At 64.7% G+C, this 57671-nt stretch carries 47 protein-coding genes and 2 pseudogenes (1 of these 49 cut by a window edge); 30 read left to right on the top strand and 19 right to left on the bottom strand.

Annotation, left to right across the window (positions count from 1 at the left end):
• Together H143_RS22655 and H143_RS0107180 are read right to left on the bottom strand one after the other, a co-directional pair.
• A protein-coding gene (locus H143_RS22655) for a hypothetical protein (protein WP_019937555.1) crosses the window boundary here: on the bottom strand, window positions 1-149 show its 5' portion. Its footprint begins 28 nt before the window's first position; the window shows 149 of its 177 coding nt (coding positions 1-149); its start codon is at window positions 147-149; its stop codon lies off the left edge, out of view.
• A complete protein-coding gene (locus tag H143_RS0107180; RefSeq protein WP_019937554.1) occupies window positions 146-484 on the bottom strand; it encodes a single-stranded DNA-binding protein in 339 nt (112 codons plus the stop codon). Before H143_RS0107180 ends, H143_RS22655 begins: the two co-directional genes overlap by 4 nt.
• Window positions 485-544: 60 nt before the next feature.
• Between H143_RS0107180 and H143_RS22910 the strand changes: the two are divergent.
• The 15 genes and pseudogenes from H143_RS22910 to H143_RS0107105 all read left to right on the top strand — a co-directional run bounded on the left by H143_RS22910 (window position 545) and on the right by H143_RS0107105 (window position 22720).
• Window positions 545-817 (top strand): annotated as a pseudogene (locus H143_RS22910) (type II toxin-antitoxin system RelE/ParE family toxin).
• Window positions 807-1133, top strand: a complete 327-nt coding sequence (locus tag H143_RS0107170; protein ID WP_026349814.1) for a HigA family addiction module antitoxin — start codon at window positions 807-809, stop codon at window positions 1131-1133. The pseudogene H143_RS22910 and the gene H143_RS0107170 overlap by 11 nt, the downstream one beginning before the upstream one ends.
• A gap of 191 nt (window positions 1134-1324) precedes the next feature.
• On the top strand, window positions 1325-2356 hold the full coding sequence (locus tag H143_RS0107165; RefSeq protein WP_026349813.1) for an adenosine deaminase: 1032 nt from the start codon (window positions 1325-1327) through the stop codon (window positions 2354-2356).
• Between the two features lie 426 nt (window positions 2357-2782).
• A complete protein-coding gene (locus H143_RS0107160) occupies window positions 2783-3988 on the top strand; it encodes an efflux RND transporter periplasmic adaptor subunit (RefSeq protein WP_019937550.1) in 1206 nt (401 codons plus the stop codon).
• Window positions 3989-4004: 16 nt separating this feature from the next.
• Window positions 4005-7133 carry an efflux RND transporter permease subunit gene (locus H143_RS0107155; RefSeq protein ID WP_019937549.1) on the top strand — a complete coding sequence of 1043 codons (3129 nt, stop codon included), beginning with the start codon at window positions 4005-4007 and terminating at the stop codon, window positions 7131-7133.
• Complete coding sequence (locus tag H143_RS0107150; protein WP_019937548.1) at window positions 7130-10420, top strand: efflux RND transporter permease subunit; 3291 nt, start codon at window positions 7130-7132, stop codon at window positions 10418-10420. Before H143_RS0107155 ends, H143_RS0107150 begins: the two co-directional genes overlap by 4 nt.
• The gene (locus H143_RS0107145; protein WP_019937547.1) at window positions 10417-11901 is read left to right on the top strand and encodes an efflux transporter outer membrane subunit; all 1485 of its coding nucleotides are present in this window, start codon (window positions 10417-10419) and stop codon (window positions 11899-11901) included. The genes H143_RS0107150 and H143_RS0107145 overlap by 4 nt, the downstream gene beginning before the upstream one ends.
• Window positions 11902-11985: 84 nt before the next feature.
• Complete coding sequence (locus tag H143_RS0107140) at window positions 11986-13596, top strand: ABC transporter substrate-binding protein (protein ID WP_026349812.1); 1611 nt, start codon at window positions 11986-11988, stop codon at window positions 13594-13596.
• Window positions 13597-13723: 127 nt separating this feature from the next.
• Window positions 13724-14698, top strand: coding sequence for an ABC transporter permease (locus H143_RS0107135; RefSeq protein ID WP_019937545.1), 975 nt, complete (start codon window positions 13724-13726; stop codon window positions 14696-14698).
• Window positions 14699-14713: 15 nt separating this feature from the next.
• On the top strand, window positions 14714-15640 hold the full coding sequence (locus tag H143_RS0107130) for an ABC transporter permease (protein ID WP_019937544.1): 927 nt from the start codon (window positions 14714-14716) through the stop codon (window positions 15638-15640).
• 13 nt (window positions 15641-15653) lie between these two features.
• The gene (locus tag H143_RS0107125) at window positions 15654-17390 is read left to right on the top strand and encodes an ABC transporter ATP-binding protein (protein ID WP_019937543.1); all 1737 of its coding nucleotides are present in this window, start codon (window positions 15654-15656) and stop codon (window positions 17388-17390) included.
• Entirely contained in the window at window positions 17387-18592 is a 1206-nt protein-coding gene (locus H143_RS0107120) for an amidohydrolase family protein (protein WP_019937542.1), read from the top strand. The genes H143_RS0107125 and H143_RS0107120 overlap by 4 nt, the downstream gene beginning before the upstream one ends.
• 334 nt (window positions 18593-18926) lie before the next feature.
• Window positions 18927-20378 carry a DEAD/DEAH box helicase gene (locus H143_RS0107115; protein ID WP_155803544.1) on the top strand — a complete coding sequence of 484 codons (1452 nt, stop codon included), beginning with the start codon at window positions 18927-18929 and terminating at the stop codon, window positions 20376-20378.
• Window positions 20379-20408: 30 nt separating this feature from the next.
• On the top strand, window positions 20409-22016 hold the full coding sequence (locus H143_RS0107110) for a peptide chain release factor 3 (RefSeq protein WP_019937540.1): 1608 nt from the start codon (window positions 20409-20411) through the stop codon (window positions 22014-22016).
• Window positions 22017-22048: 32 nt separating this feature from the next.
• Window positions 22049-22720, top strand: coding sequence for a hypothetical protein (locus tag H143_RS0107105; RefSeq protein WP_019937539.1), 672 nt, complete (start codon window positions 22049-22051; stop codon window positions 22718-22720).
• An 82-nt stretch (window positions 22721-22802) separates the two neighbouring features.
• Here the strand turns inward: H143_RS0107105 and bfr are convergent, their stop codons facing one another.
• Window positions 22803-23279: a bacterioferritin gene (gene bfr / locus H143_RS0107100; protein WP_026349811.1), complete on the bottom strand. Its 477-nt coding sequence runs from the start codon at window positions 23277-23279 to the stop codon at window positions 22803-22805.
• Window positions 23280-23415: 136 nt separating this feature from the next.
• Window positions 23416-24273, bottom strand: coding sequence for a DMT family transporter (locus tag H143_RS0107095; protein WP_231378553.1), 858 nt, complete (start codon window positions 24271-24273; stop codon window positions 23416-23418).
• Between the two features lie 245 nt (window positions 24274-24518).
• Here H143_RS0107095 and H143_RS0107090 point away from each other — a divergent pair, with 245 nt between their 5' ends.
• Window positions 24519-25400, top strand: a complete 882-nt coding sequence (locus tag H143_RS0107090; RefSeq protein ID WP_019937536.1) for a LysR family transcriptional regulator — start codon at window positions 24519-24521, stop codon at window positions 25398-25400.
• Here the strand turns inward: H143_RS0107090 and H143_RS0107085 are convergent.
• A complete protein-coding gene (locus H143_RS0107085; protein WP_019937535.1) occupies window positions 25357-26127 on the bottom strand; it encodes an IclR family transcriptional regulator in 771 nt (256 codons plus the stop codon). The two genes, H143_RS0107090 and H143_RS0107085, sit on opposite strands and share 44 nt — an antisense overlap.
• 105 nt (window positions 26128-26232) lie before the next feature.
• On the opposite strand from H143_RS0107085, the gene H143_RS0107080 reads away from it, so the two are divergent.
• The 3 genes from H143_RS0107080 to H143_RS0107070 are packed head-to-tail and all read left to right on the top strand — an operon-like array spanning window position 26233 to window position 29529.
• A complete protein-coding gene (locus H143_RS0107080) occupies window positions 26233-27219 on the top strand; it encodes a tripartite tricarboxylate transporter substrate binding protein (protein WP_019937534.1) in 987 nt (328 codons plus the stop codon).
• 31 nt (window positions 27220-27250) lie between these two features.
• Window positions 27251-28753, top strand: coding sequence for a class I adenylate-forming enzyme family protein (locus H143_RS0107075; protein ID WP_019937533.1), 1503 nt, complete (start codon window positions 27251-27253; stop codon window positions 28751-28753).
• Window positions 28750-29529, top strand: coding sequence for a citryl-CoA lyase (locus H143_RS0107070; protein WP_019937532.1), 780 nt, complete (start codon window positions 28750-28752; stop codon window positions 29527-29529). The genes H143_RS0107075 and H143_RS0107070 overlap by 4 nt, the downstream gene beginning before the upstream one ends.
• 92 nt (window positions 29530-29621) lie before the next feature.
• Here the strand turns inward: H143_RS0107070 and H143_RS0107065 are convergent, their stop codons facing one another.
• On the bottom strand, window positions 29622-29897 hold the full coding sequence (locus H143_RS0107065; protein WP_019937531.1) for a bacterioferritin-associated ferredoxin: 276 nt from the start codon (window positions 29895-29897) through the stop codon (window positions 29622-29624).
• A gap of 181 nt (window positions 29898-30078) precedes the next feature.
• Window positions 30079-31227, bottom strand: coding sequence for a zinc-binding dehydrogenase (locus tag H143_RS0107060; RefSeq protein WP_231378468.1), 1149 nt, complete (start codon window positions 31225-31227; stop codon window positions 30079-30081).
• A 165-nt stretch (window positions 31228-31392) separates the two neighbouring features.
• Here H143_RS0107060 and H143_RS0107050 point away from each other — a divergent pair, with 165 nt between their 5' ends.
• Both H143_RS0107050 and H143_RS0107045 read left to right on the top strand, forming a co-directional pair.
• On the top strand, window positions 31393-31953 hold the full coding sequence (locus H143_RS0107050; protein ID WP_019937529.1) for a helix-turn-helix domain-containing protein: 561 nt from the start codon (window positions 31393-31395) through the stop codon (window positions 31951-31953).
• A gap of 13 nt (window positions 31954-31966) precedes the next feature.
• Window positions 31967-32491, top strand: a complete 525-nt coding sequence (locus H143_RS0107045; RefSeq protein ID WP_019937528.1) for a GNAT family N-acetyltransferase — start codon at window positions 31967-31969, stop codon at window positions 32489-32491.
• An 87-nt stretch (window positions 32492-32578) separates the two neighbouring features.
• Here the strand turns inward: H143_RS0107045 and rpoN are convergent, their stop codons facing one another.
• Window positions 32579-34015 (bottom strand): RNA polymerase factor sigma-54, encoded by a 1437-nt coding sequence (rpoN, locus tag H143_RS0107040; RefSeq protein WP_019937527.1) that lies wholly within the window; start codon window positions 34013-34015, stop codon window positions 32579-32581.
• A 63-nt stretch (window positions 34016-34078) separates the two neighbouring features.
• Between rpoN and H143_RS21360 the strand changes: the two genes are divergently transcribed.
• The 8 genes from H143_RS21360 to H143_RS0106995 all read left to right on the top strand — a co-directional run bounded on the left by H143_RS21360 (window position 34079) and on the right by H143_RS0106995 (window position 42460).
• Window positions 34079-34708 (top strand): hypothetical protein, encoded by a 630-nt coding sequence (locus tag H143_RS21360; protein WP_081627120.1) that lies wholly within the window; start codon window positions 34079-34081, stop codon window positions 34706-34708.
• Between the two features lie 428 nt (window positions 34709-35136).
• Window positions 35137-36849: a 2-isopropylmalate synthase gene (gene leuA, locus H143_RS0107025; RefSeq protein ID WP_019937524.1), complete on the top strand. Its 1713-nt coding sequence runs from the start codon at window positions 35137-35139 to the stop codon at window positions 36847-36849.
• A 205-nt stretch (window positions 36850-37054) separates the two neighbouring features.
• Window positions 37055-37447, top strand: coding sequence for a cupin domain-containing protein (locus H143_RS0107020; RefSeq protein WP_019937523.1), 393 nt, complete (start codon window positions 37055-37057; stop codon window positions 37445-37447).
• Window positions 37448-37486: 39 nt separating this feature from the next.
• Window positions 37487-38653, top strand: coding sequence for an acyl-CoA dehydrogenase family protein (locus H143_RS0107015; RefSeq protein ID WP_019937522.1), 1167 nt, complete (start codon window positions 37487-37489; stop codon window positions 38651-38653).
• 10 nt (window positions 38654-38663) lie between these two features.
• Window positions 38664-39821, top strand: a complete 1158-nt coding sequence (locus H143_RS0107010) for a CaiB/BaiF CoA-transferase family protein (RefSeq protein ID WP_019937521.1) — start codon at window positions 38664-38666, stop codon at window positions 39819-39821.
• Window positions 39822-40625, top strand: coding sequence for an IclR family transcriptional regulator (locus H143_RS20155; protein ID WP_019937520.1), 804 nt, complete (start codon window positions 39822-39824; stop codon window positions 40623-40625).
• On the top strand, window positions 40622-41092 hold the full coding sequence (locus H143_RS0107000) for a MaoC family dehydratase (protein ID WP_019937519.1): 471 nt from the start codon (window positions 40622-40624) through the stop codon (window positions 41090-41092). The genes H143_RS20155 and H143_RS0107000 overlap by 4 nt, the downstream gene beginning before the upstream one ends.
• 78 nt (window positions 41093-41170) lie before the next feature.
• Window positions 41171-42460, top strand: coding sequence for an amino acid ABC transporter substrate-binding protein (locus H143_RS0106995; protein ID WP_019937518.1), 1290 nt, complete (start codon window positions 41171-41173; stop codon window positions 42458-42460).
• Between the two features lie 103 nt (window positions 42461-42563).
• Here H143_RS0106995 and H143_RS0106990 read toward each other — a convergent pair whose 3' ends face one another.
• From H143_RS0106990 to H143_RS0106970, 5 genes are all read right to left on the bottom strand, one after another.
• Complete coding sequence (locus tag H143_RS0106990) at window positions 42564-44000, bottom strand: aldehyde dehydrogenase family protein (protein ID WP_019937517.1); 1437 nt, start codon at window positions 43998-44000, stop codon at window positions 42564-42566.
• 70 nt (window positions 44001-44070) lie between these two features.
• On the bottom strand, window positions 44071-44856 hold the full coding sequence (locus tag H143_RS0106985) for an SDR family oxidoreductase (protein ID WP_019937516.1): 786 nt from the start codon (window positions 44854-44856) through the stop codon (window positions 44071-44073).
• Window positions 44857-45029: 173 nt separating this feature from the next.
• On the bottom strand, window positions 45030-47651 hold the full coding sequence (locus H143_RS0106980) for a DNA topoisomerase III (protein WP_019937515.1): 2622 nt from the start codon (window positions 47649-47651) through the stop codon (window positions 45030-45032).
• 89 nt (window positions 47652-47740) lie between these two features.
• A complete protein-coding gene (gene gluQRS, locus H143_RS0106975; protein WP_155803344.1) occupies window positions 47741-48622 on the bottom strand; it encodes a tRNA glutamyl-Q(34) synthetase GluQRS in 882 nt (293 codons plus the stop codon).
• Complete coding sequence (locus tag H143_RS0106970; protein WP_019937513.1) at window positions 48619-49077, bottom strand: DUF494 family protein; 459 nt, start codon at window positions 49075-49077, stop codon at window positions 48619-48621. Before H143_RS0106970 ends, gluQRS begins: the two co-directional genes overlap by 4 nt.
• A 232-nt stretch (window positions 49078-49309) precedes the next feature.
• Between H143_RS0106970 and H143_RS0106965 the strand changes: the two genes are divergently transcribed.
• On the top strand, window positions 49310-50500 hold the full coding sequence (locus H143_RS0106965) for an acetylornithine transaminase (protein WP_019937512.1): 1191 nt from the start codon (window positions 49310-49312) through the stop codon (window positions 50498-50500).
• 166 nt (window positions 50501-50666) lie between these two features.
• On the opposite strand, the gene H143_RS0106960 is transcribed toward H143_RS0106965, so the two are convergent.
• From H143_RS0106960 to H143_RS22395, 6 genes and pseudogenes are all read right to left on the bottom strand, one after another.
• Entirely contained in the window at window positions 50667-52694 is a 2028-nt protein-coding gene (locus H143_RS0106960) for an acetyl/propionyl/methylcrotonyl-CoA carboxylase subunit alpha (protein WP_019937511.1), read from the bottom strand.
• A 17-nt stretch (window positions 52695-52711) separates the two neighbouring features.
• The gene (locus H143_RS0106955) at window positions 52712-54319 is read right to left on the bottom strand and encodes a carboxyl transferase domain-containing protein (protein WP_019937510.1); all 1608 of its coding nucleotides are present in this window, start codon (window positions 54317-54319) and stop codon (window positions 52712-52714) included.
• 42 nt (window positions 54320-54361) lie between these two features.
• Window positions 54362-55543: an acetyl-CoA C-acetyltransferase gene (locus H143_RS0106950; RefSeq protein WP_019937509.1), complete on the bottom strand. Its 1182-nt coding sequence runs from the start codon at window positions 55541-55543 to the stop codon at window positions 54362-54364.
• A 34-nt stretch (window positions 55544-55577) separates the two neighbouring features.
• Entirely contained in the window at window positions 55578-56756 is a 1179-nt protein-coding gene (locus tag H143_RS0106945) for an isovaleryl-CoA dehydrogenase (protein ID WP_019937508.1), read from the bottom strand.
• Between the two features lie 21 nt (window positions 56757-56777).
• A complete protein-coding gene (locus tag H143_RS0106940) occupies window positions 56778-57158 on the bottom strand; it encodes a MerR family DNA-binding transcriptional regulator (protein WP_019937507.1) in 381 nt (126 codons plus the stop codon).
• Window positions 57159-57578: 420 nt separating this feature from the next.
• A pseudogene (locus H143_RS22395) lies at window positions 57579-57671 on the bottom strand (IS5/IS1182 family transposase); the annotation flags it as partial.

Raw genomic sequence — 57671 nt, 5'->3', positions numbered from 1 at the left:
ACGGTTTCCAGCGTCGTATCGCTTCGGCCTGCTTGGCTCGCCGCTCCGGTGTCCAGCCATTCGCCGTTGCTCTGCTCCAAAAGCACGCTTAACAGCTGACCGGGCAGGGCAGCCGACTTCGCCACCGCGGGTTTCTTCGCGCTTGTCATTCGCTCTCCCCTGGTTGCATCGCTTGCCGCGTGCGTGAAACGTGGTAAGCCGTCAAGACTGCATGCGCCACCATGTCCAAGGCTGCGCGAGCCTCCCCGTTTTTATCGGTCCAGGCCTTGGGCGTGAGCGCGCCTGACAGCGTCACGCTATCCCCGTCATCCAGCGCCAATAAGGCATCGCATACCGCATCGGCAAAGGCAATCACATTCACAATGAGCGGCGAGCCGTCACCTGCCGCTGCGCGCACCCTGGCAGTCACGTAGGCGCTGTCGTTCTTTCCCTCTCGGGCCTCGGCGTGGCCGTAGAGCCGGCCAGCTATTAGCGCGTCAATCATTATTCACCTCGCAGTTATTCACAGTGATTCACGGTTGTTGCAGCGACGGCCCGCCCGTGCCTGGATGCCTTCGCTTGTAACGAGACCCAAGCCTTGTTCGAAGACCAGCGAGTAGCCCGCTTCGCTAACATCGAATCGGTCGTCATGCGCAAACTCCAGTCGCTGCATGCTACGGCAGAGCTCGCTTTTTGCGTGTCCCGCCTGGCAACAGGCTGGAGGCATTAACGGGCGATCGCGCGGGTCAATACAGTATCTGCAAACGACCAATGGCGTGAGTGCTTCCGGTTCCAGGACGGTGGCGCGCTCAATACCGAGATCACCGATTACCCCTGACCGGAGTACCGCCAGGACCCGGCAAGTACCGCTTGCCACCCCGGGCGAAATGCTGCGCCATGACTGGCTGGAGCCGATGGGAATTTCGCAATACGCGCTGGCCAAGACCATCGACGCGCCGCTTCGGCGCATCAACGAGATTGTCAGGGGTGAACGCGCCATCTCGGCCGACACCGCCGTCAGGCTGGGCCTCTTTTTCGGCACCAACGCGCAAAGCTGGATGAACTTGCAGACGCATTACCATACGGGGAAGGCTCGGGAAAAAATCGGAGCGCCCAAGCTTGCCAAGATCCAGCGCCACGCTCTGGCCGCTTGATCCTGCGGAACTATATTGCCCTAGCCCCCAGCGCGGTCCGCGTGGGAGTACTTTTAGGGATATCTTGAAAATCGAAAATCTGTAACCCTAGAATTTATGAGGCTTCCCAGCCACAGTTTCAGTCCTTTCACAACCCAAATCGTCTTGGATCGTCTCAAGACCCGCGGAATAAGCGAGAGCCTGCCATGGCACTGACACCCCCGCTCGCAGACAAGATCCGCCGCATGCCCAAGGCGGAGCTGCACCTGCACATCGAAGGCACCCTGGAGCCGGAGCTGATCTTCGCTTTGGCCGGGCGCAACGGCGTGGCGCTGCCCTACGCGTCGGCCCAGGCCTTGCGCGAGGCGTACGCGTTCACCGACCTGCAATCCTTTCTCGACATCTATTACGCAGGCACGAGCGTGCTGCTCACGCAAGACGATTTCTACGACATGACACGCGCCTACGTGCGGCGTGCCGTGGCCGATCACGTGCGCCATGCCGAAATCTTCTTCGATCCGCAGACGCACACCGCGCGCGGCGTGCCAATCGCCACCGTCATCAACGGCATCGAGCGGGCGCTGGCCGAGGCCCAGGCCCAGCTCGGCTTCTCGAGCCGCCTGATCCTGTGCTTTCTGAGACACCGCACGCAAGAGGATGCACAGCGTACGCTCGAGGAAGCCCTGCCGTATTTCGATAGCCATGCGCATCGTCTGATCGGCGTCGGCCTCGATTCGTCCGAGCTGGGCCATCCACCGTCCAAGTTCGAGCGCGTGTTCGAGCGTTGCGGCGCGCTCGGCCTGCGCATCGTTGCGCACGCGGGCGAGGAAGGCCCGCCGGCCTACATCCACGAGGCGCTCGACATACTGCGCGTGGAACGCATCGACCACGGCGTGCGTGCGATCGAGGACGAGGCCCTGCTCGAACGCCTCGCGCGCGAGAAAATCGCGCTGACCGTCTGCCCGCTTTCGAACGTGCGCCTGAAGGTGTTCGACGACATGAGTCAGCACACGCTGCGCGAGCTGCTCAGGCGCGGCCTGACTGTCACGATCAACTCCGACGATCCGGCCTACTTCGGCGGCTACGTCAACGAGAACTACCTCGCCGCGTTCGACGCACTGGACATGACCGAGGAGGACGCCTACACGCTCGCTCGCCACAGCTTCGAGGCCTCGTTCATCGATGATGGCCATAAGCGCGCACTGATCGGCGAACTCGAGCGCTTTCGCGCCAATGCCGCCTGACCAGGCGGCCGCGCGTTCCAGCCCTTTCGCCCCTACGACCCCCGCTTGGCGTCCATGCGGCCCGTGCTGTCGCATTACCGCTCGCATTCCTTGAGGCAATCCAGGCGCCGCAGCATGGCGAATTTCTTCATGTTTTCCTACCCCCATGAGCGAAAACGGCAGATAGGCCGCATAAGGGCGATTTCCCAACCATGCTTCGTTCCGCGCCTTCACGCAGAAGCGCTTCAAATTATTACAAACCCAGGACCCTGGCAACGCAATGGAATGCCCCCGCCGCAACAAGTCCAAAAAAACCCTAGCCTCGGCTAGACTCGCCATTCCCCCCCAGCCCCGAGCCGCAACGACGGGCGTGCGCCAGCCGCTTGGACTTTGCCGCAACGGCATAGCGACTCAAGTCCACAGGCCGATTCCGCCGTCTGAAATCCCATGAGTAAACTCAGCCCACCGTCCACCCAGCGCTCGCGCCGCGGGACCATCCTGCTGGCGGTGATCGTCATCGCCCTGATCGCCGCGGCGGTCAGCCACCTGATCACAAAGCCCGCCCCCCGACGCGCGACGCCCGCACAGGTGGTGAGCGTGGCCAAGGCCATCACGGGCGACATGCCGGAAGTCATGAACGAGCTGGGCACCGTGACGCCGGTGGCGACGGTCACGGTATTGCCGCAATTGAGCGGCTTTCTGACCGAAGTGGGCTACCGGGAAGGTCAGGACGTCCAAAAAGGCCAGTTCCTGGCGCAGATCGACCCGCGCCAATACCTGATCGGCAAGCAGCAGGCCCAGGCCCAGCTGGCCAAGGACCTGGCCACGCTCGCGCAGGCGCGTTCCGATTTGGCCCGCTACACGCAGCTGTTCAAGCAAAAGTCCATTGCCGAGCAGACCTACGCGAACCAGCGCTTCACAGTTCAGCAGGACGAAGCCGCGGTGCAGGCCGACAAGGCCAGCATCGCGCAATACGACCTGGACCTGGACTACTGCCGCATCACCGCGCCCGTGTCGGGCCGCGTCGGCCTGCGGCTGGTCGATCCGGGCAACTATGTCAGCACGTCCACCACGACCGGCATCGCGGTCATTACCACGATCAAGCCGACCACGGTCGAATTCACCGTGCCGCAGAACGCGCTGGCGCGCGTCATCGAACGCTTCAACAGCGGCGACAAGCTGCCGGTGACCGCCTACAACAGCGACAACACCAAGAAGATCGCCACCGGCACGCTGTACGCCATCGGCAACCAGATGGCCACCAGCACCGGCACGGTCATGCTGCGCGCGCACTTCGACAACGACGACGAAGCACTCTTTCCGAACGAGTTCGTCAATGTGCAACTGCGGGTCGACACGCTGAAGAACACGGTGCTGGTGCCCACTCCCGCCGTGCAGAGCGGCGCGCCGGGCAACTATGTGTATGTGGTCAACGCGAACAATACGGTGACTTTGACCAAGGTCACGCCGGGGGCGAGCGACGGCAGGCTGACGGCCATCCTGGCCGGCTTGAAGGCCGGCGACAGAGTTGTCACGGACGGCCTGGACCGCCTGAGCGACGGCGCATCCGTGCGCGCGGCGGGTGCGGCCCCGCCGGCCGGGCAGGGCGCATCAAACGCGGCGCAGCAAGCCGCTGGCAATGCACAGGGATGATTGCGGCCACTGACCGATGAATATCTCCCGCCCGTTCATCCTGCGCCCGGTGGCAACGTCGCTGCTGATGATCGCCCTCGTGCTGATGGGCCTGGTCGCCGTGCGCTTTTTGCCCGTGTCTGCGCTGCCCGACGTCGACTATCCCACTATCCAGGTGCAAACCTTTTATCCCGGCGCCAGCCCGGACGTGATGGCCACCACGGTGACCGCGCCGCTCGAGGTGCAGCTTGGCCAGATCCCCGGCCTGCAGCAGATGACCTCGTACAGCTCGGACGGTGCGTCGGTCATCACGTTGCAATTCAGCCTGTCGCTGAACCTGGACATCGCGCAGCAGAATGTGCAGCGGGCCCTGAACGGCGCCAACAGCTATCTGCCCAGCGGGCTGCCAGCGCCGCCCACCTACGCCAAAGTCAACCCGGCCGACCAGCCCATCCTGACGCTGGCGATCACCTCCAAGTCGATGTCGCTCACGCAATTGCAGGATGTGGCGAACAACCGCATGGCGATGAAAATCTCGGAGGTGCCGGGCGTGGGCATCGTGACCGCGGCCGGCGGCAACGTGCCCGCAGTGCGCGTGGAGGCCGATCCGAAAAAACTCGCGGCCTACGGTCTGAGTCTGGACGATCTGCGCACCTTGCTGGCCAATGTCAACGTCAGCCAGCCCAAGGGCAACTTCGACGGCCCGGAACTGGACTACACCATCAACGGCAACGACCAGATCTCCGACCCCAAGGATTATCTGGACACGGTGATCGCTTACCAGAACGGCGCCCCCGTGCGCCTGGGCGATGTCGCGCGCGTGGTCAAGGGCGCGCAGGACAACGCGCTGGGCGCCTGGTACGACAGGCAGCCGGCCATCGTGCTCAATGTGCAGCGCCAGCCGGGCGCCAACGTGATCGCCACGGTCGACGAGATCAAGCGCCGTCTGCCCCAGCTCGAGGCGACGCTGCCGACCGACATGAAAGTGACGGTGGTGTCGGACAGCACCGGCGTGATCCGCGCCTCGGTGTCCGATGCCAGCTTCGAACTGCTGCTGTCGATCGCACTGGTAGTGGCGGTGATTTTCGTCTTCCTGCGCAATCTGCCCGCGACCATCATTCCCAGCATTTCGGTGCCCGTATCGCTGATCGGCACGCTGGCCATGATGTACGAACTGAATTATTCGATCGACAACCTCTCGCTCATGGCGCTGATCATCGCCACCGGCTTCGTCGTCGACGACTCGATCGTGATGATCGAGAACGTGGTGCGCTATCTCGAGGAGGGCATGACGCCGCTGGAGGCCGCGCTCAAAGGCGCCGGCCAGATCGGCTTCACCATCCTGTCGCTGACGGTTTCGCTGATCGCGGTATTGATCCCGCTGCTCTTCATGGGTGGCGTGATCGGGCGCCTGTTCAGCGAATTCGCTATCACGCTTTCAGTGACCATCGTGATCTCGGGCATCGTTTCCCTCACGCTGGTACCCATGATGTGCGCCCGCGTCATGCGCGCCCAGGCGCAGCGACAGCCCAGCCGCTTCGAGCGCCTCAGCGAGAAGGCCTTCGACAAGACGCTCGCGGCCTATGAGCGCGGCCTGGTCTGGGTGCTGGACCACCAGCGGCTGACCCTGGGCGTGGCGCTGCTCACGCTGGCGCTCACCGTCGGCCTGTATGTGTTCATCCCCAAAGGCCTGTTCCCTGTGCAGGACGTGGGGGTGCTGCAGGGCATCAGCGTGGCCGACGCATCGGTGTCGTACAAAGCCATGGTAGCGCGCCAAACCGCACTGGCCGACGTCATCCTGAAGGACCCGGACGTCGTGTCGCTGACTTCCTATGTGGGCGTGGACGGCACCAACCCGACGCTCAACAGCGCCCGCTTTTTGATCAATCTCAAGCCGCGCGACGACCGCTCGCTTACCGCCGCCCAGATCGCGCGGCGCCTACGCGAGCAAGTCCAGAACGTGCCCGGCATCCGACTCTACCTGCAGCCGGCGCAGTCGTTGACGCTGGACACGACCGTATCGGCCAACCAGTACCAGCTGGTGCTGCGTGGCCCCAATCAGCAGGCGTTCCAGCAATACGTGCCGGCGCTGCTGGAAAAAATGAAGCAGATCGGCTCGATCACCGACGTCACCAGCAACATGAACAACGACGGGCCGGCGATCAACGTCCAGGTCAACCGGCAGCTGGCCGCGCGCTTTGGCATCACGCCCGCCACCATCGACAATGCGCTGTACGATGCGCTCGGCCAGCGCATCGTTTCGACTATCTTCCAGCAGGCCAACCAATACCGCGTGATCCTGGTCGCCAAGCCCGAATCGCTACCCGATGTCGCCTCGCTGGGCAATATCTACCTGCCGAGCCAGACCGCCAGCAGCGGCCAGGTGCCCTTGAGCGCGCTGGCCAAGATCCAGATCGTCAAATCGCCACTGGTCATCAGCCACCTGGCCCAATTCCCGTCGGTGACGATCTCGTTCAACCTCGCGTCCGGTGCCTCGCTCTCGACCGCGGTGGACCAGATCAAGCGCGCCGAGCAGGCCAGCAATCTGCCCCTGTCGATCACCGCCGAATTCCAGGGTGCCACACAGGCCTTCGAGGATTCGCTCTCCAGCGAAATCTACCTGCTGATCGCAGCGCTGGTCACGGTGTACATCGTGTTGGGTGTGCTGTATGAGAGCTTCATCCATCCGGTGACCATCCTCTCGACCCTGCCGTCGGCCGGAATCGGCGCGCTGCTGACGCTGATGGTGGCCGGCAGCGACCTGGATGTGATCGGCATCATCGGCATTGTGCTGCTGATCGGCATCGTCAAGAAGAACGCCATCATGATCGTGGACTTCGCGCTCGATGCCGAGCGCAACCACGGCAAGGCGCCGCGCGAGGCCATCTTCGAAGCCTCGCTGCTGCGCTTTCGCCCCATCCTGATGACCACGCTGGCCGCCATGCTGGGCGCGCTACCCATGCTGCTAGGTACCGGCACCGGATCGGAACTGCGCCGGCCGCTGGGCCTGACCATCATCGGCGGCCTCGCGCTCAGCCAGTTGCTGACACTGTTCACCACGCCGGTAATCTACCTCTTCTTTGACCGCGCCGCGCTGCGCCTGCGCCGCAGATTCCATAGGAACGACGCGACGCCCGACGCCCGCCCCCCCCAGGACCCGCGATGAGCATCACAGGGGTCTTCATCCGCCGGCCGGTGGCGACCACGCTGCTGGCCATCGCCATCATGCTCTCCGGCCTGCTTGCGTTCTTCAAGCTGCCGGTCGCGCCCCTGCCCGACATCACCTTCCCGGTCGTGGTGGTGCAGGCCAGCATGGCGGGCGCGAGCCCCAGCACCATGGCCTCGACGGTGGCCGAGCCGCTGGAGCGGCGCCTAGCTGCCATTGCCGGCGTGAACGAGATGACCTCGACCAGCTACGTCGGTTCGTCGATGATCATCGTCCAGTTCGACCTGACCCGCGACATCAATGGCGCCGCGCGCGATGTTCAGGCTGCGATCCAGGCGGCGCGCGCCGACCTGCCCAGCACGCTGCGCAGCAACCCGACCTATCGCGAATACAACCCGGCCGATTCGCCCATCATGGTGCTCGCGCTGACCTCGGACACCCTGACCAAGGCACAGCTCTACGATTCGGCCGACTCCGTCATCCAGCAGCAGCTCTCGGCCATCGACGGCGTGGGTCAGATCACGCTGGGCGGCAGCGCATTGCCCAGCGTGCGGGTCGAATTGGAACCCAACCAGCTCAACCACTACGGCATCGGCCTGGAGGACGTGCGCGCGGCGATCAGCGCGGCCAATGCCAACAGCGCCAAAGGCCACCTGGACGTGGGCGATCAGCGCTACGAAGTGCTCTCCAACGACCAGATCAACAAGGCCGCGCCCTACCGTGACCTCGTGATCGCCTACCGCAACGGCGCGGCGGTCAAGCTGTCGGACGTGGCCAAGGTGATCGATTCGAACGAGAACATCCGCAACGCCGCCCTTTACAACGGCAAGCCTGCCGTGTTGGTCATCGTCTATCCGCTGCCCGGCGGCAACATCGTCAACACGGTCAAGCAGATCCGCGGCGTACTGCCGTCCATCGAGGCTCTGCTGCCCAGCGACATCCACGTAGGCGTGGCGATGGACCGCTCGGAATCGGTCAACGCGTCGGTCGACGAAACCGAGCGCACCCTCTTCATCGCAGTGCTGCTGGTGATCGGCGTGGTGTTTGTCTTTCTGCAGTCGCCGCGCGCGGTGCTGATACCGGCGGTGGCGTTGCCGATTTCGATCATCGGCACTTTCGGCCCCATGTATCTGCTGGGCTACAGCCTGGACAACCTGTCGCTGATGGCATTGACCATCGGCACGGGCTTCGTGGTCGACGATGCCGTGGTCGTGCTGGAGAACGTGGTGCGCCACATCGAAGAAGGCGTAAGTCCCTTCGAGGCAGCGCTCAAGGGCAGCGCGGAAGTCAGCTTCACCGTGATCTCGATGAGCCTGTCGCTCATCGCCGTGTTCCTGCCCATTTTGCTGATGCCGGGCGTGCTGGGCATGCTTTTCCACGAGTTCGCCGTCACGCTGTCGATCTCGATCCTGATCTCGCTCGTCGTCTCCCTCACTGTCACGCCGGCCATGTGCGCCTATGTGCTGCGCCGCGGGCGCGAAGACAAGCCGCCGGCGCGCTGGGCACGCTGGGTCGAATCCCTGTTCGAGCGCTTCAAAAACGCCTACGACCGCTCGCTCGCTCTCGCGCTGAACCACTCCCGGGCGGTGATCCTGGTGCTGATCGCCCTGGTGGTCGGCAACCTGTTCCTGATCCGGCTGCTGCCGGCCACCTTCTTTCCGGAGCAGGACACGGGCCTTCTGATCGGCCACATCATCGCGGACCAGAGCATCTCGTTTACGGCGATGCAGAAAAAGCTCGCGCAGCTGCAGCACGTCGTCCAGGAAGACCCCGCCGTGGCCTCCGTCGCGGGCTTTACCGGCGGGCGGGCGCTCAACTCAGCAATCGTCTTCATCCAACTCAAACCGCTGTCGGAACGCCGCGCTTCGGCCCAGCAGGTGGTCAACCGGCTGCGGCCCAAACTTGGGCAGGTGTCTGGCGCGCGCCTGTTCCTGCAGGCCCAGCAGGACCTGCGCATTGGCGGCCGCGAATCGGCGGCCGAGTACCAATACACGCTTACGGCCGACGACCCGGATACCATTTTCAAATGGACGCCCAAATTGGTCGACGAGCTCAATAAGCATCCGGACAAGCTGACCGATGTGAACTCCGATCTGCAACAACACGGGCTTGAGGTTTACCTGAACATCGATCGCGCCCTGGCGGCACGCTATGGCTTTAGGCCCAACCAGATCGACAACGTGCTGTACGACGCCTTTGGCCAGCGTGCGGTCTCGACGATCTATAACGCCCTGAACCAGTATTTCGTCGTAATGGAAGTCGCGCCGAAATACTGGCAGTACCCACAGATGATGGACCGCATTTTTCTCAGCACCGCGGCGGGCAATGTCAACGGAAGCGCGCAAACGCAGATGTCGAGCACACTGGTGCCCACCGCGGCCAAGGCCGCCGCGACGGCCGGCACCAGCACGAGAAATTCCGATGCCGCGGCCAATTCCGCGACCAACAGCATTTCCAACAGCAAGGGCAGCGCGTCCAGCGGCAGCGCCGACAGCACCGCGGCCGAGACCATGGTGCCGCTGTCGGCGATGTCGAGCTGGAGCACCCGCCACACGGCAACGCAGGTCAACCACCAGGGCGGCCTTGTGGCGGGCACGATTTCCTTCAATCTGCCGCCCGGCGGATCGCTGAGCGCGGCCAGCCAGACGATCGAACAGGCATTGCGCGACATCCGCGCGCCCACTTCTCTGCACGGCGCGTTCGCCGGCGCGGCGCAGTCGTTCGCGCAATCGATGGGAACCATTCCGCTTCTGATCGCCGCGGCGATCGGCGTGGTCTACCTGGTGCTAGGCATCCTGTACGAAAACACCGTCCACCCGCTGACGATTCTCTCCACGCTGCCCTCGGCTGGCATCGGCGCAACCCTGGCGCTCCTGGTGTTCGGCACGCCGTTCTCGGTGATCGCGCTGATCGGCATGATCCTGCTCATCGGCATCGTCAAGAAGAACGGCATCATGATGGTCGATGTGGCGATCCAGAAGCAGCGCAAGGAAGGACTGGACGCGCGCACGGCCATCCACCAGGCGGCCGTGCTGCGCCTGCGCCCGATCATGATGACCACCGCGGCAGCCGTGCTTGGCGCCGTTCCTCTGGCCGTGGGCCTGGGCCAGGGCGCATCGCTGCGCCAGCCGCTGGGGATCACGGTCATGGGCGGCCTGCTCCTGAGCCAGGTCTTCACGCTCTACACCACGCCGGTGATCTATCTTTACCTGGATCGCCTGCGCGCCCGGCTCGCAGCCTGGTCCGCACGCCTGCCCTGGCACCGGCACCTGAACACGAAAGCATGATGAACACAATGCCCTACGCAACGATCGCAACGGGACGCGCCATACGCGGCGCCATTGCCTTGGTGGCGTGCGCGCAGCTTTGCGCCTGCGCCGTCGGCCCTGATTACAGGCGGCCCGAGATTCCCGTTCCGGCCGCCTACAAGGAACTGCCCGGCTGGAAACAGGCCGACCCTGATGCCGCGCAGGCACCCAAGGGACAATGGTGGCTGGCCTTCCATGACCGGCTGCTGGACGAACTCGAACCGCAGGTGCAGGTCTCCAACCAGACGGTGCGCCAGAGCTACGCCAACTACCAGCAGGCGCTGGCCGAGGTGAAAGTCGCGCGCGGCGCGCTGTTCCCAACGCTGGGCCTGACAGGCTCGGCCACGCGGCAGCGCAGCTCCACCGCCTCGGGCGTATTCAATTCGGGCACGCTCGAAGGCAGCGCAAGCTGGGCCATCGACCTGTGGGGCAAGGTGCGGCGCTCGATCGAAGAAAACACGGCCACGGCGCAGGCGGACCAGGCTCTTCTGGCCAATGCCACGCTTTCCGAGCAGACCGCCCTGGCCACCGCGGTCATCGAACTGCGCACGACCGACGCCAACATCGACCTGCTGCGGCAAACCGTCGCGGCGGACCGGGAAGCGTTGCGTGTGGTCGAGAATCAAAACCGCGCCGGCACGACGGCGCCCTCCGACCTGATGACCGCGCGCGTGCAGCTCGAGAGCGCGCAATCGAGCCTGATCGCGCTCGGCGTGGCGCGCGCCCAATACGCGCATGCGATCGCGGTGCTGGTCGGCAAGAACCCGGAGGATCTGGACATCCCGCACGATCCCAGGCTGCCCGATCTGCCTCGGGTTCCCGTGGGCGTGCCATCGACGCTATTGCAGCGGCGCCCGGACATCGCGGTGGCCGAGCGCCAGATGGCGGCGCAGAATGCCGCCATCGGCGTGGCGGTGGCTGCGTACTATCCTGAAATTTCACTGTCTGCCCTGGACGGTTTCGCCCAATCCCCGCTCGCGGGCCTGCTGCACGCGGCCAGCCGCGTATGGTCGCTCGGCGCCAGCGCGAGCATGACGCTGTTCGATGGCGGCACGCGCAGCGCCACGGTGGACGCCGCACGCGCCGCCTACGATGCCTCGGTGGCGAACTACCGCGGCGTAGTGCTCAGCGCGTTCCAGGGCGTCGAGGACAATCTGTCCGGGCTGCGCATTCTGGCGCAGCAGGCACAGATCCTGAACCGCGCGGTGTCCGATTCGACCCAGGGCACGCAGATCGCCCTGAACGAATACCGCGCGGGGACGGTGGACTACACTACCGTCGCTGTGGCGCAGACGACCCAATTGAACAATCAGCAATCGCTGCTCAGCGTCGAGCAGCAGCGGCGTCTTACAACGGTTACGCTGATTGGAAACCTGGGAGGAGGCTGGTCGGAGAATGCGTTGCAAATCGCCTCACCCAGTACTAACCCCAATGCCAAACAATTGACGCCTAAACGATAGGCTCTATAAGATTTGCGACACACTGCGGCGTAGCAACTGCTACGCCTTTTTTATCCCTATCCGCCATCACGGAGCACGAACGCCATGCGCATTCGATCGACATTGAAACTCTCGGCCATGACCCTGGCCTTGGCCACCTCGGCCTATGCGGCCTCGGCCCAGGCCGCCGCCAAGGAGCATATCCTGCACTGGGCCTATCAAGGCGACGTGCAGTCCATGGACCCGATGTCGTTGAACGAATCCTTCACCCTGGGCTTTCAGGGCAATATGTACGAGTCCCTGTTCGGCTACGACAAGGATCTCAAGCTGGTGCCCCAACTGGCCACCAGCTGGGAAAACCCTGAGCCCAACAAGTGGATCATCCACCTGCGCAAAGGCGTGAAGTTCCACGACGGTTCGCCCTTCACCGCCGACGACGTGATCTTCTCCTGGAAGCGCAGCCTGACGCCCGGCTCGGACATGAAGGGCTACGGCGCCGAGGCTTCGGACGTCAAGAAGATCGACGACTACACGGTCGAGATCGATACCGCCTCGCCCCACCCCATCCTGCCGCGCGACTGGACTTTCCTCTACATGATGAGCAAGTCCTGGGCCGAGAAGAACAACACCACCCAGGCCACCGACGTCAAGAACGGCGCGGGCAACTATGCCAACATGCATGAAGACGGCACCGGCCCCTTCGTGATGGTCGATCGCGAGCCTGGCGTCAAGACCGTGCTCAAGCGTTTCCCCGGCTACTGGAACAAGAACATCAAGACCAACGTCGACGAGGTGGTGTTCCAGCCGATCACGCAGGAATCGACCCGCGTGGCGGCCCTGCTGTCGGGTGACATGGACATCGTTCAGCCGGTTCCCGTACAAGACTGGGACCGCCTGAAGAACACCAAGGGCATCAGGATCCTGAACCGCCCCGAGGACCGCGCCATCTTCATCGGTTTCGACCAGTTCCGCCCCGAACTGCTGTACTCGAACGTGAAGGGCAAGAACCCCTTCAAGGACAAGCGCGTGCGCGAGGCCTTCATCCTGGCGGTGGACACCAACGCCATCAACCAGAAGATCATGCGCGGCGCGGCCCACCCCCTGGGCACGCTGATCGCCACCTCGATCAACGGCTACGACCCGTCCTTCGGCGCGCCGTACAAGCCTGATCCCGCCAAGGCCAAGAAGCTGCTGGCCGAAGCCGGCTATCCCAACGGCTTCGAAGTGACGCTGGACTGCCCGAACGACCGCTACGTCAACGACGAAAAGATCTGCCAGGCCGTGGCCGGCATGCTGGCCAAGGTCGGCATCAAGATCGATCTGCTCGCCCAGACCAAGTCCAAGTACTTCGCCAAGGTGCTGCCGCAGGGCGGCAACATGACCAGCATGTACCTGCTCGGCTGGTCGCCCAGCTCGGTCGACGCCGACAACGTGCTGATCAATCTGGTCCACTGCCCGGACAAGACGGGTTACGGCCAGTTCAACTTCGGCCACTACTGCAACAAGAAGGTGGATGCGCTGGAATCGCAGATCGCCGCCGAGACCGACCAGACCAAGCGCAACGCGCTGATCAAGAAGGCCTTCATGATGGTCCACGACGACTACGCCTACATGACGCTGCACCAGCAACCGCTGTCCTGGGGCGTGAAGAGCTCGATCAAGGTTGACCAGCGTCCCGACGACGTGCTCGACCTGCGCAGCGTCGTGATGCCGTAATCACCCGGCGCACATGGGGCGGCCTGGGGCCGCCCCATGTTTTTGCCGCCGAACCGCCATCAGGCATGCCCCCCCGGGGCTGTCAAGCCGAAGGCGCGCCGCAAGGCATCTCTAAGGTATTCCGCACATGCTTTCCTTTATCGTGCGACGACTTTTGCAGTCGCTCCTGGTCATGTTGGTGGTCTCGCTGATCGCCTTTTCAATGTTCCGCTATGTCGGCGACCCGATCTCCGGCATGGTGGGCCAGGACACTTCCGAGCAGGATCGCGCAAAGCTGCGCGCCGAGCTGGGCCTGAACGATCCGTTCGTCGTGCAGTTCGCCCATTTCGTCGAACATGCCGCCCGGGGCGATTTCGGTGTCTCGTACCGCGAACGCCGGCCCGTCAGCCAGCTCCTGGCCGAGCGCTTTCCCGCCACGTTCGAGCTGTCCATGGTTTCCGCCATTCTGGCGCTGGTGCTGGGCATCCCCATGGGCATCTATACGGCGCTCAGGCGCCGCGGCATCGTGTCTCAGACGATCATGGGCGTCTCGCTGCTGGGCATTTCGCTGCCGACCTTCCTGGTCGGCATGCTGCTCATTCTGTTCTTCGGGGTCGAATTGCGCTGGCTGCCCACCTTCGGCCGCGGCGACGTGGTCACCCTCTTTGGCAACTGGACCACGGGGCTGCTCACCGTGTCGGGCCTGAAGGCCCTGATCATGCCGTCCATCACGCTGGCGCTCTTTCAGCTCACGCTCATCATGCGGCTGGTGCGCGCCGAGATGCTCGAAGTGATGCGCACCGACTTCATCAAGTTCGCCCGTGCGCGCGGCCTGCCCGAACGGCTGATCAACCTGCGCCATGCCCTGAAGAACACCCTGGTGCCGGTCATCACCATCACCGGCCTGCAGCTGGGCGGCGTCATTGCCTTCTCGATCATCACGGAGACCGTATTCCAGTGGCCCGGCGTGGGCCTGCTGTTCATCCAGGCCATCGGCAACGTCGACATTCCCATCATGTCGGCCTACCTGGTCCTGGTGGCCTTCATCTTCGTGGTTATCAACCTCATCGTCGACCTGCTGTACTTTGCCGTCGATCCTCGACTGCGCGTGCAAAGCAAGTAACAACAAGGACGCGCAATGACTTCCCGCATCAAGAGTTTCTTCGCCAAGCTGGCCGACAGCGACGTCTGGTACAGCTTCTGGCGCACACCCGCCGCCGTGATCGCAGCCGCGATCACGCTGGTCATCGTCCTGGCCGCGATCTTCGCGCCCATCGTATCGCCGCATAACCCGTTCGACCTGGCCTCGCTCAACATCATGGACGCCAACACGCCGCCCGCCTGGAGCGACGGCGGCAGCCGCGACTTCCTGCTGGGCACGGACGACCAGGGCCGCGACATCCTCTCGGCCATTTTCTACGGTTCGCGCGTGTCGCTGATCGTGGGCGGCGCCTCGGTGCTGTTCTCCATGGTGCTGGGCGTGGCCCTGGGCCTGATCAGCGGCTACGTCGGCGGACGCCTGGACAGCTTCATCATGCGCGTGGCCGACGTGCAGCTTTCTTTCCCGGCCATCCTGATCGCGCTGCTGGTCGACGGCGTGGCGCGCGGCATCCTGCCGCGCGACATGCAGGAATCCATGTCGCTGTATGTGCTGATCTTCTCCATCGGCATCTCGGGCTGGGTGCAATATGCGCGCACGGTGCGCGGCTCGACCATGGTCGAGCGCAACAAGGAGTACGTGCAGGCGGCCAAGCTGATCGGCATCGGCCCGCTCACCATCCTGCGCCGCCACATCCTGCCCAACGTGACCGGTCCGGTACTGGTGATCGCCACCATCCACCTGGCGGTGGCCATCATCACCGAAGCCACGCTGTCCTTCCTGGGGGTGGGCATTCCGCCCACCACGCCCTCGCTGGGCACCTTGATCCGCATCGGCGACAGCTACCTGTTCTCAGGCGAATGGTGGATCTCGATCTTCCCCGGCGTGGCACTCGTCATCCTGGTCCTGGCGGTCAACCTGCTGGGCGACTGGCTGCGCGACGCCCTCAACCCCAAACTGCGTTGAGGAAGACACCGCCATGGCTCTGCTCGACATACAAGACATCCGCATCGAATTTCCCAGCCGCCGCGGCACCCGCATCGCGGTCGACGGCATCACGCTCGAACTGAACAAGGGCGAGATCCTGGGCGTGGTCGGCGAATCCGGTGCCGGCAAATCCACCATCGGCAACGCCGTCATCGGCCTGCTGGAAGCGCCTGGCCGCCTGGCCGGTGGCCAGGTCCTGCTCGACGGAAAGCGTATCGACACCCTGCCCGAAGCGGAAAAGCGCAAGGTGCGCGGCCGCCGCGTCGGCATGATCTTCCAGGACCCGCTCACCTCACTCGATCCGCTGCAGACGGTGGAAAGCCAGCTGGTCGAAACCATGCAGGTCCACCTGGACATCACGTACCAGCAGGCCTGCAAGCGCGCGGTGGAACTGCTCACGCAAGTGGGCATCCATCAGCCGGAACTGCGCGTCAAGCAATATCCGCACCAGTTCTCGGGCGGCATGCGCCAGCGCGTGGTGATCGCGCTCGCGCTGTGCTGCGAACCCGAAGTCATCATCGCCGACGAACCCACCACCGCGCTGGACGTGTCAATCCAGGCGCAGATCCTCGATCTGCTGCGCAAGCTGTGCCGCGAAAAACAGGTGGGCATGATCATCATCACGCACGACATGGGCGTGATCGCCGACGTGACCGACCGCGTGGCGGTGCTCTATCGTGGCAAGCTCATGGAGCAGGGTCCGACGGCCAAGATCCTGGGCAATCCCGACCATCCGTACACCCGCAGCCTGATCTCGGCCGTGCCGCGCCCGGATATCAAGCTCAAGCGCTTCCCGATGGTGACCTACATCGAGGACGTCAAGACCACGACGCAGATCGACGTGGCCACGCACTGGCTGGGCCAGGCCCGCAAGGATTTCGCGCGCAAGGACAAGGACAGCCAGGGCCCGTTGGTGCAGGTGCGCGACCTGGGCCTGCGCTTCATGCTGCGCAATGCCTTTCTCGAACGCAACCGCCGCACGCTCGATGCGGTCAAGCAGGTCAACCTGGAAATCCCCGAAGGCGAGGTCTTCGGCCTGGTGGGCGAGTCGGGCTCGGGCAAGTCCACTATGGCGCGCCTGATCTCGGGCCTGTACAAGCCCACCGGCGGCGCGGTGCTGTTCGACGGCACCGACATCAACCAGCTCAAGAGCGAGCGGGCGCTCAACCCCATCCGGCGCCAGATCCAGATGGTCTTTCAGGACCCGTATTCCTCGGTCAACCCGCGCATGCGGGTGCTGGACATCATTGCCGAGCCCATCCGCTTTCACAAGCTGGCCGCGAACGAAGACCAGGTGCGCCGCATCGTCGGCGACCTGCTCGACGTAGTGGGGCTGGGCGGGCAGGCCGCCAGCCGCTTTCCGCATGAGTTCTCCGGCGGCCAGCGCCAGCGCATCGCCATTGCCCGCGCGCTCGCCACGCGGCCGCGCTTCCTGATCTGCGACGAACCCACCTCGGCGCTGGACGTGTCCATCCAGGCGCAGATCCTCAATCTGCTCAAGGACCTGCAGGAGCAGTTGCACCTGACCATGCTCTTCATCAGCCACGACCTGCCCGTGATCCGCCAGATGTGCGACCGCGTGGGCGTGATGCGCCATGGCGAGCTGCTGGAGGTCGCGGAAACGGAAACGCTGTTCACCGCGCCCAAACACGAATATACCCAGCATCTGCTGGGTTTGATGCCTCGCCTGCAAGTGATGTCGCAAGAGGGGCTGGAGATCGCGCAATGAAATCCGATACCCTGCTTTTTACCGGCGGCCGCGTCTTCGACGGCCTGGGCAAGATCCTGGACGGTCATGCCGTGCTGGTCCAAGACGGGCTGGTCGCCCGTGTCGCCCCGGAGGGCGAGTTCCACGGCTACGCCGGCCGCAAGGTGGCCAGCGCCGGGATGACGCTGATGCCCGGCCTGGGCGACTGCCACGTTCACTTGGTCTACACCGGCGGAGCCGACCCTAACGGCATCATCAGCAAGCAGTCCCCGGGCGAGATCACCCTGACGGCCCTGGAGAATGCCCAGACCGCGCTCAGGGGCGGCATCACCGCGGTACGCGACTGCGGCGGCAAGGACTACCTCGAATTCGCCGTGCGCAACGCCATCGCGCGCGGCGTATTCATGGGTCCCACCATCCGGGCCGCCGGCCGCATGATCTGCATGACGGGCGGCCACGGCAACCGTATGGGCCGCGTGGCCGACGGCGTCGAGGACGTGATCCGGGCCGTGCGCGAACAGGTGCACGCGGGCTGCGACCTGGTCAAAATCATGGCCACCGGCGGCGTGATGACACCGGGCGTCAACCCCATGGACGCGCACTACACTGCCGAGGAAATGCGCGCGGGCCTGCACGAGGCCAAGCGCTTTCACAAAAGCACGGCCAGCCATGCGCAGGGCACCGAAGGCATCCTGAACGCCGTGCGCGGCGGCGTGGATTCAGTCGAGCACGGCATCTACATGGACGAGGAGTGCCTGCGCGAAATGCTCGAGCGCCAGACCTATCTGGTGCCGACCATCGCCGCTCTGAAGAACATCCTGGACAATGCCGACCGGGGCATCCCGCCCTACGCGGTGGAAAAGGCCCGCAACGTGGCCGAGCGCCACCGCGAATCGTTCAAGATGTACTACAAAGCGGGCGGGCGTATCGCCCTGGGCACCGACGCCGGCACCCCCTATAACCTGCACGGCGAGAACGCGATGGAACTGGCCTTCATGGTCGAGTTCGGCATGACACCGGTCGATGCCCTGATCGCCGGCACGTCCCGCGCGCACGACCTCATGGGCCTGATCAACGCCGGGCGCATCCTGCAAGGCGCGCAGGCCGACCTGCTGCTGGTCAAGGGCGACCCCACGCAAGACATCGCCTGCGCCGCCCAACGCGCCAACCATATTGCCGTATTCAAAGGCGGCGTACTGGCCGCAGGCAAGCTGCCGGCGTAATGCGCCAACGCCCGATTGCTTGAGCCGCCTGCGACAAAATTGCGCATGGCCGCCTCGGCGATTCAAGCATCGGGCGCTTTGCCGGCACCCAAGTTCGCCGATCGGTTACACTAGCGGCGTGCCTCTCCAATCGGCACAACCCTCGCTGGCGTTTGACCGCCACGCGTCGGGCCATCGCAGCGCCTCCCTCTACAACTGGCCGCGATCGCCCCTTCCCTCCTCGATTTGCCAGCCCGGATTGGCGTCGCTCAACTGAAGCGATGGGTTGAGCGCTGGAGTTGTTTTGAATACCACTACGAATACCTTTGCCAACCTCGGTCTGGCCGACACGCTTTTGCGCGCCATCGCCGATACCGGCTACACCACCCCCACCCCCATCCAGGCCCAGGCTATCCCGCTTGTCCTGCAAGGCGGAGACCTGATGGCGGCCGCCCAAACGGGCACCGGCAAGACGGCGGGCTTCACGCTGCCCATCCTGCAGATCCTCTCGAGCAACAAGCCTGCTGCGCGCAAGCCCGGCCGCCCGCGCTGCCTCATCCTTACGCCCACCCGCGAACTCACCGCCCAGGTGGCCGAGTCGGTGCAGACCTACGGTAAATACGCCAGTCTGACGTCCATGGTGATGTTCGGCGGCGTGAACATCAACCCGCAGATCAGCGCACTGAGAAAGCCCGTGGACATTCTTGTGGCCACGCCCGGCCGCCTGCTGGATCACGCCGGCCAAAAGACCCTCGACCTGTCCGGCGTTGAAATCCTGGTGCTGGACGAAGCCGACCGCATGCTGGACATGGGCTTCATCCACGACATCCGCCGCGTGCTGCGCCTGCTGCCTGCACAGCGCCAGAATCTGCTGTTCTCGGCCACTTTCTCGGAAGAGATCCGCCAGCTCGCGCGCGGCATCCTGCGCGACCCGGGCGAAGTCTCGGTCACACCGCGCAATACCACCACCGAGCGCGTGGCACAGTCGGTTCATCTGGTGCAGCAATCGCACAAGCGCGATATGGTCAGCCACCTGATCCGCGAGAGCGGCTGGCATCAGGTGCTGGTGTTCACGCGTACCAAGCACGGCGCCAATCGGCTGGCCGAGAAACTGGTCAAAGACGGCCTGACGGCCGCCGCCATCCACGGCAACAAGAGCCAGTCGGCCCGCACACGCGCCCTGTCCGGCTTCAAGGACGGCGGCGTAGCGGTGCTGGTCGCCACCGACATCGCCGCGCGCGGCCTGGACATCACCCAGCTGCCGCTGGTGGTCAATTTCGAACTACCCAACGTGCCTGAAGACTACGTGCACCGCATCGGCCGCACCGGCCGCGCGGGCGCCACGGGCACGGCCATCTCGCTGGTCGATGACAGCGAGATCAAATTGCTCAAGGGCATCGAGCGTCTCATCAACAAGCCGATTGAGCGCAAGCCCCTGCCGGCCGGCTGGACGGCACCCGTGCGCAGCGCGGCCGAAGAGCGCGCCGAGCTCGATGACGACCGCGACGACGAACGTCCGCGCGGCGGCCGCGGCATACGCAGCGAGCCGCGCCGAGGCCAAGGCCAAGGCCAGAGCCAGCGCACCCCCAGCAACACCGGTAGCCGCGGCAACGCCAACGGCGGCACCAGCGCCAATCGCAGCGCCAAACCGGCTCAGCCCAATGGTCATGGCCGCTCCGCCGTTCAAGCTCAAGGCGACCGCCGCGAAACTGGCCAGGCCCGCCAGCCGGCGCGCCGTCCCGAAGGCTCGCGGCCGCAACAGACCGGCGGCCAGCCCCGACGCGGCGGCGCGCTGCTGGGCAAGTAAACTGCGAGTCCCCGCAATACCGTACGCATCATGAGCATCCCCCAGGAAGTCGCGCGGCGACGCACCTTCGCCATCATCTCCCACCCCGACGCGGGCAAGACAACGCTCACGGAAAAGCTGCTTCTGTTCGCAGGCGCTATCCAGATCGCTGGCAGCGTCAAGGCACGCAAGGCCTCGCGCCACGCCTCGTCGGACTGGATGGAGATCGAGAAGCAGCGCGGCATTTCGGTGGCCTCGTCGGTGATGCAGATGGAATACCGCGACTGCGTCATCAACCTGCTCGATACGCCGGGCCACCAGGACTTCTCGGAAGACACCTACCGCGTGCTCACCGCGGTGGACGCGGCGCTGATGGTGATCGACGCGGCCAACGGCGTGGAGCCGCAGACCGTACGCCTCCTGCAGGTGTGCCGCGCGCGTAACACGCCCATCATCACTTTCATCAACAAGCTCGACCGCGAAGTGCGCGAGCCGCTCGAACTGCTGGCCGAAATCGAGTCGCATCTGGGCATGGACACCGTGCCTTTCTCCTGGCCCATCGGCATGGGCAAGAGCTTCGGCGGCGTATTCGACATGCGCCGCGACCGCATGCGGGTGTTCCGCCCCGGCCAGGAGCGTCTTTCCGACAGCGACGACGTGATCGAAGGCCTGGACAACCCCGAAATCGCCGAGAAATACGGCGATGCCTTTGCTAAGGCCCGCGAAGAAATCGGCCTGCTCACCGAAGCCGCCCCCGTCTTCGACCGCGAGGCCTTCCTGGCCGGCAAGCAGTCGCCGATTCTGTTCGGCTCGGCGATCAACAACTTCGGCGTGCAGGAGGTGCTGGACGCCCTGGTCGAACAGGCGCCGCAGCCCGGCTCGCGCCAGGCGCTCGAGCGCGAGGTCAAGCCGGACGAACCCAAGTTCAGCGGGGTGGTGTTCAAGGTGCAAGCCAATATGGACCCGGCCCACCGCGACCGCGTGGCCTTCCTGCGTGTGTGTTCCGGTAAATTCGAACGCGGCATGCGCATGAAGGTCGCCCGCACTGGCAAGGAAATCAAACCCAACAACGTTGTCACCTTCATGTCGCAGCGGCGCGAGCTGCTCGAGGACGCCTACGCCGGCGACATCATCGGCATTCCCAACCACGGCGTTCTGCAATTGGGCGACGTGCTCACCGAAGGCGAAAGCCTGCGTTTTACCGGCCTGCCCTTCTTTGCGCCCGAACTTTTCCAGGCAGTCGAAGTGAAGGACCCGCTGCGCACCAAGCAGTTGCGCACGGGCCTGACCCAGTTGGGCGAGGAAGGCGCCATCCAGGTATTCCGGCCCGAGGCGGCCAGCGGCGCGCTGTTGTTGGGCGCGGTCGGGCAGTTACAGTTCGAAGTGGTGGCCCATCGCCTGAAGACCGAATATGGTGTGGACGCGCGCATGCTGCCTTCGCGCTACATCATGGCCCGCTGGATCACCTCCGACTCGCCCGCGGCGCTGCGCAAGTTCATGGATGCCAATGCCGCCCATATCGCCTATGATGTCGTCGACGCGGCGGCCTTCCTGATCGGCTCGCCAGCTCAGCTGCGCGTGGCCGAGGAGCTTTACCCGGACGTCAAGTTCCACGCCATGCGCGAGCACGGCGGCAAGGTGTTCTCCGGGAAAGCCTGATGGCGCGTCGGCAGGTAGAAGAGGCTAGAACGATGTCTTGGCGGTTCCTGATTGCAATACTCATCGTGGCGGCAGGCGCCTCGGCCTGGGGCGGAATCCAGTTGGGCAACTGGATGATCAGCCATGCGCCGCCGGCCAGTTCCAATGCCACGGCCCAGGGCAACGACGCACCCAATTTGCCCATGCTCGATGCCAACGGCCTGCCCTATACGGCCCAGCCGCCGCAGCCGCTGGTCAACGGCACCCTGGGCGTGCCTGAGAAGCCGCCCGCCCAGGACTGGACCGCCCGCCCCCCGTCGCTGTTCGATAATACCGACCCCAACGTGCAGATCTCCCGTGACAGCGTCACGCAGGACCAGGCCCAGGCTGCCGCAGACGCCAGCAATGCCACCTTGCCCGCCGGCGCGTCCGACGTCGCCACGCTCGACCTCGAATCCAAGCCGTCCGCATCGCAGTCCGACAGCCAGCCGCCTGCGCTCCCCGTGGGGGGCTACAACCAGACCCCTCTGACCGCCCAGGGCGGTGCGCCGGGTCAACAGGCTCCCGCCAGTTGGCAGACTGCATTGCATCATGCAATCGAACAATGTTCGAACCTGGGTTTCTTCCAGCGCCCATCCTGCGTCTGGGCCGCCCGCAACAAGTATTGCGAGCCGAACAACGCATGGGGTTCGATCAGCGACTGCCCCGCTCGGCCGAGCAACTGAGATCCGGCATCGAGCATGCAAAAAGGGCGCCCCAACGGCGCCCTTTTTGCCTTGATGCCCGCTGCGCGGCCTGCGCCGGCTTTCATTCGTCGGCATGAACCTGGCTTTGCAGATAGTTCTGCAGGCCCATCTTGTCGATCAGCTCGATCTGGGTCTCCAGATAATCGATGTGATCCTCGGTATCGTCCAGGATCTCGCGCAGCAGGTCGCGCGAAACGAAATCGCGCACCGTCTCGCAAAAGGCGATCGCCTCTTTGAGCACGCCTTGCGACTGCTCTTCCACCTTCAGGTCGCAAGCCAGGATTTCAGGCACAGTCTCGCCGATCAGCAGCTTGTGCAGGTCCTGCAGATTGGGTAGGCCATCGAGCATGAAGATGCGTTGGATCAGCTTGTCGGCGTGACCCATTTCCTCGATGGATTCCTGGCGCTCGTGCTTGCCCATCTTCTCGAAGCCCCAGTGATCCAGCATGCGGGCATGCAGGTAGTACTGATTGATGGCTGTCAGTTCATTGGTGAGTTGTTTGTTCAGATACTGAATGACTTGCCTGTCGCCTTTCATTTTGCGCTCCCGATTGCATGGCACGGCCCATGTCGCGATCGACGCGATGCCGGACAGGGAAAGCATACCCCGGCATGCCCGTCTGCGATCCAGGCCTATCGCATTTTGTCGCTTGCTCTTAATTTCATCTCAATCGTCATGCGGCGCGGCGCGTGGCCAGCCAGATGCCCAGGCCTATGGGCACGATACCCGCCATGTCCAACCACGACACCGGCTCGCGCAGGATCAGCCAGCCGAAAAACAGGCCCAGCGGCGGCATCAGGAAATGCAGGGCGCTGGCCGATGTGGCGCTCTGCCGCTTGAGGATCGTGTTCCACAAGGCGTAGCCGCCCACCGAAACGCCCACGATGATGTAGGCCATGTTGCAGAACAGACTGGCCGTCAGACGCACATGCCGCAGCGACTCGTAGTGCAGGGCAAAAGGCAGCAGCACCGTGCCGCCGGCCAGCGCCTGCACGCCCGTGGTGACCCATATCGTGGTCCTGGGCGCCAGGCGCTTGTATAGCAGCGTGCCCGCCACCAGGCCTAGCAGGCCGCCCGCCACCAGCAGCGCGCCGTGCGGATCTTCATGCATGCCGGTAAAGCGCGAGCGCAGCACCAGCGCCACCCCGGCCAGGCCCAGGCACAGCCCGGCGTACTGGCGCCATCCCAGACGTTCGCCCAACATCGGCCCGGCCAGCAGGCCGGTCAAAAGGGGATTGGTGCTGATCAGCACCGCCGTGAACGCCGAAGACACCGTCGTCATGCCGATCCAGCTCAGGCCCAGATACAGCGCGTTGTTGCACAGCCCCAGCACCACCAGGCACCCGAAGTCGCGCCAACCCATGCGCCGCGGACCGCGCTTCATGCCGCCCGTGAACACTGCAATGATCATCATCAGCGCGCCGGCCACCAGAAAACGGATGGTGAGCAGGATCAGCGGCGGGCAATCTTCCAGCGCCATCTTGGCCGCGGCGAAGGCAGAACTCCACAGGACGCAGAAGACGGCGATCATGCCCCAGGCCGTGCGCTGCCGCGCATCCGGGCCGGTCGCATGCAGCGGCGCGCCGGGACTCAGGGCTGGGGCGAGGGACGATTTCATGACTGGCTACCGGCAGTAGATAAAGCGGGAACGGCGCCGGCCCTTCGTCGGCCGGATCTGGAGCAGCGATTCTGCGCCCGCTCTCATTCATTGACAAATTCTTTGTTTAGATCAAAAGTATTTGAAATTCGAATGATTTGCCCCGGGAAGATCGCTCCATGGACCTGGATCTGCTCCACAGCTTCGTTTCCGTCGTCGACGCCGGCGGGTTCACCCGCGCGGGCGAACGCGTGCATCGCACCCAGTCCACCGTCAGTCAGCAGATCCGCAAGCTCGAATCCAACCTGGGCTGCGCCCTGTTCCGCCGCATCGGCCGTCAGGTCGACCTGACCGAGGACGGCGAAAGACTGCTGGGCTACGCCCGCCGCATGCTGGCCCTGTCCACCGAGATCCGCGAAACCGTCAGCGGCAAGCCCGGCGTGGAGATCGTCCGCCTCGGCGTGCCGGACGATTTCGCCGTATCCCAGTTGACAGCCCTGGCGGCCGACTTCGCCGCCTCTCATCCGCGAGCCCGCATCGCCATGCGCTGCGACCTGAGCGTGCAGCTGGGCCGCGCGCTGGACCGCGGCGAGCTCGACGTCGCGCTGGTCAAGCGCGAGCCCGGCGCCGGACCATGCCTGGCTGCCTGGCCGGAGCGCCTGCGCTGGCTGCGCGGCCGGCATGGGGCCGGCAGACCGCTGCCCGATCCGATACCGCTGGTGGCCTTTCCGCAAGGATGCATCTATCGCAACCGCGCCATCCATGCCCTGGAAAGCGCCGGCCTGCGCTGGCGCATCGCGTATGAAAGCCCCAACATCCACGGCCTGCAGGCCGCGCTCGAAGGCGGGCTGGGCATCGCGCTGCTGGCCGAGCGCTGCATGACGCCCGGCACCCAGGATTGCGACGATCTGCTGCCGCCCCCGGCGTCCAGCGAGCTGGCCTTGCGCCTGAACCCTGCCGCAGGTGTGGCGGCGCGCGAGTTGGCGCAAGACATACGAGATTTTTGCCACGCCGCGATCAAGACCGGCGTGGGCGAGGCCGCCCAAGTTGCTCTCGTATGAGCTCGGCGATGATGCGTTGGCGCTGCGCCGGCATCCGATCGATCGTCGACGAGACGCTGATCGCCAAGCGTGGATAACCCGTTTCGTCGCGCAAGGCTACGCCCACGCCCAGCACCCCCGGTACCGCCGAATTGCCCACCACCGACCAGCCGCGCGTGCGGGTATTGTCGGCCAGCTTGCACATCTGTGCCATTGTCATGCCGCCATACGCGCGATAGGCAGCTGTGTTCTGCTCGATCATTTCGCGGGCCTCGTTCTCGGGCAGAGCGGCCAGCAGGGCCAATCCCGCCGAGCCGACGCCCAGCGGCTGCCTGTGGCCTATCGTGACCGTCAGCACCTGCACCGGATACGTGCCGATTTCGCGATGCAGGCAAAGCGAATCGCCGCCTGAGCGGCATATCAAAAAAGACGAATCCCCCAATGCATCGCTGATCTGCCGCAGCACGGGGCGCAGACGGCGCACGGCTTGCACGTGCGGGGTGTCGACGGATGAGGCGACCGCGACCGCCAGGCGATAGCGGGGGCTGTCCGGATCGCGCATCGCATAGCCTTCCTCCATCAGCACGTCGAGATACCGATAGGCAGTCGAGCGCTGCAAGCCTGCGGCATCGGCGATATCGACGACGTGCAGGCCTTCCTGCCCCGCCTGACGCAAGACGTCCAGGATACGCAGGCCCTTGCGCAGCGTAGAAGGGCCCGATTCGGCCGCGCCGGTTTTTTTGTTCATTTTATGGACAACAGAGATAGGCCTGGATGCAAATACTGCAGATCATCAGCGTGCGGACAACCACAGTGTTGTCCAAATAATAGAGACAACATACTGGAGACGACAATGCATCATTCCTGCACCCGCATGCTCGGCCCGCTGGCGTTGCTCGCCGCGCTGGCCGCACCCGCCCTTGCCCACGCCGAAGATGCCTATCCTCGGCGCCCCGTAACCATCATCGTGGGCTTCGCTCCCGGCGGTGCCACCGACATCGACACGCGGCTGATCGCCAAGCCGCTGGCCGCCATACTCAAGCAACCCGTCATCGTCGAGAACAAAGCGGGAGCGGGCAGCAATATCGGCGCCGAATTCGTCGCGCACGCGCAGCCCGACGGCTACACGCTCTATCTCGGCTCGATCGCCAACGCGATCAATATGACGCTCTACCATCGCGTCAACTACGACTTCAACAAGGACTTCGCTCCCATAGGCCTGGCGGCCACCATTCCCAACATCCTGGTGGTCAATCCCAAGCTGCCCGTCAAGAGCGTCCGGGACTACATCGCCTATGCCAAAGCGCATCCCAACAAATTGACCTGCGCTTCGTCGGGCGTAGGCTCGTCCATCCACCTTTCATGCGAGTTGTTCAAGATGCAGACACACACCGGCATCCTGCATGTGCCTTACCGAGGCAGCGGACCTGCCATGGCAGGTCTGCTGAGCGGACAGATCGACTCCATGTTCGACAATCTGCCCTCGTCGCTGCCGCACGTGCGGGCTGGACAACTGCGCGCGCTCGCCGTGACCTCGATGCATCGCATCGCCTCCGAGCCGCAGGTGCCAACTCTGGCCGAATCCGGCCTGCCCGACTATCACGTCCAATCGTGGTTCGGCCTGGTCGCCCCGGCGGCGACGCCCCGGCCGATCATCGACAAATTGAATGCCGCGCTCGTTCAGGCGTTGGCCGATCCCGGCACGAAGGCGCTTTATGAAAAAGACGGCTTCACTTTGCCCGAACTGCCGAACACGCCCCAGACCTTCGGCAAGCTGATGGCAGATGAAACCGTTCAATGGCGCAAAGTGATCAAAGCCGCGCACATCTCGGTCAACTGATACGGTCCTGCAATCGAGGCAAGGAGCACTGGTGTATCCCATCGACTTCTTTTGGCGGGCTGCCGAGCGCCATCCCGACCGCATCGCGCTGGACGGTCCCGAAGGACAGGTCAGCTACAAGGATCTGGCTGCGCAGGTCGCCGCACTCGCGGCCGCCCTGCAAGCTCTGGATCCGCGACCGCAGACCCGGGTGGCGATCTGCGCCGGCAACTCGGCCGGCCACGTCCTCGCGCTTCTGGCGACGCTGGCCAGCGGCAAGATCTGGGTGCCGCTGAACTACCGCAGTACCTCGCGCGAGCTGGGCCGCATCATCGAGGCAACCGAACCTTCCATCGTCATCGTCGATGCGGCGGGCGATCAGTTGACGCCGCCCAGCACCGGCGTGCGCGTGCGCCTGCACGGCTGCGGGGAAAACGCCATGGCCGAGCTGCTGCAGCGGCATGCGGTCGGACAACCCGTGCAATATGACTTGCCGCGCGATGCCACGCAGGCGATCAAATTCACCGGCGGCACGACCGGGCTACCCAAGGGCGTGATGCAACCCTACCGGGCCTGGAACGCAAATATCATCAACCAGATCGCCTGCTGGAAGCTCACGCCCGAAGACCGCTACGTCATGGCGGCTCCCATTACCCATGGCACCGGAACCTACCTGGTGCCCGTTCTGGCGCAAGGCGGCACGCACCTGCTGCTCGACGAAACCACGCCGGCGACCGTCACCCGCGCTTTCAGGGAACGCGGCGGCACGCTGTGTTTCATGCCGCCCACCCTGATCTACATGCTGATGGCGCAACCCGGCGCAACGCGTGCCGATTTCCCAAAGCTGCGCCACCTTATCTATGGCGGCGCGCCCATGCCCGCCGACAAGGTCGACCAGGCGCGCGAATTCTTCGGCCCCGTGGTGGCCACCACCTATGGCCAGACCGAAGCGCCGCAACTCGTGACGGTAATGCGCCCCGAGGATTTCGAGGTTCCCGAGAATCGCGGCTCGGTGGGCCGCCTGACATGGCTGTCGGACATGGCCATCATGTCGCCCGACGGACGGATCCTGCCGCGCGACGAAATCGGCGAAGTCGTGGTTCGCGGCGATCTGGTCATGACCGGTTACTGGCGCCTGCCCGCCAAGACCGCCGAAACGCTGATCGACGGCTGGCTGCACACCGGCGACGGCGGGCTCATCGACGAACGCGGCTACCTGTTTCTCAAGGACCGCTTGCGCGACGTCATCATCACCGGCGGCTTCAACGTTTATCCGGCCGATGTCGAAAATGCGCTGTCGACTCACCCGGCCGTGTACGAATGCGCGGTCTTCGGAGTCCCCGATGAAAAATGGGGCGAGGCCGTACATGCCGCCGTGCAATTTCACCCCGGCGCCCGGGCCGGCGACGACGAGATGAAAGCACACGTGCGCGCGCTCGTCGGCCCGGTGCATACGCCCAAGCATTTCCATATTTATGCGAGCCTGCCGCGATCGTCGGTCGGCAAGGTGCTCAAAACCGAAGTGCGCAATCTCGTTCTCAAGGAAACGCCATGAACACACCTGTAACCCGCCTCTGCGCGCACCATCTCGCCGGCATGTCTTATCGCGACGCCGATCTGGTCGAGGACCTGATCGGCAAGAAGACCTTCACCGAAGTGATGTTTTCGCAGATCATGGGCCGCGAAGCCCGGCCGGTCGATCTGCGCATGCTCGACGCCGTGCTCATCACCTTGATGGAGCACGGCCTGACACCAAGCGCCATAGCCACTCGCGTTACCTACATGAGCGCGCGGGAAAACCTGCAAGGCGCGGTCGCGGCCGGCCTGATGTCCGTGGGCAGCCGCTTTGTCGGCACCATGGAAAACTGCTCGCGCCTGCTGGACCGCATTCGCCGCGCCGGCGATCCGCAGGCCCAGGCCCAGGCCATCGCCGCCGAGCATCGCAGCAGCCGGGAGGCCTTGCCCGGCTTTGGCCACCACCTGCATAAGCCCGATGATCCAAGGGCTGTGAAATTGCTGGCGCTGGCCGAAGCCGAACCGGAACTGGACCAGAGCGCGGTGTGCGCCCTGCGCCTGCTGGCCCAGGCCGTGGATCAGGCCTATGGCAAGCACATCACCATCAACGCCACCGGCGCCGTCGCCGCCCTGCTGGGGGGCATGGGCGTGCCCACCGATCTCATGCGGGGCTTCGCCGTCATTTCGCGCGCGGCCGGCCTGGTTTCCCACGTCGCCGAAGAACAGCAAAGCCCCTCGGGTCGCTTCATCTGGGAAACCATAGACCATGCCATTCCGTATGTGGGCAAGGGCAAGTCTCATCAACTGGGGCAATGACCGGGCGCTCGGTGCCTGCACGACCGGCCGCGGCCAGGCAGGGCCCGGGCCTCCCGCAGAAAAGGGGCGACTGCAGAATATGGCCGCCGGCCTCAGGCTGCGGCGACGACAGGAATGGGCGAGCTGTTGGCGGCCTGGCCCTGTTCGACCAGGACCTCGGCCGGTTTCACCGGCCGTGTGACATCGCGCACCTCGCAGACACTGGAGGCGCGTCCGCCGGGCAGGTATTCGCAGGCCGTGCTGGCGCAACGGCCGCAGCACGAGGCGACGCCCAATTCGAACTGCAGGTCATCCAGCGATACGGCGCCCGCGTCGACGCAGGCGCGGACCTGACGCTCGGTGATGGCATTGCAGATGCAAATATACATGCGAATTATTATCGTCTTTGTATACTGCACGGACAAGGGGCAGGCGGCCAAAATATGTAATGCAACGTGACAAGGAGGCATGGCCGGGCTCGGACGCAATGCCGGATCCGGCATGCCGCTTTCCATGCCGCGCCACAAAGCCTCTCCTTGGAGACAGGAGACCGCTGGCGGCAGCGGCACATCAGCCCTGCCGTGGATCGATCAGGAATTTCTCGCCGGTCGCCTTGCGCTCGACGGCGCGCAGCACCTCGGGCCGCAGCACTTCGGCCAGGCCGATGGTGCGCGTGTAGTGGCTGGCGAAGGTCGTGGTCAGCTCGTCGGCCACGCGCTGGCGAAGGCGCTGCGCGGCATCGGGGCCTATCTTGGACAGGTAGTGAAAGAGCAGCCACGCCGACACGCTCCACGCATAGCCCAGCGGGGCGCGATCCAGCAAGATCGGCGCGGGGTCGAGGCTGCCGTAAATGTAGAGCTGCTTGAAAACGGCGGTGCCATATCGACTGTAGGCGCCCGGCCGCCGGGCGGCGGCGCGTTCCATGGCCAGCAGGATGTCGCTGCCGAGCTTGCCGCCGCCGATCGCGTCGAAAGCGATGGTGGCGCCTGTCTGCGCAACCGCGTCGGTCAGGCGGGCGGCGAAGTCCTCGTCCTTGCTGTTGAGCACGTGAGTCGCACCGATGCCTCGCAGCAAGGCGGCCTGCTCCTCGGAACGCACGATATTGACCAGCGCGATGCCATCGGCCAGGCAGATCCGTTGCAGCATCTGGCCCAGATTGGACGCGGCCGGCGCGTGGACGATGGCCTTGTGGCCTTCCCGGCGGGCGGTGTCGACAAAGCCGAGGGCGGTCAAGGGGTTGATGAACATGGAGGCGCCGTCCGCGGCATTGGCGCCCGGGGGCAGAAGCATCACATCGTGCATGCCGATCCTGCGGTAGTCGGCGTACATGGCGCCGCCGGACATGCCGACGCGCTTGCCTTCGAGAGCGGCCGCATTCCTTCCCGCCGCCACGACCAGGCCCGCGCCCTCGTTGCCGACGGGCAGCGACACGCCCAGCCGGCCGGCGACCGCCGCCAGGCGCGTCGGTGGCACGGCAAACGCGATGCGTGCGCCGGGAGCATCGGACACGATGCGGGACAGGTCCGCCGGACCCAGCAGCAGACCGATATCGCTGGGATTGAGCGGCGTCGCCTCGATGCGGACAATGACCTCGTCGTCGCCGGGTTCTGTCAATTCGACTTGTTCCAGCGACAGGACGAGCGTGCCGTCCTCGTTGATCGTGGATCGCAATTCGCGTCCGGTCCAGGCCATATTCCCACCTCCGATGCAGGTATCCATGCGTTCATCTGCCAGACGATAATTCGGTTTGAACGGGAATGATCGAAAACGTGCAATGCAATGCGGGCAAAAGCCGGCCCGGGCGCAGCGCACGCCTCGAAGGGCAGACGGTCCGGGGCCAATAACCGCCCCAAATTTTCCCATATACGGGATATATTCCCATATATGAATGAACCCAAGATCAATCAGAACCGTTCCCTCGCCGAGCATCTACGCACCTTACGCACGGATCGCGGGCTTACGCTGCAGGATCTGGCCGCCCGCAGCGGCGTCAGCCGGGCCACCCTGTCGCGGATCGAAAACGGCGAGGTAAGCCCCACGGCGGAAACGCTGGGCCGCCTGGCATCGGCCTTCGTCCTGCCTCTCTCGCAACTGCTGGCTCCGCTGGAGGCGGACTTTCCGCCGCTGGTGCGCCATGCCGAACAGAGTGTCTGGCAGGACCTCGAACATGGCTACTCGAGGCGCTCGCTCTCGCCCCCCAACCGCCAGCTGCAGCTCGAAATGATCGAGTGCGCGATCGAACCCCGCCAGCGCATTGCCTACGAGCGCCCGGCCTTCGCGGGCCATGAACACCATCTCGTGCTGTTGTCCGGCGCGCTCGTGCTCACTGTCGACGGAGTCCGGCACGAGCTGGCCCCGGGCGACTGCCTGCGGTACCGGCTGCGCGGCGCATCGTGCTTCGAGACTGGCCACCAGCCCGCCCGATACATCATTGCCATGGCATAAGGAACGGCCCCGCATGACACCGCACATCATCGAAATCGACGGTCCCGCGCTCGAACAAAGCGTGCAAGCGTTTTCCCGCATCCTTGCCGACAGCGTCGCCCTGGGCGCGGCCATAGGCTTCATGACACCGCTCTCTCTCGACGACGCGGCCCGCTTCTGGCTGGAAGGCGTCCGCCCCGAGGTCGTTGCCGGAAGAAGAATCCTCTTGGGCGCGCAGCACGATGGCGACATTGTCGGCACGGTGCAGTTGCTTACGTGTATGCCGGCCAATCAGCCTCATCGCTGCGAGATCGCGAAGATGATTGTCCATCCGCGCGCGCGCAGGCTCGGCATCGGCCGGGCGCTCATGAATCACGCCATCAATCGCGCGCGCGAACTCGGCAAGACGCTCATCACCCTGGATACGCGAACCGGCGACGCCGCGCAGCCGCTGTATGCGAGCGTCGGCTTCGAGGTCGCGGGCGTGATACCCGATTACGCATGGAACCCGGACGGCGAGGCCAGACACGCGACCACCTATATGTATCGCAGGATCTAGAGCGGATCATCCGGTACCGCAGCCACTACGCCGTTACGGATATCACCAAGACAACCCAGAGTAGGGAACCGGCTGGGCGCCCGGCCTCTAACGCATCACCTGCGCCTGCGCCTTGCGCAACGCCGCCGGCGCGATGCGCAGCGCCTCGCGGTACTTGGCCACCGTGCGGCGGGCGATCACGATGCCGCGCTCGGACAGACACTGCATGATCTGGTTGTCGGACAGGGGTTTGCCGCGGTTTTCCTCGGCCACCATCTTGCGGATGTGCTCCTGCACCGCCGTGGCCGAAGCGGCATCGCCGGTGTCGGTCGCTACTCCCGTGCCAAAGAAGCGCTTGAGTTCCATGGTGCCGAACGGCGTGAGCATGTACTTCTGCACTGTGGCGCGTGAAATCGTGGACTCATGCAAACCAAGCTCGCTGGCGATGTCCTTGAGTATTAAAGGACGCATGGCCGCGGCGCCGTGGGTAAGGAAGTCCGACTGGTGCGCCACGATGGCCTGGGACACCCGCAGGATGGTGTCAAAGCGCTGCTCGACATTGCGTATCATCCAGCGCGCCTGCTGCAGCTGGGCCTGCAAAGCGGCATGGCCGCCTTCGCGCCGATTGCCCAGCATCTGGGCATAGACTCCATTGACGTGCAGGCGCGGCACCACGGCGCTGTTGAGTACGGCCCGCCAGCCCTGGCCGGTCTTGCGCACCAGCACGTCGGGCACGGCGTAGTCGGCCGCCGGCACGGTCCAGGCGCGGCCGGGGCGCGGGTCCAGCCGCACGATCAGCGCATAGGCCGAACGCAAGGTGTCGGCATCGCACTGCAGGACTTCGCGCAGCCGTGCCGGGTTGCCCGCCGCCAGCAGCGGCAGGTGCTGGGCGCATAGCTGCCGCGCGCAGGACAGCACCCGGGCATCGGCTGCCTCCGGCAGGCGCGAAACATCGGGGTCGCGCAGTTGCAACCGCAGGCAATCGGGCATGTCGCGCGCACCGATGCCAGGCGGATCGAAGGATTGCAGCAGCATCAGCGCGGCGCGCAATTCGTCGGCATCGACATCGAGCTCGGGCGGCAACCAAGACAGTATCTCTTCCAGCGGTGATCCCAGGTAGCCGTTGTCGTCGAGTTCGTCGATCAGTATGCCCACCAGGGTCTGGTCGCGCGCCAGGGCGCGCGTCAACGCAAGCTGGCCCAGCAGATGTTCGCGCAGCGTATCGGTGTGCGCGGCCTGCGGCATGCCGTCGTCGTCATCGGAATACACTCCGCCCGAGCCGGGCATCTCATCGGAGCGCGATTCGGCCGATTCGCCCGGGGCGTCGGCCTGCTCCATCGAATCTTCGCGCTGCGGATCGGCCGCTTCGGCTGCCGGGGTCGGATCGTCGTCGCGTTCGAGCAGCGGGTTTTCGATCAGCGCCTGGGAAATCTCCATTTCAAGTTCGACGGACGACAGCTGCAACAGCCGAATGGACTGTTGCAGTTGCGGCGTCAAAGCCAAATGCTGGCCTTGACGAATTTCCAGGGCGGGACGATTGCTCATAGGTACAATCATATAGGTCAATCGGGCGCAGCCGCCCGGATGCCCAACCTTCTCACGCCAGACATGCCAGCCACTCCCGACCGTATACGCCAGGACCGCCGCCTCATCGGCCAGACCCTTTTCAAGCTGTCGTTGACGCGCCTGGCCATCCTGGCCGTGGGCATCGTCATCGCCGCGGGCATCTGGATCTATGTCGCATCGTGGATATTGAACGACGCCTCGCCCTGGATCCAAAGCTTGGATCAGGGAGTCGGACTGAGCTGGCAGCACATCCTGGGACCGTCGGCCGTCAGCCTGCTCTACGGATTCATCAACCCCTGGCTGTGGCGCATCCTTGCGCTCATCTGGACGCTCATCGTTCTTTATTCGCTCAAGACCTGGATACTCTCCAGCCTGGCCTCCGGCCGACTCTACACGGTCAACAGCCGCGTACTAGCCGAGCTGCGCCCCAATTTGTGCGAGGAGGTGGCCGATGTGCTGCGCTGGGTCTGGCAAGACCGCAGCGAACCCTTCACCGTCGGCGACCTGCAGCGCGCGCACCGCGAGCTGCGCAGCAACCGCATCGGCAAGATCGCCCTGACTCGGGCGCAGAGCGCCATCCTCGACCAGGGCGCCGTCGGCGATGCCGGACTCGAGGAGCCGCCGCGCGCGGCGCGGCGCCAGGCCGAGCCCACACTGAGCCGAACGCGCTGATCCGCCGGCTCCGGGGCGGCCGGGCCGCCCCAGGCAAAAATTTGCGTTGCCGCGAAAAATATGAAAGACTAGAAAGATGAATGCGCAACGCACCTTTTTTGCACACACCACGGCTTGGGGCAACGCCCGCGCCGGGTCTGTCGCAGCGCGTTCTTTCCTCCTGGCTGTCCCAGCCGCTCTAGCGCTATCCCTACACCTAGCGATCGGTTGCCGAGCCTAGTGTTCGTGGTGTTCGGCAGCCCCCGGGCCGCGCTCATCCCTGCCGCGGCGCAGCTTGCCACAAGCCTGCCCCTACTTGTAAAAAATCAGAATCCAGCCCGCACCATCGTGCGCACTGATGCCGGCACCGCCGCCTAGCGGACGTTGCCCTGGCCGCCACCCTGGCCAGCAGCCGGTACAACGGATTCACAAGACCCGAGGACCCCGACATGATGCTTGCCAACCCTGCCACCAAATACATCCCGTTTCGCCCCTTCGCGGACGACTACGCCCAGCGCACCTGGCCCAGCCAACGCATCACGCACCCGCCCATCTGGATGAGCACCGATCTGCGCGACGGCAACCAGGCCCTGATCGAGCCCATGACCGTCGAGCGCAAGCTGCGCTTTTTCGACCAACTGGTCAAGATCGGATTCAAGGAGATCGAGGTGGGCTTTCCCTCGGCCTCGCAGACCGACTTCGACTTCGTGCGCAAGCTCATCGACGATAAGCGCATTCCCGACGACGTCACCATCATCGTGCTCACGCAAGCGCGTGAAGAACTGATCAGCCGCACGGTGGAAGCGGCCGCCGGCGCCAAGCGCGCCATGATCCACCTCTACAACGCCTGCGCCCCTGCCTTCCGAAAGATCGTCTTCAACATGAACAAAGACGAAGTGAGGAACGTGGCGGTCACCGGCACCAAGCTGATCATGAAGTACATGGCCCAGCATCCGGGTACCGACTGGCGCTATGAATACTCCCCCGAAGTCTTCTCCACCACCGAACCCGAGTTCGCGCTGGAAGTGGCCAATGCCGTGGCCGAGACCTGGGGTGCCACGCCCGAGCGCAAGCTGGTGCTCAACCTGCCGGCCACCATCGAAGCCACGCAACCCAATCTGTACGCCGACCAGATCGAATGGATGTGCAAGAACCTGGCGCGCCGCGACAGCATCATCGTCAGCCTGCACCCGCACAATGACCGCGGCACCGCCGTGGCGGCCGCCGAGTTCGGCGTGATGGCCGGCGCCGACCGCATCGAGGGGTGTTTGTTCGGCAGCGGCGAGCGTACCGGCAACGTCGACCTGGTGACGCTGGCGCTCAACCTCTACACCCAGGGCATCCACCCCGGCCTGGATTTCTCCGACATCGACGAAGTGCGCCGCACCGCCGAGTACTGCAACCAGATTCCCGTGCATCCGCGCCATCCGTACGCGGGCGACCTGGTGTTCACGGCCTTCTCCGGCTCGCACCAGGACGCCATCAAGAAGGGCTTCGCGGTGCAGAAGCCCGACGCCGTATGGGAAGTGCCCTATCTGCCCATCGACCCGGCCGATCTGGGCCGCAGCTACGATGCGGTCATCCGCGTCAACAGCCAATCGGGCAAGGGCGGCGTGTCCTACCTGCTCGAACAGGAGCACGGCCTGGTCCTGCCGCGCCGCCTGCAGATCGAATTCTCACGCGCCATCCAGCGCGTCACCGACGAGACCGGCCGCGAAGTGACCTCGGGCGACGTATACGGCATCTTCGACAGCGAATACCTGGCGCAGACCTCGCCCTGGACGCTGATCAGCCATCGCATCGAAAGCAATCCGTCGGCCGGCGAAGGCAAGCACTACACGGTCACCGCCGAACTCGAATACGACGGCCAGCGCCGCACGGTGCAAGGCAGCGGCGACGGCGCGCTGGCGGCCTTCGTCGCCGCAGTCGGCGAGCCCATCCGCATCATGGACTACACCGAGCACGCCATCGGCACCGGCACCGATACCCGCGCCGCCTGTTACGTGGAAACGCGCGTAGGCGACGCGCCGACCGGTTTCGGTGTGGGCATCGACGGCGACATCGTCACGGCCTCGTTCCGCGCGGTGCTGAGCGCGGTGAACCGGCGCGCGGCGGCACGCAGCATGATCGCCGAAACCGCCCAGGACGAAGCGATCGCGTAAAGCCTCACAGCAGCCCCCGGGACGATCTTCCGACGCGGGCCTGCCTCCCCGAAAGCCGACCCTTACCCGGGTTGGCTTTTTTTATTTCCGATGCTGCACTGCAGCTAGTCATGCCGGAATATTTCCCCTATAAATTCAATATATAGAATATTTATTCATCATAAAAAATATGGCCAAGCCAAATCGGCCACCGGAGCAGGCAAGCATGTCCCGCAATTCTCCCGTGTATTTCGTGTCCACCGCCGACACGCCGGGCTATCACCCCGCCAATCACCTGGGCACGCTCAACCGCCGCCTGATCGGCCCGGAAACCGTCGGATCCCGGCACCTGGAAGTCATCCACGGCACGATCGAAAAAGGCAAGGGCGCCTTGCCCCACGCCCATCCCGGCATCGAGCAGGTCTGCTACGTGATCAGCGGCCGGGCCGTGGCCCAGGTGAACGGGCAGTGCAAAGAACTCGGTCCCGGCGATTGCTGCTTTTTCCCGCCGCACGCCATGCACGTCTTCACCGTTGTCAGCGACGAACCCGCGCAGATTCTGGTCATCTATTCCCCGCCCTATGAAGAATCCCCCGAACGCGTGGTGCGCCCGGCCTGAGGGCGACCGCGCCGCGATACAAGCTCAAAGGAAGCGTGCATGAATTTCGATCTGACCGAAGATCAAACATCCATCATCGAAGCCGTGCAATCGGTCTGCTCCCGGTTCGACATGGCGTACTGGGATCGGCTCGATGTCTCCGGCACCTTTCCGCACGAGTTCTACAAGGCCGTGTGCGAGGGAGGGTGGCTGGGTGTGGCCATGCCTGAAGCCGTGGGCGGCGCGGGCCTGGGCATCGTCGAAGCGGCGCTGGTAATGCAGACCATCGCGCAGTCCGGCGCGGGCATGAGCGGCGCCTCGGCCGTGCACATGAACGTGTTCGGCCTGAACCCGGTCGTGGTCTTCGGCACCGAGGAACAGAAGGCGCGCTTTCTGCCGCCGCTCATCGCCGGCCAGGAGAAAGCCTGTTTCGGCGTAACCGAACCCGACGCGGGCCTGGACACTACCAAACTCAAGACCTTCGCCCGCAAAGTGCCGGGCGGCTATTCGGTCAGCGGCCGCAAGATCTGGATCTCCACCGCGCAGGTCGCGGACCGCATTCTGCTGCTGGCGCGCACCCAGCGCCTGGACGAGGTGAAAAAGGCCAGCGAAAGCCTGTCGCTCTTCTACACCAAACTGGACCGCGGCAAAATCGAAGTGCGCAAGATCGACAAAATGGGGCGCGCGGCCGTCGACACCAATATGCTGTTCATCGACGACCTCTTCATTCCCGAGGAGGACCGCATCGGCGAGGAGGGCAAGGGCTTCGAATACATCCTGCATGGCCTGAACCCGGAACGCATCCTGGTCGCCGCCGAGGCCGTGGGCATCGGCCGGGCCGCGCTGGACATCGCCACGCGCTATGCCAGGGAGCGCGAAGTGTTCGGCCGCCCCATCGGCATGAACCAGGGTGTGCAGCATCCTTTGGCGCAGGCCTGGATGCAGCTGGAATCGGCCAACCTCATGATGCTCAAGGCAGCCTCGCGCTATGACGCCGGCCTATCGTGCGGCGCCGAGGCCAATGCCGCCAAGTACCTGGCGGCCGAGGCCGGGCACAACGCCTGCCAGACCGCCGTCATGACGCTGGGCGGCATGGGCTACTCGCGCGAGTACCGCGTCGAGCGTCTGCTGCGCGAATCGTACATTCCGCGCATCGCGCCCGTGAGTCCGCAACTCATCCTGTGTTTCATCGCCGAGCGGGTGCTGGGCCTGCCCAGGTCTTACTGAAAAAATCGCCATGATGAATCCGAATGCCAAACCCACGGGCCCCCTGGCCGGCGTGCGCGTCATCGACATGACCTCGGTGGGCATGGGCCCCTACGCCACGCAAATCCTCGGCGACATGGGCGCCGACGTGCTCAAGATCGAAGCCCCCACTGGCGACGTGTTCCGCTACGCCGAACCCGCGCTGCACACCGGCATGGGTGCGGCCTTCATCAACCTGAACCGCAACAAGCGCTTTCGCGCACTGGACATCAAGCGCGAAGCCGACCTGGCCGAACTCAAGACGCTGATCGCCGAAGCCGACATTTTCATTTCCAACGTGCGGCCGCAGGCGCTGCGCAAGCTGGGCCTGGACTACGCGTCGCTGCGCGCCGACAACCCGCGCCTGATCTACTGCGGCGCTTACGGCTATGCCGAGTCGGGTCCTTACAGCGGCCAGCCGGCCTTCGACGACATCATTCAGGCGCGCTGCGGCATGGCGCAGTTCCAGGGCGCCAACGCGGGCGAGCCGCAATATGTCAACACCATCATGGTCGACAAGGTGTCGGGCCTGACCGTGACCTATGCCCTGGCCATGGCCTTGTACGAGCGCGAGCGCTCGGGCCAGGGGCAGGCCCTCGAAATACCGATGTTCGAGACCATGGTGTCTTTTCTCGCGCCCGAGCAACTGGCCGGACAGACCTTCGTGCCGCCGCAGGGTCCGGCGGGGTATCCGCGCGTCATGACGCCACAGCGCAAGCCCTATCGCACCGCCGACGGCCACATCGCACTGCTGCCCTACACCACGGCCCAGTGGATGCGCTTTTTCACCCTGGCAGACCGGCCCGACCTGGTGTCCGATCCGCGCTATGCCGATCTGGCTTCGCGCAGCGCCAATATCGTCGAACTCTATGCCACGCTGGCCGACGTCGTCAGTCTGCGCACCACGGCGCAATGGCTGGCCTTGCTCGCCGAGGCCGACATCCCGCACAGCGAAGTGCCGCGCTACGAAGACGTGCTGAACGACCGGCATCTGCGCGAGACCGGCATGGTCTTCGAATACGATCACCCCACCGAAGGACGCCTGCGCGCAGTCGGCATTCCGGCGCGCTTCTCGCGCACGCCGGGCAACATCCGGTCATGGCCGCAGGCGCTGGAAAGCGAAACGGCCCACTCGAACAAGGAAAACTGAATGGCCACGCGGCAAAGCGCCGACAACGCCGGCCACGCAAGCGTCAAGACGGCGCTGCGCGTGATCGAGATCATCGAGATCTACGCCCAGGAAGGGCGTTCGCTGACGCTGACCGAACTCTCCAGGCTGCTGGATGCGCCCATGTCCAGCTGCCTGGGCCTGATCCGCACGCTGGTGTCGCGCGGCTATCTGTACGAAACCGGCAAGCGGCAGGGCTACTACCCCACGGCGCGCCTGCTGCACACCGCCCAGCGCATCGCGCGCAACGATCCGGTGCTCGAACGCATGCAGCCCGTCATGGAATCGCTGCGCGACGCCACGGGCGAGACCGTGGTGTTCGGCCAGCTCCAGGACCAGAGCGTACGCTATCTGGATGTATGCGAGTCGGCCAATCCCGTGCGCTACATCACGGCGCCGGGCGATCTGCGCGAGCCGCACATCAACTCCATAGGCCGCGCCATCCTGGGCGCGTCGAGCGACCAAGCGCGCGATCAGGTGCTGGACAAGCTCTCGTTCGCGTCCTCCGCCGCGTCGCGCGAGATGCTGGCGTCGCAACTGCGGCAATGGCGCGAACAAGGGTGGTATCCCAACTTCGGCGAATCTTTCGCCGACCTGGGCGGCATTGCCATTCCGATCCTGATCGGCGACGCGCTCTATGGCTTGTCGGTCGCGGGTCCTCTCTATCGCGTTCAACCGCGCGCCGCCGAGATCGTCGCGGCGCTGCACGCTGCCGCGCGCAGACTCGGTTCGCATGCGCCGCGCGCCGCCGAATCACTCGCACAGTCACAGGAAAGCTCCGTATGACATCTGCCATTCCCACCCTGAGCCAGGGCTATTACTGGCAGGACATCGCGGTCGGCCAGAAATTCCACACCTTCCGCCGCACCATCACCGAGACCGATATCGTCAACTTCATCAGCGCCACCGGCATGCTCGAGACGATCTTCATCGACACGACCTTCTCGCACGGCGCGATCCAGGGCCGGCCGGTGCCCGGCGCGCTGACCTACAGCCTGATCGAGGGTTTCATCATGCAGGGCATGGTGCAGGGCACCGGCCTGGCCCTGCTGGAAGTTCACAAGAAAATGCTGGCGCCGGTCGTGGCCGGCGACACCGTCTGGGCCGAAATCGAAATCACTGGTATACGCCCGACTTCCAAGCACAATCGGGCCGTAGTAGTGTCCTTGATCGAAGTCCGCAATCAACACGACAAACCCGTCATGACCTATACCGCGACCCGCATGTTGGCGGGTCGGCCCGATAACCCCTGAACCAGGGAGCAGCCGTTCGGAACAACGAGTTTTTCTTGTCCGCGATCACGCGGAACAAAAAGGAGAGGAGAAAGAGACATGAAAAAGCAAAACGGAAAAATGCGTAAATTCGTCAGGCAGAGCCTTGCCGGGATTGCACTGCTGGGCGCGGGCATGGCGGCCGGCACTGCCGCACTCGCGGCGGCGGCCGGCCCCGTGCCGGACGCGATCACAGTGGGCACGCTATACGCTTCCAGCGGAGCGTTCGCGGCGATCTCCATGCCGGTCTACAACGGGCTCAAACTTTGGGTGAAGGACATCAACGCCCACGGCGGCGTCTATGTGAAACCCTATGACAAAAAGTTGCCCGTCAAGCTCGTCTCTTATGACGACCAGAGTTCGACCAGCACGGCGACCACGCTCTACAACCAGCTCATCACGCAGGACAAGGTGGACCTCCTGGTCGCCGACTCCGGTTCGGTGCTGACCTCGGTGGCGGTGCCGCTGGCGCGCGAGCACCAGAGACTGCTGTTCGACCAGACCGGCACGGGAACAAACTTCTTCTCGGCGGACAACAAATACAACGTGCTGCTCGACGACCCGGTTTCGTCGATCTGGCCGCACCGGCTGGCGCAATTTCTCATCAACGAAGGACCCAAGCACCACATCCGCCGCGTCGCGATCCTGTACTCGACCAACGACTTCACCGGCGCGCAGGCCGAGGCGATGCACGGTTATCTGGAAGCCGCCAAAGGCAAGATAGACGTCGTCTACTACCTCGGGGTGCCGACCAGCACCACGAACTACCAGGTGCTGATCCATCGCATCCAGGCCACGCATCCCGATGCGGTGCTCGAGCTCGGCTATCCGACCAATGACATCGCCTTTCTCAAGGCGCTGCATTCAACGGGATTCAAATTCCCGGTCGTGTTTTCGATCTATGCGGGCCTGGAGACCGACCTGCTGCAAAAGAATGCCGGCGACGATGCGCTCAAGAATGTCTTTTCCTACGTGCCGGCCACGGGCGTCAAGTACAAGCCCTCGTTCGGCATGGACATGGACGCGTTCACGGCGGCCTACCGCAAGCTATATGGCGCGGACGTCAACGTCGGGTTCAATGCGGTGGCGGGCTACAACACGGGTCTGGTGATCGAGAAGACGCTCAACACCACGCAAAGCATGGATCAGCTCGCCTTGCGCGACGCGGTGTTCGCCCAATCCGGCAAACTGACGACGCTCAACGGTTCGTTCGAACTCACGCCCGAAGGCGCGCAAAAGGGAAATCTGATGCCGATCGGGCAGTTGCAGGCCAAGGGCAAGAGCATCAGCATGGTTTCGGTCTACCCCGCGGACGTGGCGCAAGCAGCGCCGATTTTCGGCAGCCACTGAACCGGGTCGGCTGACCGGATCGGCGGACAAGCCCCCGGCGCAAGGCCGGGGGCGATGCCGTCGACTGCGGGGGCTTGGGCGCCCGCGGTCGACGGCCGCGGCTTCAATCGTGCTTGATCGAAATGGTCTTGAGCACGGTAAAACCGTACAGCGCCTCAAAGCCCTTCTCGCGGCCGTGGCCGCTGGCCTTGACACCGCCAAAGGGCAGCTCGATGCCGCCGCCCGCGCCGTAGTTGTTGATGAAAACCTGGCCGCTCCTGACTTTGCGCGACAGACGCAGCGCACGCGAGCCGTCGCGCGTCCAGACGCTGGCGACCAGGCCGTACTCGGTGGCGTTGGCGATGCGCACCGCGTCGGCCTCGTTGTCGAAAGGCATAGCCGACAGGACCGGGCCGAAGATTTCTTCCTGCGCCAGACGATGCTTTACCGGCACGTCACGCAACAACGTGGGCGCCTGATAGAAGCCGCCTGACGGCGCCTCGGACACCACGACCCCGCGCGCCACGGCGGCGATGCCGTCGCGCTCGGCATCGCGCAGAAAACCTTGCACGCGTTCCTGCTGGGTCTTGCGGATCAGCGGGCCGCAGTCCAGATCCATTGCGGCCGGACCGGCGCGCAGTGCGGCAAAGGCTTTGCCCACCTGGTCGAGCACCTGCTCATAAGCGCTGCGCTCGATCAGCAGGCGGCTGCCGGCCGAGCAGGTCTGCCCGGCGTTCTGCACGATGGCGTTGAGCACCACGGGCACCATGGCATCCATGTCGGCATCGGCGAACACGATCTGCGGCGACTTGCCGCCCAGTTCCAGGGTGACCGGCACATGGCGTTCGGCTGCGGCCTGCGTCACCAGCACGCCCACGCGCGGCGAGCCGGTAAAGGAAATATGGTCCACGCCGGCATGGCGCACCAGCATGTCGCCGGCCTCGTGGCCGTAGCCGGTGACGATGTTCAGCGCCCCCGGCGGGAATCCCACCTCGGCGGCCAGTTCGGCCACACGCAGCAGCGACATGCAGGCATCCTCGGCCGGCTTGACCACGCAGGCGTTGCCTGCCGCCAACGCGCCGCCCACGCTGCGGCCGAAGATCTGCATGGGGTAGTTCCAAGGCACGATATGCCCGGTCACGCCGTGCGGTTCGCGCAGCGTCAGCACGGTATAGCCCTGGGCATAGGGTAGGGTTTCGCCGGTCAGCTTGTCGGCCGCGCCACCGTAGAACTCGAAATAGCGCGCCAGCGCCGTGGCATCGGCGCGCGCCTGGCGGGTGGGTTTGCCGCAGTCGCGCGATTCGATCTGCGCCAGTTCTTCGTGATGATCCTGCACCTTCACGGCCAGCTTGAGCAGCAGGCGCCCGCGTTCGGCCGCCGAGAGCCTGCCCCAGGCGCCTTCGTCATAGGCGCGCCGCGCGGCCTGCACAGCCAGGTCGATGTCCGCCGCGTTGCCGCGCGCGATGCGCTCGTATTCCTCGCCGGTGGAGGGATCGATGACGGCGATGGCCTGGCCCGAAGCGCCCGCGACGGCGCGATTGTCGATGAAATGCGGCTTCAAAATTGTCTCCTATGGTTCTGCCGGTACACGACCGAGGGGTTCAGCATAAAGCCTAATCCCGAGCGGGCGCCTACATCTGCACCGACAGCCCGCCGTCCACCACCAGCACGTGGCCGTTGACAAAGGAGGACGCGGGCGAGGCCAGGAACACTGCCGCCGTGGCGATTTCCTCGGGCTGGCCCCAGCGTCCCATGGGATTGCGCGCGCCCACGGCCGGTCCTATCTGGGGATCGGCCGCCATGGCCACATTGGTCTCGGTCACGAACGTGCCCGGCGCGATGGCGTTGCTGGTGATGCCGTGCCTGGCGTATTCCGTGGCCAGCGCGCGCATCATGCCCGTAAGCCCCTGCTTGGCGGCCGGATAAAGCGCATCGCCCGCGCGCGTCACCTCTCCCAACACCGAGGTGACGGTGATGAGCCGGCCATACTGTTGCCTGACCATGCGCTCGGCCGCGCGCTTGGAAAGCAGCATGCCGGCCACCAGATCGACTTCGAGCAATTCGCGGATCTCGGCCGCGGTCGCCGCAGCCAGGGTCTTGCGCAGGCGCATACCGACATTGTTGACCAGAATATCGAGCCGGCCGAATTCAGCGTCCAGGCGCGCGAACGCGGCCTGCGATGCTGCGTCGTCGGTTACGTCAAAGGACAGCGCGCTCGCCGCCATGCCTTCGGCCTTCATCGCCGCCACGGCCGCGTCGACCGCCCCCGTCTGGCGGCCGTTTACGAGCACGTGCGCGCCGCAGCCAGCCAGCGCGCGCGCCATGCACAAGCCCAGGCCGCGCGCCGAGCCGGTAACCAGCGCAACCTGCCCGGCCAGGGAAAACTTGGAGAAAAACGCAGTAGAGGCAGTCATCATTTGCGCCTAGGACAATTGTTCGGCCGAACTTGCCGGCTCCTGGAAAGACATTGCCCCCGAAGGCTTGCTCGCGCGGCGGCCGCATCGGGGGCTTGCCATGAACTGACCCTACCCGAATTTCGGGGCGCCGCATCAATCCTTGAGCGGCATTTCTATCCGATCGCGGGTCGCCATCAAGAATCCGCTTTCTTTACGGCCTTCTTGACAGCTTTTTTGACGGCTTTTTTTGCCGCCGCTTTCTTTACCACGGCTTTCTTTACCGCGGTCTTGGCCGCGGCCTTCTTGACCACCGTGGGCGGCGCGGCGGTCTTGGCCGCCGTCTTGCGTGCACCCGGCCGTTCGGGACGCGGCTCGAACTCGAAACCCACCTTGCCGTCCGGCTGGCGCACCAGGAACGCCTTGAACTTGCGATTCGTGCGGCTGGAGACGAAACCGTCAAGCAGATCCGTGCGTCCGGCCGACAATAGCTTTTCCATCTGCTCGCGCGAGATCTCCTGCTGCAGGATCACCTTGCCCGAGCGGAAGTCGCAGCTCTTTTCCGGTCCTACCGATTTCTCGCACACATAGCTCATGCCGTGTTCGAAGATCTTCGAGCCGCACTTGGGGCACGCGCCCACCGGCGTATGGCCCGAGAAGTCCACCGCCTGCGCATCGTCCTCGTCGCTCTGGCCGAAGTCGAATTCCAGCTTGTATTCGTCGCTGATGCGCAGAATGGCCGCGAACGGCCGGCCCATCTTGCTGATGAAGCCTTGCAGCGGGCCGATCTCGCGTTTGGCCAGCAGGTCTTCCACCTCGGGCTGCTCAAACGTGCGTCCCCCGGGATGCTTGCCGATCGAGAAATCGCAGTTCGTGCAGGCGTAGCGGCGGTAGTTTTCCTTCACCACGCCGCCGCACTTGGGGCAGGGCGTGCGCAGGGTCGCGTAGTCGCCCGGCACGGTATCGCGCTCGTATTCCTTGGCGCGCTTGACGATGACCTGCGTCATCTGCGCGATCTCGCGCATGAAGGCCTGGCGATCCAGACCCCCTTGCTCGATCTGCTTGAGCTTGTGCTCCCATTCGCCGGTCAGTTCGGGCGAAGTCAGTTCGCTCACGTCCAGGCCCGAGAGCAGCGTCATCAGCTGGCGCGCCTTGGCCGTGGGCACCAGGTCGCGGCCTTCGCGTCGCAGGTAAGTCTCGTTGATCAGACCTTCGATGATGGCCGCGCGCGTGGCCGGCGTGCCCAGGCCGCGTTCGGACATGGCTTCGCGCAGCTCTTCGTCGTCCACCAGCTTGCCTGCGCCTTCCATGGCCGAGAGCAGCGTCGCTTCGTTGTAGCGCGCTGGCGGCTTGGTGGCCAGGCCCAAGGCCTCGACATTTTCGGTGCGCACCTTCTCGCCGTCGGCCACCGGCACCAGGTTCGCGTCTTCGCCTTGCGCTTCCTTGCCGTAGACGGCCAGCCAGCCCGGCGTCACCAGCACCTTGCCCTCAGTCTTGAACTTGTGCCCCTGCACTTGAGTAATGCGCGTAGTGACGCGGTATTCGGCTGCGGGAAAGAACACCGCCAGGAAGCGCTTGAGCACCAGATCGTAGAGCTTGGCCTCGGCCTCGCTCAGTTCACGCGGCACCTGCAGCGTAGGAATGATGGCGAAGTGGTCCGACACTTTTTTGTTGTCGAAGATGCGGCGGTTGGGCTTGACCCACTGGCTCTTGACCACCGTGGCGGCGTGCTGGGACAGCCCGGCCACGACGCGCGAATCGCCCTGTGCCAAGGCCTGCATGGTCTGCTGCACCGTGGCGATGTAGTCCTCGGGCAGATAGCGCGAATCGGTACGCGGATAGGTCAGCGCCTTGTGGCGCTCGTACAGCGTTTGCGCCAGGGCCAGCGTGGTCTTGGCCGAGAAGCCGAAGCGGCCATTGGCCTCGCGCTGCAGCGATGTCAGATCGTAGAGCGCCGGCGACATCTGCGTCGAAGGCTTGGATTCTTCGTTGACCAGGCCCGCCTGATCGCGGCAGGCCGCCACCACGCTTTGCGCGGCGGCAGGCGACCACAGGCGCGATTCGCGTTTTTCGGGGTCGCGCTCGTCTTTCTTGAAATCCGGATCGATCCAACGGCCTTCGTACAGGCCGGCAGCCGCCACGAAGGTGCCATGCACTTCCCAATAGTCGCGCGAGACGAACTTGCGGATGCGGTCCTCGCGCTCGTTCACGATGGCCAGGGTGGGCGTCTGCACCCGGCCCACGGGCGTCTTGAAAAAGCCTCCGTCCTTGCTGTTGAAAGCCGTCATGGCACGCGTGCCGTTGATGCCCACCAGCCAGTCGGCCTCGGCGCGCGAACGGGCGGCGGCCTCCAGCGGCTTCATCTGCACGTCGTCGCGCAGATTGTCAAAGGCATCGCGGATGGCGGCCTGGGTCATGGACTGCAGCCACAGACGCTTGATGGGCTTTTTCACGCCCGCGTACTGGATGATGTAGCGGAAGATCAGCTCGCCCTCGCGCCCCGCGTCGCAGGCGTTGATGATGGCATCCACGTCTTTGCGCTTGGCCAGCCTGACCAGCAGTTTGAGGCGCTCGGTGGATCGCTTGTCGGCCGGACCCAGGTCGAATTCGGGTGGGATCACCGGCAGGTGCGTGAAGCTCCATTTGCCCTTGACCGGATCGTTGGGCGCCACCAGGCCGAGCAGGTGACCGACGCTGGAGGACAGCACGTATTGATCATTCTCGAAATAGTCGCCCTCTCGCGTAAAGCCGCCCAGCGCTCGCGAGATGTCCAGGGCCACCGAAGGCTTTTCGGCGATGATCAGGGTTTTTGTTGTCATGAGTGTTCCGGCTGGCGGGAGAGCCACCAATTAGCGCGGATGATAAGTGCGCGGCTTCAAGGCGTGCAAGTAGCAGGGGTACGACCCTATTATTTTGGCATGGGAAAACGCCTGGCCCAGCGCGCGGTGGCCGCGGCCAGAAAAGCCGGCACGTCAGGGGCCGGCAGAGCGGAAAAGCCCAGGCTGCGCCAAGCTGCATCCAGGGCAGACACGGGTTTGTCGGTGCCCACCGCCTGCGCATGGTTTTGCTTGGACATTTTCAACCCAGTGACCGGATCGACCACCAGCGGCACATGCATCACCCTGGGCAGGGGCAAGCCCAATAGGCGGCCCAGCACGCGCTGGCGGGCCGTGGAACCCAACAGGTCGGCGCCGCGCACCACGTCGGTCACGCCCTGCTCGGCATCGTCCACCACCACGGCCAATTGATAGGCCCACAGGCCATCCGCCCGCTTCAAGACGAAATCACCCACGGCACAGGCCACATCCTGCTCCTGCGGACCCCGCCAGCGATCGTCGAAATGTTCGATGCCCGGCAATACGCGTACCCGCCAGGCCCGGGCCTGACGCCCGGACGCCAGGCCATTGCGGCAGGTGCCGGGATAGGGGCGCTCGCCATCCATCCCGGCACCGCTTAGCGAATCCGCAATGTCGCGCCGCGTGCAACCACAGCCGTACACCAGACCGCGAGCAGCCAGACTATCGAAAGCCCTCTGATACAGATCGCCGCGCCGCGACTGCCAGACCACTTCGCCGTCCCAGTGCAGACCGAGCGCGCGCAACTGAGCCAGAATGCATTCGTCTGCGCTGGCCACGGTACGCGGCGCATCGACATCTTCGATACGCACCAGCCAGCGGCCCGAACAGGCACGGGCGTCCAGCCAGCTGGCCAGCGCGGCCGCCAACGAGCCGGCATGCAAGGGTCCGCTGGGACTGGGAGCGAAACGGCCTACGTACACTGTGCCGCTCAATGCAGGCGGCGGCCGCCTTCGTCGTCGAGCAGCTCGTCCAGGACGAGGTTGTCGATTTCGGCCTCCTGGCTCCACAGAACCATCAAGGCGATGATCTTGGTGCACGACAGGGGAACCGGGGTCTCGGGGGAAGCCAGCGCGCGGTCGATGACGATCTCGCGCAAGGGGGCGGGCAGGATGCCGGCGGACTCCAGGAAGCTGATGAAGCCGATGGATTCGGTACCCAGTTGGCGGTACTCGGACTCGGCGTAGATGCGCACGCCCGTGGTGGACACCTGGGCCAGTTCGACGCAGCGCTCGGTGGTCTCGGCCAGGCCGTACAGCCAGCCCAGCGCATCATCGATGTCGTCGTGCTCGAACCCGGCCGCGGCAAGCCGCTTGGCCAGCACATCGGCGGCGGGGCAGGCTTGGGGGGTGTAGTAATTCTCGAACAGGTAAACCAGGATGTCGTACATATGAGTGCAGGTGCCTGTTTGAAGCCCATTTGCACAGTCGGCCCGCTCATCGGCAGACCAGCAAAGGTAATTTTACTCTACGCCGATTCACCCCCTGCGGCAACACGAGCAGGCCCCACGACCCGAGGGCGGGCCTGGAAGTTCGTGTCGTAAAAGCGACATCTCGCAGACAACCCCATGGGTGCTAAAGTCCTGGTTTTCCCTGCCATGTTTCTTCTTACAAGGAACCGCCATGCAATTTAGCCAGTTCAACGTCAACGCCCTGATGGAAATCACCTCGCGCCCCGAAGTGGTGTTCGTGCGAGGCGAGGGCTCCTGGCTGGAAGATCAAGCGGGCAAGCGATACCTGGATTTCATCCAGGGCTGGGCCGTCAACACCCTGGGCCACTGCGCGCCCGAAATGCGCCAGGCCATCATCGAGCAGTCCGGCAAGCTCATGAACCCGTCGCCGGCGTTCTACAACGAGCCGTCCATCGGGCTGGCCGAGCGCCTGACCAAGAGTTCGGTGTTCGACCGCGTATTCTTCGCCAACAGCGGCGCCGAAGCCAACGAAGGCGCGATCAAGCTCGCGCGCAAATGGGGCAAGGTCAATAAGAACGGCGCCTACAAGATCATCACCCTGGACCACGGCTTTCACGGCCGCACCCTGGCCACCATGTCGGCGTCGGGCAAACCGGGCTGGGACACGATGTTCGCGCCGCAGGTGCCGGGCTTTCCCAAGGCCGATCTGAACGACCTGGAATCGGTCAAGCGCCTCATCGACAAAGAGACCGTGGCCATCATGCTCGAACCCGTGCAGGGCGAGGCCGGCGTCTACCCCGCCACGCAGGAATTCATGCAGGGCCTGCGCACCCTGGCCGACGAGAACCAACTGCTGCTGATCGTCGACGAAGTGCAGACCGGCATGGGCCGCACCGGCACGCTCTTTGCCTACCAGCAATACGGCGTCACGCCCGACATCATGACCCTGGCCAAGGGCATCGGCGGCGGCGTGCCGCTGGCCGCGCTGCTGGCCCGCCAGGAAGTCTGTGTATTCACCCACGGCGACCAGGGCGGCACCTACAACGGCAACCCGCTCATGACCGCCGTCGGCATCGCCGTGTTCGACAAGCTCGTCTCGCCCGGCTTCATGGAAAGCGTGAACGCCCGCGCCAAGCAGCTTTCCGCAGGCTTGCTGGCCCTTTCGGCCAAGTGGGGCTTCCAGGGCGAGCGCGGCATGGGGCTCTTGCGCGCCCTGCAAATGGACGCCGACATCGGCCCGGCCATCGTCAACGCCGCCCGCGAGCTGACCCCGCAAGGGCTGCTGCTCAATGCGCCGCGCGCCAGTTCGCTGCGCTTCATGCCGGCGCTGACCGTGAGCGAGGCCGAGATCAAGCAGATGCTGGAGTTGCTGGACGGAGTGATCGCGCAACTTCGCAAATAAATCTCCTGGCGCTGCGCGCACCTAAAAAAGCGGTTGCGCCGGCAACCGCTTTTTTTCGCCCGAAGCGTAGCGGGCATCGGACCCGATGCACCGTCGAGAAGCCCGGCCGTGGAAACAGCCATGAGCCAGGTGGGCAAAGGCGCGCTCGGGCGCCGAGAGTCCTATCTTATTTTTCTGCCGCGTCGATCGCCGCGAGCTCAGCGCCCTCGGCCACCTGATCGCCCACGGCGTAGAAGACCTCGCGCACCGTGCCGTCGGCCGGCGCGGCGATGGTGTGCTCCATCTTCATGGCTTCCATGACCAGCAGGGCCTGCCCCTTCTTGACCGCGTCGCCGGCCTTGACCGAAATGGCGACGATCTTGCCGGGCATGGGCGCGGCCAGCCCGCCGGCGTGGCCCTGCTCGTCGTCGCCCGCGTGGGCCATGGCATCGTGGCGCTCGAGCACGTAGGTGTTGCCGTCCATGAAGACGTGCACCTGCTCGCCCTGCGTGACCACGGTGCCGCTCAACTCGCGGCCGGCCAGCGTCACGCGCACGGCCAGGCCGGATGCGCTTGCGGCGGTTTGCGTCTGCCAAGCATAGTCCTGCGGACCCGCGCCACAATCGAGCTGCCAGTTCGGCCCCTGTCGCACGAGCGAGATCCGGCGCACGGCAGCATCGATCAGCCATTCGATCGGGAGTGTGTATGCGCCGTTGCCCAAGCGCCAGCCATCGCTGGCGAGCCAGGGATCGACCGCCGCGGCGACGGTGCGCGCAGCCGGCAAGCCTAGCCCGGCCAGCACGGCGGCGCAGGCCAGCGCGAAGACGTCCCCGCCGATTTCGGCCGGCGGGGGCAGCAGCGTGGCGCGGCGGCGTTCGATCAACCCGGTATCCAGGTCTGCCGCGGCAAACGCCGCGTCGCGCATGAGCCGGCCCAGAAAGGCCACGTTGGTCTGCACGCCCACCACGCGCGTTTGCGCCAAGGCCTGCAGCATGCGGCGGCGCGCCTGGTCGCGGTCGGCGCCATGCACGATGAGCTTGGCCACCATGGGGTCGTAGAACGGGGTGATGGCATCGCCCATGCGCACGCCGCCGTCCACGCGCACGGCATCGTTGGCGAAGGCCGTATGCGGCGCAAATTCCAGATACGACAGGGTGCCGATGGAAGGCAGAAAGCCCGTGTCGGGGTTCTCGGCGTACAGGCGCACTTCGATCGCATGGCCGTCGATGCGCAGATCTTCCTGACGCAGCGGCAACGGCTCACCCGCCGCCACGCGCAATTGCCACTCCACCAGATCCAGCCCGGTGATCATCTCGGTGACCGGATGCTCGACCTGCAGGCGGGTGTTCATTTCCATGAAGTAGAAGCGGCCGTCGGGTTCGGCGATGAACTCCACCGTGCCGGCGCCCACATAGCCCACGGCCTGAGCCGCGGCCACGGCGGCCTCGCCCATGGCCTTGCGGCGTTCGGGCGTCATGCCGGGCGCGGGCGCTTCCTCGATCACTTTCTGATGGCGCCGCTGCACCGAGCAATCGCGCTCGAACAGATAGACGCAATGGCCGTGCTTGTCGGCGAAGACCTGGATCTCGATGTGGCGCGGCTTTTGCAGATAGCGCTCGATGAGCACGCGATCGTCGCCGAAGCTGGACTTGGCTTCGCGCTGACAAGAGGCCAAGGCCTCGATGAAGGCATCGGACGACTCGACCACGCGCATGCCCTTGCCGCCGCCGCCCGCGCTGGCCTTGATGAGCACGGGGTAGCCGATCTTGTCGGCTTGCACCTTGAGAAACTGCGGATCCTGATTGTCGCCGTGATAGCCGGGCACCAGCGGCACGCCGGCCTTTTCCATCAGCGACTTGGCGGCCGACTTGCTGCCCATGGCGGCGATCGCCGAGGCCGGCGGACCGACGAAGGAAATGCCGGCTTTTTCTGCGGCCTGCGCGAATTCTTCGTTCTCGGACAGGAAGCCGTAGCCCGGATGGATGGCCTGCGCCCCCGTGTCCTTGGCAGCTTGCAAGATGACCTCGGCGCGCAGATAGCTGGCGCGCGGCTCAGGGCCGCCGATGTGGATGGCCATGTCGCAGGCGGCCACGTGCTTGGCCTGCGCGTCGGCATCGGAATACACGGCCACCGTGCGTATGCCCAGCTTGCGGGCGGTGGCGGCGACGCGGCAGGCGATCTCGCCGCGGTTGGCGATCAACAGGGTGCTGAACATTTTTTTATCTCGTCCGTTCACATCCGGAACACGCCAAAGCGCGTGTCTTCAATCGGCGCATTGAGCGCGGCCGATAGCGCCAGGCCCAACACGCGACGCGTGTCCGACGGCACGATGATGCCGTCGTCCCACAGACGCGCCGTGGCGTAATAAGGATGGCCTTCGCGCTCGTACTGCGCGCGGATGGGTGCCTTGAAGGCTTCCTCTTCGTCGCCCGACCACTGGCCGCCCTTGGCCTCGATGCCTTCGCGGCGCACCGTGGCCAGCACGCTGGCCGCCTGCTCGCCACCCATCACCGAGATGCGCGCGTTGGGCCACATGAACAGCATGCGCGGCGAAAAGCCCCGCCCGCACATGCCGTAGTTGCCGGCGCCGAATGAGCCGCCGATGAGTACGGTGAACTTGGGCACGGCCGCGGTGGCCACGGCCGTCACCATCTTGGCACCGTGGCGCGCGATGCCTTCGTTCTCGTATTTGCGTCCCACCATGAAGCCGGTGATGTTCTGCAGGAACACCAGCGGGATCTTGCGCTGCGCGCACAGCTCGATGAAGTGCGCGCCCTTCTGCGCCGACTCGGAAAACAGAATGCCGTTGTTGGCAACGATGCCCACCGGCATGCCGTGGAGGTGGGCAAAACCCGTGATCAGCGTGGTGCCGTAGCGCGCCTTGAATTCGTCGAACTCGGAGCCGTCGACGATGCGCGCAATGATCTCGCGCACGTCGAAAGGCTTGCGCGTATCGGCGGGAATGATGCCGTTCAGTTCGGCCGGGTCGTACAGCGGCTCGCGCACGGGCGCCAGCGCCAGCGGCTGGGGCTTCTTGCGGTTCAGACGCGCCACGGCCTGGCGCGCCAGCTGCAAGGCATGCAGATCGTTGGCGGCCAGGTGATCGACCACCCCCGACAAGCGCGTGTGCACGTCGCCGCCGCCCAGATCCTCGGCGCTGACGACCTCGCCCGTGGCGGCCTTCACCAGCGGCGGGCCGCCCAGAAAGATGGTGCCCTGATTGCGCACGATGATGGACTCGTCGCTCATCGCGGGCACATACGCGCCGCCCGCGGTGCACGAGCCCATGACCACCGCGATCTGCGCGATGCCCATCGACGACATGACAGCCTGGTTGTAGAAGATGCGGCCGAAGTGGTCGCGGTCGGGAAAGACCTCGTCCTGGCGCGGCAGGTTGGCGCCGCCCGAATCGACCAGATAGACGCAGGGCAATCGGTTCTGCTGCGCGATCTCTTGCGCGCGCAGATGCTTTTTCACCGTCATCGGGTAGTAAGTGCCGCCCTTGACGGTGGCATCGTTGCAGACGATGACGCACTCGGTGCCTTCGATGCGGCCGATGCCGGTGATGATGCCGGCGCCGGGCGCCTCGTTCTCATACATGCCGTGCGCGGCCAGGGGTGACAGCTCCAGAAAGGGGCTGCCCGGGTCGATGAGACGCTCGACGCGCTCACGCGGCAAAAGCTTGCCGCGGGCCACGTGCTTGGCGCGGGCGGCTTCGCTGCCGCCCAGCGCCGTCCTGGCCGTGACGCTCGCCAGGTCGTCGATCTGGACCTGCATGGCCCGGGCGTTGTCGGTGAAATCCTGCGACCGCGCGTTGGCGCGGGAATCGATGATGGGCATGCACTACCCCGAAGAGGTTGTCTCTAAAACGGCGATCAGGCGTCAGACCATTTCGATGGCCATCGCCACCGCTTCGCCGCCGCCGATGCACAGCGTGGCCACGCCGCGCTTGCCGCCGGTTTTCTTGAGCGCGCCGATCAGCGTCACCAGCAGGCGCGCACCCGAAGCGCCGATGGGATGGCCCAGGGCCGTCGCGCCGCCATGCATATTGACCTTGGCATGCGGCAGGTTGAATTCCTTCATGGCGGCCATGGTCACCACGGCAAAGGCTTCGTTGATCTCGTACAGATCCACGTCCTCGGCCTTCCAGCCCGTCTTCTTGAACAGGTTCTGCAGCGCGCCGACCGGCGCGGTGGTGAACCAGCCGGGCTCCTGCGCGTGCTGCGAGTGCGCCACGACGCGGGCCAGCGGCTTGCAGCCGAGCTTGGCGGCGGTGGAAGCGCGCATCATCACCAAGGCAGCCGCGCCGTCGGAGATCGACGAGGCGTTGGCGGCGGTGATGGTGCCGTCTTTCTTGAAGGCGGGCTTGAGCGTCGGAATCTTCTCGGGCGAGGCCTTGGCCGGCGCTTCGTCGGTGTCGATCACGGTGTCGCCCTTGCGGCCGGCCACGGTGACGGGCGCGATTTCCCACTTGAAGCTGCCGTCCTCGGTGGCGGCGCGCGCGCGGCGCAGCGATTCGATCGAGAAGGCATCCTGCTCTTCGCGCGTGAAGTGATACTTGGCAGCGCAGTCTTCGGCAAAAACACCCATGGCGGTGCCGCGCTGGTAGGCGTCTTCCAGGCCGTCGAGCGCCATGTGGTCGTAAATGGTGCTGTGGCCGTAGCGATAACCCTGGCGGCCCTTGAGCATCAGGTAGGGCGCGTTGCTCATGCTTTCCTGGCCGCCCGCGACCACGACCTCGGCCGAGCCGACCGCGAGCAGATCGTGACCGAACATGGCGGCCTTCATGCCCGAGCCGCACACCTTGTGGATGGTGGTGCAGGCCACGCGCTTGTCCAGGCCGGCGTTGAGCGCGGCCTGACGCGCCGGAGCCTGACCCTGGCCCGCTTGCAGCACGTTGCCCATGATGACTTCGTCGATCTGGTCGGGCGAGATGCCGGCGCGCTCGACGGCGGCCTTGATGGCGACGGAGCCCAATTGGTGCGCGGCCAGGCCGGACAGGCTGCCCAACATGCCGCCCATGGGGGTGCGGGCGACGGAAACGATAACGATAGGATCGGACATGATGTGACTCCTCGATGTGTATTGGGTTAAAGCCTCAAGCCGTTTCGTTGAACAGTTCTCTGCCGATCAGCATGCGGCGAATTTCGCTGGTGCCGGCGCCGATCTCGTAGAGCTTGGCGTCGCGCCAGAGACGGCCCGTGGGGAATTCGTTGATGTAGCCGTTGCCGCCCAGGATCTGCACGCCTTCGCCGGCCATCCAGGTGGCCTTCTCGGCGGTGTAGAGGATCAGCGCGGCGCAATCCTTGCGGACCTGGCGCACGTGTGCGGTGCCCAGGCGATCCAGATTCTTGCCCACCGCGTAGGCGAACGCGCGGCTGGCCTGCAGCACGGTATACATATCGGCGATCTTGCCCTGCATGAGCTGGAATTCGCCTATGGCCTGCCCGAACTGCTTGCGGTCGTGCAGATAGGGCACGGCCACGTCCATGACGGCCTGCATGATGCCCAGCGGCCCGCCCGACAGCACGGCGCGTTCGTAATCGAGGCCGCTCATCAGCACTTTGACGCCGCCGTTGAGTTGGCCGAGCACGTTTTCCTCGGGCACTTCGCAGTCCTGGAAAACCAGCTCACCGGTGTGGCTGCCGCGCATGCCCAGTTTGTCCAGCTTCTGCGCGATGGAAAAGCCCTTGAAGCCCTTTTCAATGAGAAAGGCGGTGATACCGCGCTGGTGCGCCTCGGGATCGGTCTTGGCGTAGACCACCAGGGTGTCGGCGTCGGGGCCGTTGGTGATCCACATCTTGCTGCCGTTGAGCACATAGCGGTCGCCCTTCTTTTCGGCGCGCAGCTTCATGCCGACCACGTCGGAACCGGCGCCCGGCTCGCTCATGGCCAGCGCGCCAATGTGCTCGCCGCTGACGAGCTTGGGCAGGTACTTGCGCTTTTGCGCCTCGTTGCCGTTGCGGTGGATCTGATTGACGCACAGATTGGAGTGGGCGCCATAGGACAGACCGATGGACGCGCTGGCGCGCGAGATCTCTTCCATGGCCACCAGGTGGGCCAGGTAGCCCATATTGGTGCCGCCGTACTCCTCGCTCACCGTCATGCCCAGCACGCCCAGTTCGCCGAACTTGCGCCACAAGTCCATGGGGAACTGGTCGGTGCGGTCGGTTTCGGCGGCGCGCGGCGCAATCTCGGCCTGCGAGAAAGCCGCCACGGCCTCGCGCAGCATGTCGATGTCTTCGCCCAGATCGAAATTCAGGCCGGGGATGTTCACGGGTTGTCTCCTCGCTCGTGTTTAGGCTTGCTTGACCAGCAGCAGCTCTTTGCAGAGCCGCTCCTGCTCGGTGATTTCCTGCAGGGTTTCTTCGATGTCCAGGCGCTGCTGCTCGAGCGAAGCGCGGTGACGGGCCAGCACGTTCTGATATTCGCGCAATTGGTGCTCGGTATCGCCTGGGGTGTCGTACATGTCGATGAGCGCGCAGATCTCGGCCAGTTGCAGGCCCAGGCGTTTGCCGCGCAGGGCGAGCTTGAGCCGCGTGCGGTCGCGCGCGCCGTAGATGCGGTTGCGTCCCTCGCGGGCCGGGCTGACGATGCCCTGGTCTTCGTAGAAACGTATCGTCCGCGGCGTGATCTCGAACTCCCGGGAGAGTTCGGAAATGGTCCAGGTGAGCGGCATGTGGAATTCTGCAGTTTACGTAAACGTAAAGTAGCCGCCTTGGGCATCGACGTCAAGCCCGGCCATCCCGATGTTGATCGACAAACAAAAACGCTTCTGCGACAAACATAACGCTTGTGACAAAGATAGCGCTTCTGGGTAACACGTACAGCGGGCTGTCGCCGACGGCTTGACCGGCGCCATCACAGATAACTCCTCGCTACAAAAGGAGTTTTCTCAGGAACGTTAACTTTGTCGTAACGACGGACGAGGTCGCGCACCCCATGCATGTAACAGGAAGAGCGCCTTGTTCCACTGCCAACGCTCGTTGAATTGCTCAAGAAATGAGCAATTCATGGGGTTTCGACAAAATTAGCGCTTATCAAATTCGAAAGCGACAAAGTTAATGCGTCTGGCGGTGTCGACAGGGTTTAGCGCCTGTTAACACAAACCACGAAGACCATCGACAACCAGCACGAAGCTGAGAAAGCCGAGGAACATCGCATCGAGTTTTTCGAAGCGAGAAAATATCCT

The organism is Bordetella sp. FB-8, from assembly GCF_000382185.1.
Taxonomy (GTDB): Bacteria; Pseudomonadota; Gammaproteobacteria; order Burkholderiales; family Burkholderiaceae_B; genus Bordetella.
This window is presented reverse-complemented; position numbering and strand designations above follow the sequence as displayed.

Excerpts from the sequence above, each read along its gene's own strand:
- H143_RS0106985 (WP_019937516.1), bottom strand. The coding sequence starts at position 44,856 with ATGATGACTGCCTCTACTGCGTTTTTCTCCAAGTTTTCCCTGGCCGGG.
- H143_RS0107065 (WP_019937531.1), bottom strand. The coding sequence starts at position 29,897 with ATGTATATTTGCATCTGCAATGCCATCACCGAGCGTCAGGTCCGCGCC.
- H143_RS0107010 (WP_019937521.1), top strand. The coding sequence starts at position 38,664 with ATGATGAATCCGAATGCCAAACCCACGGGCCCCCTGGCCGGCGTGCGC.
- H143_RS0107135 (WP_019937545.1), top strand. The coding sequence starts at position 13,724 with ATGCTTTCCTTTATCGTGCGACGACTTTTGCAGTCGCTCCTGGTCATG.
- H143_RS0107155 (WP_019937549.1), top strand. The coding sequence starts at position 4,005 with ATGAATATCTCCCGCCCGTTCATCCTGCGCCCGGTGGCAACGTCGCTG.
- H143_RS0107110 (WP_019937540.1), top strand. The coding sequence starts at position 20,409 with ATGAGCATCCCCCAGGAAGTCGCGCGGCGACGCACCTTCGCCATCATC.
- bfr (WP_026349811.1), bottom strand. The coding sequence starts at position 23,279 with ATGAAAGGCGACAGGCAAGTCATTCAGTATCTGAACAAACAACTCACC.
- H143_RS0107160 (WP_019937550.1), top strand. The coding sequence starts at position 2,783 with ATGAGTAAACTCAGCCCACCGTCCACCCAGCGCTCGCGCCGCGGGACC.
- leuA (WP_019937524.1), top strand. The coding sequence starts at position 35,137 with ATGATGCTTGCCAACCCTGCCACCAAATACATCCCGTTTCGCCCCTTC.
- H143_RS0106965 (WP_019937512.1), top strand. The coding sequence starts at position 49,310 with ATGCAATTTAGCCAGTTCAACGTCAACGCCCTGATGGAAATCACCTCG.
- H143_RS0106970 (WP_019937513.1), bottom strand. The coding sequence starts at position 49,077 with ATGTACGACATCCTGGTTTACCTGTTCGAGAATTACTACACCCCCCAA.
- H143_RS0106955 (WP_019937510.1), bottom strand. The coding sequence starts at position 54,319 with ATGCCCATCATCGATTCCCGCGCCAACGCGCGGTCGCAGGATTTCACC.
- H143_RS0107145 (WP_019937547.1), top strand. The coding sequence starts at position 10,417 with ATGATGAACACAATGCCCTACGCAACGATCGCAACGGGACGCGCCATA.
- H143_RS0107125 (WP_019937543.1), top strand. The coding sequence starts at position 15,654 with ATGGCTCTGCTCGACATACAAGACATCCGCATCGAATTTCCCAGCCGC.
- H143_RS0106960 (WP_019937511.1), bottom strand. The coding sequence starts at position 52,694 with ATGTTCAGCACCCTGTTGATCGCCAACCGCGGCGAGATCGCCTGCCGC.
- H143_RS0106950 (WP_019937509.1), bottom strand. The coding sequence starts at position 55,543 with ATGTCCGATCCTATCGTTATCGTTTCCGTCGCCCGCACCCCCATGGGC.
- H143_RS0107180 (WP_019937554.1), bottom strand. The coding sequence starts at position 484 with ATGATTGACGCGCTAATAGCTGGCCGGCTCTACGGCCACGCCGAGGCC.
- H143_RS0106980 (WP_019937515.1), bottom strand. The coding sequence starts at position 47,651 with ATGACAACAAAAACCCTGATCATCGCCGAAAAGCCTTCGGTGGCCCTG.
- H143_RS0107070 (WP_019937532.1), top strand. The coding sequence starts at position 28,750 with ATGAACACACCTGTAACCCGCCTCTGCGCGCACCATCTCGCCGGCATG.
- H143_RS0107050 (WP_019937529.1), top strand. The coding sequence starts at position 31,393 with ATGAATGAACCCAAGATCAATCAGAACCGTTCCCTCGCCGAGCATCTA.
- H143_RS0107080 (WP_019937534.1), top strand. The coding sequence starts at position 26,233 with ATGCATCATTCCTGCACCCGCATGCTCGGCCCGCTGGCGTTGCTCGCC.
- H143_RS0106995 (WP_019937518.1), top strand. The coding sequence starts at position 41,171 with ATGAAAAAGCAAAACGGAAAAATGCGTAAATTCGTCAGGCAGAGCCTT.
- H143_RS20155 (WP_019937520.1), top strand. The coding sequence starts at position 39,822 with ATGGCCACGCGGCAAAGCGCCGACAACGCCGGCCACGCAAGCGTCAAG.
- H143_RS0107150 (WP_019937548.1), top strand. The coding sequence starts at position 7,130 with ATGAGCATCACAGGGGTCTTCATCCGCCGGCCGGTGGCGACCACGCTG.
- H143_RS21360 (WP_081627120.1), top strand. The coding sequence starts at position 34,079 with ATGCCAGCCACTCCCGACCGTATACGCCAGGACCGCCGCCTCATCGGC.
- H143_RS0107085 (WP_019937535.1), bottom strand. The coding sequence starts at position 26,127 with ATGAACAAAAAAACCGGCGCGGCCGAATCGGGCCCTTCTACGCTGCGC.
- H143_RS0107020 (WP_019937523.1), top strand. The coding sequence starts at position 37,055 with ATGTCCCGCAATTCTCCCGTGTATTTCGTGTCCACCGCCGACACGCCG.
- H143_RS0107095 (WP_231378553.1), bottom strand. The coding sequence starts at position 24,273 with ATGATCGCCGTCTTCTGCGTCCTGTGGAGTTCTGCCTTCGCCGCGGCC.
- H143_RS0107060 (WP_231378468.1), bottom strand. The coding sequence starts at position 31,227 with ATGGATACCTGCATCGGAGGTGGGAATATGGCCTGGACCGGACGCGAA.
- H143_RS0107120 (WP_019937542.1), top strand. The coding sequence starts at position 17,387 with ATGAAATCCGATACCCTGCTTTTTACCGGCGGCCGCGTCTTCGACGGC.
- H143_RS0107015 (WP_019937522.1), top strand. The coding sequence starts at position 37,487 with ATGAATTTCGATCTGACCGAAGATCAAACATCCATCATCGAAGCCGTG.
- H143_RS0107000 (WP_019937519.1), top strand. The coding sequence starts at position 40,622 with ATGACATCTGCCATTCCCACCCTGAGCCAGGGCTATTACTGGCAGGAC.
- H143_RS0106940 (WP_019937507.1), bottom strand. The coding sequence starts at position 57,158 with ATGCCGCTCACCTGGACCATTTCCGAACTCTCCCGGGAGTTCGAGATC.
- H143_RS0107105 (WP_019937539.1), top strand. The coding sequence starts at position 22,049 with ATGTCTTGGCGGTTCCTGATTGCAATACTCATCGTGGCGGCAGGCGCC.
- H143_RS0107090 (WP_019937536.1), top strand. The coding sequence starts at position 24,519 with ATGGACCTGGATCTGCTCCACAGCTTCGTTTCCGTCGTCGACGCCGGC.
- H143_RS0107045 (WP_019937528.1), top strand. The coding sequence starts at position 31,967 with ATGACACCGCACATCATCGAAATCGACGGTCCCGCGCTCGAACAAAGC.
- H143_RS0107140 (WP_026349812.1), top strand. The coding sequence starts at position 11,986 with ATGCGCATTCGATCGACATTGAAACTCTCGGCCATGACCCTGGCCTTG.
- H143_RS0107130 (WP_019937544.1), top strand. The coding sequence starts at position 14,714 with ATGACTTCCCGCATCAAGAGTTTCTTCGCCAAGCTGGCCGACAGCGAC.
- rpoN (WP_019937527.1), bottom strand. The coding sequence starts at position 34,015 with ATGAGCAATCGTCCCGCCCTGGAAATTCGTCAAGGCCAGCATTTGGCT.